Annotated in this window: 41 protein-coding genes; 12 read left to right on the plus strand and 29 right to left on the minus strand. The window is 70.5% G+C overall.

The features are described 5' to 3' along the window. A partial coding sequence (locus tag J1C73_RS05935; RefSeq protein WP_242643786.1) for an SMR family transporter occupies positions 1–83 on the minus strand: 83 nt, incomplete at its 3' end. Positions 84–293: 210 nt separating this feature from the next. On the opposite strand from J1C73_RS05935, the gene J1C73_RS05940 reads away from it, so the two are divergent. Further along, complete coding sequence (locus tag J1C73_RS05940) at positions 294–1,310, plus strand: DUF7847 domain-containing protein (protein ID WP_207315406.1); 1,017 nt, start codon at positions 294–296, stop codon at positions 1,308–1,310. A gap of 165 nt (positions 1,311–1,475) precedes the next feature. On the opposite strand, the gene J1C73_RS05945 is transcribed toward J1C73_RS05940, so the two are convergent. After that, positions 1,476–1,925 (minus strand): hypothetical protein, encoded by a 450-nt coding sequence (locus tag J1C73_RS05945; protein WP_207315407.1) that lies wholly within the window; start codon positions 1,923–1,925, stop codon positions 1,476–1,478. 1 nt (position 1,926) lies between these two features. Next, complete coding sequence (locus J1C73_RS05950) at positions 1,927–6,468, minus strand: DNRLRE domain-containing protein (RefSeq protein WP_242643783.1); 4,542 nt, start codon at positions 6,466–6,468, stop codon at positions 1,927–1,929. Positions 6,469–7,042: 574 nt separating this feature from the next. On the opposite strand from J1C73_RS05950, the gene J1C73_RS05955 reads away from it, so the two are divergent. After that, the gene (locus J1C73_RS05955; protein WP_207315408.1) at positions 7,043–8,185 is read left to right on the plus strand and encodes a hypothetical protein; all 1,143 of its coding nucleotides are present in this window, start codon (positions 7,043–7,045) and stop codon (positions 8,183–8,185) included. 143 nt (positions 8,186–8,328) lie between these two features. On the opposite strand, the gene J1C73_RS05960 is transcribed toward J1C73_RS05955, so the two are convergent. Beyond that, the gene (locus tag J1C73_RS05960; protein WP_207315409.1) at positions 8,329–8,910 is read right to left on the minus strand and encodes a TetR/AcrR family transcriptional regulator; all 582 of its coding nucleotides are present in this window, start codon (positions 8,908–8,910) and stop codon (positions 8,329–8,331) included. A gap of 121 nt (positions 8,911–9,031) precedes the next feature. On the opposite strand from J1C73_RS05960, the gene J1C73_RS05965 reads away from it, so the two are divergent. Then, complete coding sequence (locus J1C73_RS05965) at positions 9,032–9,820, plus strand: SDR family NAD(P)-dependent oxidoreductase (RefSeq protein WP_207315410.1); 789 nt, start codon at positions 9,032–9,034, stop codon at positions 9,818–9,820. A 153-nt stretch (positions 9,821–9,973) separates the two neighbouring features. On the opposite strand, the gene J1C73_RS05970 is transcribed toward J1C73_RS05965, so the two are convergent. Both J1C73_RS05970 and J1C73_RS05980 read right to left on the minus strand, forming a co-directional pair. Next, positions 9,974–10,603 carry an alpha-ketoglutarate-dependent dioxygenase AlkB gene (locus J1C73_RS05970; RefSeq protein WP_207315411.1) on the minus strand — a complete coding sequence of 210 codons (630 nt, stop codon included), beginning with the start codon at positions 10,601–10,603 and terminating at the stop codon, positions 9,974–9,976. A gap of 261 nt (positions 10,604–10,864) precedes the next feature. Next, positions 10,865–11,989, minus strand: coding sequence for an FAD-dependent oxidoreductase (locus tag J1C73_RS05980; RefSeq protein ID WP_207315412.1), 1,125 nt, complete (start codon positions 11,987–11,989; stop codon positions 10,865–10,867). A 51-nt stretch (positions 11,990–12,040) separates the two neighbouring features. Between J1C73_RS05980 and J1C73_RS05985 the strand changes: the two genes are divergently transcribed. Then, the gene (locus J1C73_RS05985) at positions 12,041–12,733 is read left to right on the plus strand and encodes a TetR/AcrR family transcriptional regulator (protein WP_207315413.1); all 693 of its coding nucleotides are present in this window, start codon (positions 12,041–12,043) and stop codon (positions 12,731–12,733) included. Between the two features lie 188 nt (positions 12,734–12,921). On the opposite strand, the gene J1C73_RS05990 is transcribed toward J1C73_RS05985, so the two are convergent. The 9 genes from J1C73_RS05990 to J1C73_RS06030 form a co-directional block, all read right to left on the minus strand. Then, positions 12,922–14,316 carry a DUF3616 domain-containing protein gene (locus J1C73_RS05990; RefSeq protein ID WP_207315414.1) on the minus strand — a complete coding sequence of 465 codons (1,395 nt, stop codon included), beginning with the start codon at positions 14,314–14,316 and terminating at the stop codon, positions 12,922–12,924. A 150-nt stretch (positions 14,317–14,466) separates the two neighbouring features. Further along, complete coding sequence (locus tag J1C73_RS05995) at positions 14,467–14,805, minus strand: metal-sulfur cluster assembly factor (protein ID WP_056783575.1); 339 nt, start codon at positions 14,803–14,805, stop codon at positions 14,467–14,469. After that, positions 14,802–15,257, minus strand: a complete 456-nt coding sequence (sufU, locus tag J1C73_RS06000) for a Fe-S cluster assembly sulfur transfer protein SufU (protein WP_164494306.1) — start codon at positions 15,255–15,257, stop codon at positions 14,802–14,804. The genes J1C73_RS05995 and sufU overlap by 4 nt, the downstream gene beginning before the upstream one ends. Before the next feature lie 20 nt (positions 15,258–15,277). Then, a complete protein-coding gene (locus J1C73_RS06005; RefSeq protein WP_073735372.1) occupies positions 15,278–16,546 on the minus strand; it encodes a cysteine desulfurase in 1,269 nt (422 codons plus the stop codon). Then, complete coding sequence (gene sufC / locus J1C73_RS06010; protein ID WP_123469245.1) at positions 16,543–17,307, minus strand: Fe-S cluster assembly ATPase SufC; 765 nt, start codon at positions 17,305–17,307, stop codon at positions 16,543–16,545. The genes J1C73_RS06005 and sufC overlap by 4 nt, the downstream gene beginning before the upstream one ends. Before the next feature lie 7 nt (positions 17,308–17,314). Continuing rightward, the gene (locus J1C73_RS06015; RefSeq protein ID WP_123469247.1) at positions 17,315–17,632 is read right to left on the minus strand and encodes a bifunctional 3-phenylpropionate/cinnamic acid dioxygenase ferredoxin subunit; all 318 of its coding nucleotides are present in this window, start codon (positions 17,630–17,632) and stop codon (positions 17,315–17,317) included. Then, the gene (sufD, locus tag J1C73_RS06020) at positions 17,632–18,813 is read right to left on the minus strand and encodes a Fe-S cluster assembly protein SufD (RefSeq protein ID WP_207315415.1); all 1,182 of its coding nucleotides are present in this window, start codon (positions 18,811–18,813) and stop codon (positions 17,632–17,634) included. The genes J1C73_RS06015 and sufD overlap by 1 nt, the downstream gene beginning before the upstream one ends. A 62-nt stretch (positions 18,814–18,875) precedes the next feature. Next, entirely contained in the window at positions 18,876–20,297 is a 1,422-nt protein-coding gene (gene sufB / locus J1C73_RS06025; RefSeq protein ID WP_123469251.1) for a Fe-S cluster assembly protein SufB, read from the minus strand. Continuing rightward, positions 20,294–21,034, minus strand: coding sequence for a helix-turn-helix transcriptional regulator (locus tag J1C73_RS06030; RefSeq protein WP_207315416.1), 741 nt, complete (start codon positions 21,032–21,034; stop codon positions 20,294–20,296). Before J1C73_RS06030 ends, sufB begins: the two co-directional genes overlap by 4 nt. Positions 21,035–21,297: 263 nt before the next feature. On the opposite strand from J1C73_RS06030, the gene J1C73_RS06035 reads away from it, so the two are divergent. The 3 genes from J1C73_RS06035 (at position 21,298) to J1C73_RS06045 (ending at position 24,109) form a co-directional block, all read left to right on the plus strand. Continuing rightward, positions 21,298–22,245, plus strand: a complete 948-nt coding sequence (locus J1C73_RS06035; protein WP_123469255.1) for an ABC transporter ATP-binding protein — start codon at positions 21,298–21,300, stop codon at positions 22,243–22,245. Then, positions 22,242–23,009, plus strand: coding sequence for an ABC transporter permease (locus J1C73_RS06040; protein WP_207315417.1), 768 nt, complete (start codon positions 22,242–22,244; stop codon positions 23,007–23,009). The genes J1C73_RS06035 and J1C73_RS06040 overlap by 4 nt, the downstream gene beginning before the upstream one ends. A gap of 89 nt (positions 23,010–23,098) precedes the next feature. After that, entirely contained in the window at positions 23,099–24,109 is a 1,011-nt protein-coding gene (locus J1C73_RS06045; RefSeq protein ID WP_207315418.1) for a COX15/CtaA family protein, read from the plus strand. Positions 24,110–24,677: 568 nt separating this feature from the next. On the opposite strand, the gene J1C73_RS06050 is transcribed toward J1C73_RS06045, so the two are convergent. Then, positions 24,678–25,034: a hypothetical protein gene (locus J1C73_RS06050; RefSeq protein ID WP_123469261.1), complete on the minus strand. Its 357-nt coding sequence runs from the start codon at positions 25,032–25,034 to the stop codon at positions 24,678–24,680. A 97-nt stretch (positions 25,035–25,131) separates the two neighbouring features. Beyond that, positions 25,132–26,085 (minus strand): heme o synthase, encoded by a 954-nt coding sequence (locus tag J1C73_RS06055; protein ID WP_207315419.1) that lies wholly within the window; start codon positions 26,083–26,085, stop codon positions 25,132–25,134. Between the two features lie 435 nt (positions 26,086–26,520). Here J1C73_RS06055 and tkt point away from each other — a divergent pair, with 435 nt between their 5' ends. From tkt to pgl, 5 genes are read left to right on the plus strand one after another with little or no spacing between them, the layout of a single operon-like run. Beyond that, positions 26,521–28,623 carry a transketolase gene (gene tkt, locus J1C73_RS06060; RefSeq protein ID WP_207315420.1) on the plus strand — a complete coding sequence of 701 codons (2,103 nt, stop codon included), beginning with the start codon at positions 26,521–26,523 and terminating at the stop codon, positions 28,621–28,623. Between the two features lie 34 nt (positions 28,624–28,657). Further along, complete coding sequence (gene tal / locus J1C73_RS06065) at positions 28,658–29,776, plus strand: transaldolase (RefSeq protein ID WP_123469267.1); 1,119 nt, start codon at positions 28,658–28,660, stop codon at positions 29,774–29,776. A gap of 5 nt (positions 29,777–29,781) precedes the next feature. Beyond that, positions 29,782–31,314 carry a glucose-6-phosphate dehydrogenase gene (gene zwf, locus J1C73_RS06070; RefSeq protein ID WP_123469269.1) on the plus strand — a complete coding sequence of 511 codons (1,533 nt, stop codon included), beginning with the start codon at positions 29,782–29,784 and terminating at the stop codon, positions 31,312–31,314. Then, a complete protein-coding gene (gene opcA, locus J1C73_RS06075; RefSeq protein ID WP_207315421.1) occupies positions 31,311–32,333 on the plus strand; it encodes a glucose-6-phosphate dehydrogenase assembly protein OpcA in 1,023 nt (340 codons plus the stop codon). Before zwf ends, opcA begins: the two co-directional genes overlap by 4 nt. After that, a complete protein-coding gene (pgl, locus tag J1C73_RS06080; protein ID WP_207315422.1) occupies positions 32,330–33,115 on the plus strand; it encodes a 6-phosphogluconolactonase in 786 nt (261 codons plus the stop codon). The genes opcA and pgl overlap by 4 nt, the downstream gene beginning before the upstream one ends. A gap of 173 nt (positions 33,116–33,288) precedes the next feature. On the opposite strand, the gene J1C73_RS06085 is transcribed toward pgl, so the two are convergent. From J1C73_RS06085 to J1C73_RS06140, 12 genes are all read right to left on the minus strand, one after another. Next, positions 33,289–34,857 (minus strand): PH domain-containing protein, encoded by a 1,569-nt coding sequence (locus J1C73_RS06085; RefSeq protein WP_207315423.1) that lies wholly within the window; start codon positions 34,855–34,857, stop codon positions 33,289–33,291. Next, positions 34,854–35,357 (minus strand): PH domain-containing protein, encoded by a 504-nt coding sequence (locus J1C73_RS06090; RefSeq protein WP_207315424.1) that lies wholly within the window; start codon positions 35,355–35,357, stop codon positions 34,854–34,856. The genes J1C73_RS06085 and J1C73_RS06090 overlap by 4 nt, the downstream gene beginning before the upstream one ends. 4 nt (positions 35,358–35,361) lie before the next feature. Further along, on the minus strand, positions 35,362–37,014 hold the full coding sequence (gene pgi / locus J1C73_RS06095; protein ID WP_207315428.1) for a glucose-6-phosphate isomerase: 1,653 nt from the start codon (positions 37,012–37,014) through the stop codon (positions 35,362–35,364). A 153-nt stretch (positions 37,015–37,167) separates the two neighbouring features. Further along, positions 37,168–37,503: an RNA polymerase-binding protein RbpA gene (locus tag J1C73_RS06100; RefSeq protein WP_078617917.1), complete on the minus strand. Its 336-nt coding sequence runs from the start codon at positions 37,501–37,503 to the stop codon at positions 37,168–37,170. 108 nt (positions 37,504–37,611) lie between these two features. Next, complete coding sequence (secG, locus tag J1C73_RS06105; RefSeq protein WP_072483071.1) at positions 37,612–37,848, minus strand: preprotein translocase subunit SecG; 237 nt, start codon at positions 37,846–37,848, stop codon at positions 37,612–37,614. 113 nt (positions 37,849–37,961) lie between these two features. Then, positions 37,962–38,738 carry a triose-phosphate isomerase gene (gene tpiA, locus J1C73_RS06110; RefSeq protein WP_123469279.1) on the minus strand — a complete coding sequence of 259 codons (777 nt, stop codon included), beginning with the start codon at positions 38,736–38,738 and terminating at the stop codon, positions 37,962–37,964. 6 nt (positions 38,739–38,744) lie between these two features. Then, a complete protein-coding gene (locus J1C73_RS06115) occupies positions 38,745–39,956 on the minus strand; it encodes a phosphoglycerate kinase (protein WP_123469281.1) in 1,212 nt (403 codons plus the stop codon). 108 nt (positions 39,957–40,064) lie between these two features. Then, positions 40,065–41,072, minus strand: a complete 1,008-nt coding sequence (gene gap, locus J1C73_RS06120; protein ID WP_123469283.1) for a type I glyceraldehyde-3-phosphate dehydrogenase — start codon at positions 41,070–41,072, stop codon at positions 40,065–40,067. A gap of 257 nt (positions 41,073–41,329) precedes the next feature. Then, a complete protein-coding gene (gene whiA / locus J1C73_RS06125) occupies positions 41,330–42,319 on the minus strand; it encodes a DNA-binding protein WhiA (protein WP_123469285.1) in 990 nt (329 codons plus the stop codon). After that, positions 42,310–43,344, minus strand: a complete 1,035-nt coding sequence (locus J1C73_RS06130; RefSeq protein ID WP_123469287.1) for a gluconeogenesis factor YvcK family protein — start codon at positions 43,342–43,344, stop codon at positions 42,310–42,312. The genes whiA and J1C73_RS06130 overlap by 10 nt, the downstream gene beginning before the upstream one ends. Next, complete coding sequence (gene rapZ, locus J1C73_RS06135; protein WP_207315425.1) at positions 43,341–44,306, minus strand: RNase adapter RapZ; 966 nt, start codon at positions 44,304–44,306, stop codon at positions 43,341–43,343. The genes J1C73_RS06130 and rapZ overlap by 4 nt, the downstream gene beginning before the upstream one ends. Then, positions 44,303–44,816 (minus strand): helix-hairpin-helix domain-containing protein (locus tag J1C73_RS06140; RefSeq protein ID WP_242643785.1); only part of this gene is annotated, 514 nt, incomplete at its 5' end. The genes J1C73_RS06140 and rapZ, both read right to left, overlap by 4 nt.

Here is a 44,816-nt window from a genome sequence, read left to right on the forward strand (position 1 = left end):
CGGGTGAACCCCTCGCTGTACTTCATGGCGGTCGTCCCGGCCACCTCCGCCGCGATGGCCGCGGCCAGCAGTCCATATCCCATGTGTACGAGTGTAAGCATCGATGGCGGCGAAGGACCGGGGTCACCCGGGCACCGGGGGCGCTACCGTGGTCCGTCCATGTACATGATCGGCTGACAGACGGAGCAGAAGGGGCGCAGGACGCAGGGGGGGGCGGCGGGCCGTACGGAGGCGCGCCGTACGGGGGGCCTCCCGGAGGGCCGCCCGGCTGGGGCGGCTGGGGCGGCGGCTGGATGCCGCCCAAGCCCGGGGTGATACCCCTGGGGCCGCTGAGGCTCGGGGACATATTCAACGGCGCGTTCTCCACCGTGGGCCGTCACGGCAAGCAGCTGTTCGGCATCGGCGCTGCCGTGTACGGCGGGGCGTTGGCCGTGGTCGTGGCGGCGGTCGCGATCGGCTACTCCGCGACCTCGGACCATCTGGACCGGATGTTCTCGCTCGGCTCCGACGAGGACCCCAGGACCGATGACTGGGTACCGGTGGTGATCGCCCTCTGCGCGATCGCGCTGGTGTGCCTGATCGCGGCCGTGCTCTCCACGGCCCTGATGTACGCGGCCGTACCCGCGGTCCTCCAGGAAGCGGTGCTGGGCCGGCCGACCACCTTCTCCGCGGTCTGGCGCCGGGCCTGGGCACGGGTGCCCGCCGTGATCGGAACGGTCTTCCTGAGCTGGGTGATCGCGATGATCCCGCTCCTGCTCGCCTGGGCCGGGATCATCGCCCTCATGATCGGCACGATCGCCATGGACGGCGGCGCCTCGATCGCGCTGGTCGTCATCGGCATCGTCGGCGCCATGGCGACGGCACCGCTGGCGGTCTGGCTCTGGGTGAAGTTCAGCCTGGCGCCCTCGGCCGTGGTCTTCGAGAACCAGGGCCCCATCGCGGCGATGCGCCGCTCGTCCGCGCTGGTGCGCGGCGACTGGTGGCGGATCTTCGGGATCAGCCTGCTGGCAGGCGCCATCGCGGGGGTCGCGAGCTATCTGATCCAGCTGCCGTTCTCGTTCATCGGCATGTTCTCGGGCATGCTCGGCTCGGCGAACCTGGGCGACGACCCGAACCCGGCCTCGATCATCGTCGCCATGAGCGGCTATCTGGTGGTCATGATGATCGGTCAGCTGGTCAGCCAGCTGATCGTGGCCACCTTCCCGCCGCTGGTGACCGGACTGCTGTACGTGGACCGCCGCATCCGCACCGAGAACCTGGGCCCGGTCCTCGCCGAGGCCGCCGCGGTACCGCCGCAGTACACGGGCTGAGGCCGTCTCCCAGCGGGCAAGCACCAGGGTTCAGGCTCCGCAGGGGCGTCCTCGCGTCCGCAGCCTCCGGCCGGCACGGCCCGAACCCGGAACACGTCCCGGGGCTCGACGCAGAGCGCCCGCCCCTTCCGGTCGTGCCGGGGGGCGGGCGCTTTGCGCGGGGGCTCAGCCCTGGAGCTTCATTCCCTTGGGGGAGCTGAGGCCCTTTTCGGGGTGGGCACGGAACGTCGCCGTCCATGCTGTGGGCGGGCAGGAGGTGCCATTGGGGTGCTGCTCCGTCAGCTTGGCCCGGGTGCTGTCCTCGACGACCGTGTCACCGCTCTTCGCGGAGGTTACGGTGAGCCGTACCGGCACGGTGGTCGCGCCGACGTCGTCGGGGAGCCGGACCCTCAGCGAGGTGAACGGGTCATCGGGGTTGCCCGATGCCTTCTCCTCGCAGCTGTCGTCCACGCACAGCCGGATCTTCACCTCATCCCGGCCGCCGAAGTCGGCGGGCCGCCACACAGCGGACACCTGCGAGTCCGCGTCGGCCTGCCGGCACGGTGTGTCCTGGCCGAAGACCGAGCATCCGGTCAGGGCGACCATCAGCAGCGGGGCGAGAAGGGCACGGCGCATATCAATACCTCGCTACTGTGCCGGGGAAGGCGCTGTTGGCCAGCCCGATATCGGTGAAGTACAGCCAGCACGGGTCGAAGAGACCGCCGCTGTTGTCGCCGCCGCCACCCCCGCCGCCGGAAATGATGCCCTTGGCGAAGGCGCGTCCGCTGCCATCGACGGTGTACACCGGGCCGCCTGAGTCACCGTTGATGGTGCAGGAGCCGGACGTCTTCTTGGCCACGACCATGTTCTTGGCCGTCGTACCCCCCGAGTAGTGGACGGTCACCTGCGTGTCGGTCACCTTCCAGCCGCACTTCTCGCCGGTCATCATGCCGCCCGTGCAGACCTTGTCACCGCTTTGCGCCCAGCGCCGCCAGTAGTCGTGGACGGGGCGCGACGAGCTGGACGTCTTGCCGCCCTTGTATATCCGGGCCGACGCGGAGCTGTCGCTGTTGACCCGGTACAGCGACAGGTCACCCGCGTAGTAGCTCTGGCCGGAGAGCTTCACCGAGCCGTACCCGTTCTTCCAGTTGTCCCGCACGACGGGACCGATGTAGTCGCTTTTGCTGGGGTTGAGGACGGCACCGTTGCCGGTGGTGCAGTGGCCTGCGGTCACCATGTACCAATTGCCGTTGTACTTCCAGGGGAAGCCCGCCGTGCACCACGACGCCGAGCTGACGGTCAGCTGCGAGTAGAAACGTGCCCCGCCGTAGTAGGGCGAGGTGTCGTTGTAACGGGTCGCCTGGGGCTCCAGTGCGTCGACGCCGGGGGCGACCTGCACGGCCACGGTGTCGGTACCGTACCGGTCGCCCAGGGCCGTGACCAGCGCCGGGGTGGCCGCCTCGGTCCTGACGACGACACGGTTGTTCGCAGCGTCCACGGACGCCACACGCAGCCCGCTCACGCCGGGCAGCTCCGCTTCCGGCAACTGCAGGACCTCGTCGCGCACGGACTCCAGCGCGGTGACACTGTGTTCCACCACCTCGGCGCGCGGGGCAACCTCCTCGGTGACGGTCGGCCCGGCGGGCGCGGGAGCCGTCTCCGTGGTGTCCTGCGGCATCTCGAACGACTCCTCGCCGGTGGACTCCTCGGCCCCGTCGGCGGGTGGCGCCGGGGTCTGCGTCTCGGTGGTCTCGGTGTCGGGCTTGGTGCCGTCCTCCGTGTCAGCGGCGGGCGTTCCGCTGCCCTCGTCGGCCGGGGCCTGCGTCACCTGGACCGGTGCGGACGCCTCGGCGGCCGAGGCCGCCTGCACCACCGGCGCGACCAGATCACCCGTGGCCGGGTCGAGGTAGGGCGGGGCAAAGGTGTCGGGGCTGTTCGCCGCGCGCGTCTTGGCCTGCTCCAGGGCGTAGGCCTTGGCCGGCTGCGACTCCTGCATGCCGTCGTCCGATCCGCCCTCGATGACCTCGACCCTGTCGACGATCACCGAGACCGGTTCGGCCTCCGGCGGGCCGTACGGTCCACCGAAGCGGGCGCCGATCTGCCGACCGCCGCTGCCGGACAGGAACGAGGTGTCCCACAGCAGCTTTGGCGCCGAGCCGCCGGCGAGTGGCACCGGCCAGGTCACGGCGGTGCCGTCGGCGCGAGTGACCTGGGAGGCCGGGATGACCTGCCACGGGTCGGCGGACGAGGACCGCTGCAGGAACGTGACCTCCGTCAGCGAGGCCGGCGCTCCGACCGCGAGGTCGGCCGAGCCGACGAGCACCTCGCCGTTGGCGGGTGCGGTGACGGCCGCCTGTCCCACATGGAAGGCGCGCTTGGCCGCGGCCGATACGTTGCCGGCCCGGTCGGTCGCGGTGACGACGAGCTGGTGGCTGCCCTCGGTGGCCGGGGTGACCGGCAGCGCCACCGGGCCGCCGCTGGTGGTGACGCTCTGCGCGGAGCCGCCGTCGATCCGGTACGTCAGGATGCGGGTGTCGGCGCCGTCCGGCGTCAGCGTGAACGCCCCGGTCACCTGTGCGCCGCCCGCCCAGGCGTCCGACGGGTAGGCCGTCGAGGCCACGGCAGGGGCGCCGGGCGCGGTGGTGTCGACGGTGAAGCGGTAGTGCGAGGTGGCCCCGGCCACGCCGTTGCCGTCGATGCCGCGCACATGCAGGTACCAGGTGCCCTCGGCACGGGTCGTCGTGTACGCGGTACCGGTCGTCTCCGACGTGCTGTCCGGCACGGTGTCGCTGGTGGCGTCGACGACGATGCTGTACCCGGCGGAGGCGCCGGAGGGCGCGGTCCAGGCCGCCTGGAAGGAGCCGCTCTTGTAAGCGCCCGTCTGGTCGGGATGCGTGGAGGAGCTGATCACCGGGCTCGGCGGCAGTGTCGTGTCGACCCGGAACGGCAGGTGCGCGGCGCTGGACGACCAGTTGCCCGCCTGGCCCTTGGCCCGCACGTGCACGTACCAGGTACCGTCCGCGTCGACGGTCGTGGTGAACTTCGTCGTCGTCTGCGCGGTGCCGCTGCCGGCCGGCAGGGTGTCCGCAACGCGGTCGACGCTGACGGCGTAACCGGCGACGCCGGACAGGTCGGTGGGCGCCGACCAGCCGAAGGACGCGGTGCGCCCGGCGTACGCGCTGGTCGTCACCGGGTGCGTGGAGGAGACCAGGCCGCCGGGCGCGCCCGGGGCGGTGGTGTCCACGTTGAAACCACGGTGCTGGGTCGTGGACCACAGCCCCGCCTTGTCCTTGGCGGCCGCGTGCACCCACCAGGTTCCGTCAGTGCGCCCGGACCAGCTCACGGCGGCAGCGGTCTGCGTCACGGTGAATCCGGCGGCCGTCGTCGGATTCTGGTCGAGCTTGACGGCGTATCCGCTCACGCCGGAGGCGTCGGTCGCGGCGAGCGCGCCCGAAAAGGTGGTGGCGCTGTACCAGGCCGACGCCGAGGGGTGGCTGGTAGAGGTGATGGCAGGGGCGGACGGGACGGTGGTGTCGACGGTGAACGTCTGCCACCCCGACCAGGCCCCGGCGTCAGTGCCGTCGGACGCCCGGGCCCGCCACTTGTAGCCGCCCGGCGCCAGGGTGCCGGCCGTGTGGGTCGCCACCGCTCCGGAGGCCACGGAGGCGGACGTGCCGGACTGCAGGGCCGCGGTGCCGTTCGCCGCCCAGACCTCGAAGGTCAGGGTGAGCTGCTGGGCGTCGGCGTCGGTGGCCTTCGCGGACAGCGTGGGCGTGGTGTCCGAGGTGTAGGTACCCGACAGCGGGGAGACGGCCGCCGCGGTTGCGGGCTTGGAGTTGTAGGTGACCGTCAGGGAGGGCTCGAAGGCGGCGTTGTGCGAGCCGTCCGTCTGATTCGCCGAATAGTAGCGGCGCCAGGTCAGGGGGTCCGTCTCATCGACGGCCGCGATCCGCACACCCTGGTTGGGCTGGCCGTCGGCCCAGGCCTGGACTATCCCGTCGATGTCCCAGGAGACGTGCCCCGCCGGACAGCCGGCGTTGTACCCCTTGGCCGCCACGGAGGTCACGGCGCCGGTCGTGGTCGTCGTGGGCTGCTCGGCCCAGGTGATGGCCGAGGGGTCCCAGGCCGAGGTGATACGGCGTACCTGGTTGCCTGCGTTGGTGGTGCTGCACGTGGACGAGTAGTACGAGTACAGGCGCAGGTCGGTGTCGAGGACGTGCTTGCCGGCGTACTTCGCCGCGTCGAACTTCAGGTACGAGCGGGCCTTCTCGGTGCCGTTGTAGGTACCGGCCTTCAGTTCGGTCGAGCCGCGCTGCGAGGTGAGGTAGTCGTCGTACTGGACCCAGGTGTCGGTCACCGGGCCGAGCAGGGAGTCGGTCGGGTCGATGGTGACCGGATACCGCAGATCAGGGTCGGCGAGGAACTTGGGGTCGGGTTCCAGAACCAAGACCTGGCCGCCGGTGTCCGCGTCCCGCTCGATCGTGACGTCGATGGCCGCGATGTCCTCGGGCTCACCGGAGGCGGGATCTTCGTCCGCGCCCCACATAACCGGCAGCGGCGCGGTGGCCACCGTACGGCCGCTGCTGTCGTTCCAGCGAAGGCGTTCGTCGGCGGTCTCATGCAGGGTGAGGCCGTCGGTCGAGACGGGCAGTCGGTAACTGACCGGGCCGTCGGGGCGCTCGTGCAGGACGACGGAGTGGGAGAAGCCCTCCTTGAGGGCGGTCACCACGAGGTCGCCGCCCTCGACAGCACCGGGGTAGACGGCGGATGAACCGTCCAGGCGGGGCTCGGGCAGCTTGCCTGGCCAGTCGAGCCCGAGGGTGTGGCCGCCGCGGGTGACCTCGGCCAGTGGTTCGCCCGTACCGCCGCCGGAGAAGGTGATATCGGCGGCAGCGGTCTTCGGCCTCACCACGCCGTCCTCCGCCACGAGGGTGGTGTCGACGGGCCGCCAGCTGCCGTTGGGCTGCTTGACCCGGATCGGGCCGGTGTAGGCCTCGACGGTGGTGGTGCCGTCGGCGTTGGCCCAGGTGGTGGTCGAATCGGTGCGCTCGGAGACTATCTCGCTCCGGACGCCGTTCGTCCGCTGCGCCGCCGGCGCTTCGGCCGTCGGATCGGCATCCTCGGCGAACGCGAGCTCGTTGAGCAGGGGCAGCGGGGCGCACACGAGAGCGGCCAACAAGCCTGCCGCCAGGGCTAGTCGCCTCAGCGGTCTTCGCCGGCCGGGGGCCGGGGTGAGCTGCGCGGATTGATGCACAGGGAATCCCTCCAGTTGATCGTGGTCGAAGGACGGCTGATCCTAGGTCTCCACATGTCATGCCCACAAAGGGAATAGGTCGCTCCGTTGCCGGCGAACCGCGTGTGCCGAATCTCGTGGCACCCCTGGTCCATCTCCCCTGCCCTGGGCGGCCCTTGGGACAATGGTCATGAGTCAACGATCTACATGTGACGCTCTTCGGGTGGGGCTCGCTGGGGTGAGGCCGCGAGGTGGCTGACGGACGACGTGTCGATCGGGCTGCCGGCGGCGGTGTTCCCGGCGCAGGCGGGGCAAGGCGCGGTGGACGAGGCCGGCGCGCGGGAGGAACGGGCGCGCTCGTTGCCGTCGAAACCTGATGACGTACCTCGCGAGGGCACAGCGGCTCGGGCCCCCGTCCGCTGACGTTGCCGTCGACTACTTCCGCCGCCCCACGTCGCAGTCCGGCCAGGGCGCTTGACGGGCTTTCAATGATTCTGGCCCGCCGTGCGAGGATCCCCCGGTGCCCGTACCTCTGGACGTCGCCCTTCCCGCATCCGCCGAGATCGAGGCACTGCTCACGGCCTCCGTCGGCACCCGGACCACCGTCGAGCGCATCGAGCCGCTGCACCACCCCTGGGTACTGCGCGCCCATCTGGCGGAGGCAGCCGGACTCCCCGGTACGGTCATCGTGAAATGCCTCCGCCCCGGGGGATACGGCCTCCGCTCCGCCGCGGAGCTGACGCGGTGCGAGCAGGCCGCGCTCACCTTCATCGCCGACGACCTCCGCCTCGACCTCGCACCGGGCCTGCACGCCGCCTCACCGGATTCCCGCCTGCTCGTGCTGGAGGACCTGTACCCCCGCACCGAACTGGCCGGACTGCTGCACCGCGACGGCCACACCCCGGCCCTGGACGCCGAACTGACCGCCTTCGCTTCCTCGATGGGCGAGCTGGCCGCCGCATCGGCCGGCCGCGCCGCGCTGTTCGACGCCCGCCGCACGGCACTGGGCACCGGCGCCTGCCGGCTGGGCGACTGGGAACACGCCTGCACCGGCCTCTGGCGGAACGGGCTCGCCCGGGCCGCCGCCTTCGGCGTCCCGCTGCCCGCCGCAGCGGAGCGCGATCTGGAAGCGGCCGTGGCCGAACTGGCGGATCCCGGCCCGTTCCTGGCCCTGACCAACGGCGACACCGAGTCACACAACTTCCTGACCGGACCGAGCGGCGGCGGCCGGCTGATCGACTTCGAGGGGGCGGGCTTCCGCCATGCCCTCACCGCCGCGACCAGCTTCGCGGTCCCCGGCCCGAACTGGTTGGCGGTATCGGGGCCGGGCCAGGTCGAGGCATTCCGCCGGGCCCTTGCCCGGACGGTCCCCGAGGCCGAGGACGACCAGCGGTTCGGCTTCGGCCTGGCCTCGGCTTCCATGGTCTGGGTGATGACGCGCACCGACCGTCTCACGTCACTGGACGCACGCGGCCCCGGCAACGACTCCCGCACCCAGATGGTGGCCCTGCTGGAATCCGGAGCCCGCACCGCCGAGGCGCACCGGGTACTCCCCCACCTGGCGGCCTGGTGCCGGTCCACGGCGGCCCTGCTGCGCCGCCGCTGGCCCGACACCGACATCGACACCGCCGCCATCGCCCCCTACACCTGGCGTGAACGGTAGGGCGGAGAGCCGGGCGGCCACGGATTCCTTCTCCACGCGCAACCCGTCAGCCGCGTCGTCCGCCTCACCATCGACGACGTCACCGACGACGAGACCACCGTCACCATCCGGCTGGGAGACCCGCCCCGCTGCCGGAGCAAGGTCTACCCCGGTGCCCCGACTCCGTGCAGCAGGGTGTCCACCACACGTGCGGCCAGCTGGTCGACGGCGCCGATATCGACGACGTCCCGCCCTTCCTCGGCCGCCTCGTGGATGAGGGCGTAGTAGACCCGGCGGGCCCAGTCCAGGTCGGTGTCCGCAGACAGCAGGCCGGCCTCCTGCGCGCGCCGGAAGAGCTGGTCGCACTGGGCCAGGACATCGGCTTGCACGCGTGCCGTCTCGGGGCCGGACGAAGCGGTCCGGCTCATCGCGAAGCTCCAGCCGATCTTCACCTGAAGGACGTTGGCGGTCACCTGGTGCAGGGCGACCAGCGGCGGGGAGGTGAGTGGGCGGGCGGCCTCCACGGCCTGGTGGAACCGCTCGGTCGCCCAGGCCGCCAGCGCCTCGACCAACGCCTCGCGGGTGGCGAAGCGCCGGTGCACGGTGGTGCGGGCCACCCCGGCCGCCGCTGCGATCTGTTCCATGGTCGCCGCCGGGTCGGCGGCCAGCACGCGTTCGGCCGCCTCCAGGATCGTCCGCACCGTCCGCTCCGCGTCGGCGCGCAACGCGCGCCCTCTCGTCTCCATGGATCAGACAGTACATCGGGGACACCGATCGCGGATTACTTGCATCACCGGTGTTGCATCTACTAGCTTTACGGCGTCACTGAAGTCGCTACTGATTGATTTCCACGACAGGAGTGCATCCATGGACCTGCAGCTCACGAACACCACCGCCGTGGTCACCGGCGCAAGCCGCGGCATCGGACTGGCCACCGTCCAAGCGCTCACCGCCGAAGGCGTTCGCGTGGTAGCCGCCTCCCGCACCATCACCCCGGAGCTGAAGGAGACCGGCGCTCTGGCCCTGCCGATGGACCTGCTGACCCCCGATGCCCCCGCCCAGCTGATCGACCGCGCCATCACCGAGTTCGGCGACCTCGACCTGCTCGTCAACAACGTCGGCGGCGGCGACAGCGGAGAGGGCCAAACCGGCGGCTTCCTCTCCTTCACCGACCAGCAGTGGCAGCAGTCCCTCGACCTGAACTTCCTGGCCGCCGTGCGGACCAGCCGGGCGGCGCTGCCCAGCCTGCTGCGCCGCCGCGGGGCGCTGGTCAACGTCTCCTCCAACAGCGCCCGGATGCCGCATGCCGGGCCCGTCCCGTACACCACCGCGAAGGCCGCGCTGACCGCCTTCGGCAAGGCGCTGGCGGAGGAGTTCGGACCGCAGGGCGTGCGCGTCAACACCATCTCGCCGGGCGCGGTGCGTACCGCGATGTGGGAGGGCCCGGACGGCTACGGCGCCGAGCTGGCCCGCTCCATGGGGGTCACCCAGGAGCAGCTGCTGGCCCAGCTCCCGGCCGCGACGGGGATGACCACCGGCCGCCTGCTGGAACCGTCCGAGGTCGCTGCGGCCATCGCCTACCTCGCCTCACCGCTGGCGGCCAGCGTGTCCGGCACAGACCTGCTGATTGACGGCGGATCCGTCAAGACCGTCTGACACACCGTCCAGGACGCGGCCCGGCCCGCGGCTTCCCAGCTCGAGCCGGCCGATCCAGGCGGGCTGTACCCCTTGAATCGGCCGGCCGGACCGGTGACACGACTCCTGCCGCCACCCCCGTCCGGCACGCCGCTTCAGGGGGCCCGGGACCGGTCACTGCACCCCGTGCGGCCGGAACTGGATGCTGATACGCCCTCCGGCCGACCGGGCCGACTTGGGGATGGCGTGCTCCCAGGTCCGCTGGCACGAGCCGCCCATCACGATCAGGTCGCCGTGTCCCAGTGGGCGGCGCACGGTCTCGCCGCCGCCCACCGGGCGCAGCAGCAGGTCACGCGGGGTGCCGACGGAGAGGATGGCGACCATCGTGTCCTCACGGGCACCCCGGCCGATACGGTCGCCGTGCCAGGCCACACTGTCGCGCCCGTCGCGGTAGTGGCACAGGCCGGCCGTCGTGAACTCCTCCCCGAGCTCGGCGGCGTAGTGCGCGCTCAGGGCCCGGCGCGCCTCGTCGAGAACGGGGTGCGGCAGCGGTTCGCCGGCCCGGTAGAAGGCGAGCAGCCGGGGCACGTCCACGACCCTCTCGTACATCTGCCGGCGTTCCGCCTTCCACGGGACGTCCGCGGCCAGCCGTTCGAACAGGACTCCGGCGCCGCTGAGCCAGCCCGGCAGCAGGTCGATCCAGGCCCCGTCGCCGAGGACCGTCCGGTGGATCCCGCCCAGCGGGCCCAGGCGCACGTCGTCGCCCTGGTCGAAGAGTGACCCCTGAAGCTGGTGCGTTGCCATGGGTCCAGCGTACGTGAATCGAACAAGTGCGCTAATAAGTGCACGGCCGGTCGGATAGTGAACCGCGAGATCCGCCTCGGTCCGTAAAGGCACCCCGGCAAGGGAGCGACCGGCAATCGGCCCCACCGAGCGGTCAGGCGGCGCCGCACGCTCCGGCCTTGGCTCCCGCCATGAGACAAGAGAACGAACCGGCGGGGAAGTTCGGCACCGGACCGGTCGGGTGCCTGGAGTCACGGACGGGGACCGTGCCGCGCGAGGCAGTCAGGACGGCTGGACTTCGTCGAAGAGAGCGAGGGCTGCGGCGGGGTCCGGGCTCACGAGGCGTTCCAGACCGGCCGCCGTGATCTTCGCCCACCTGCCGGCCCGTGCCCACATCCGCTCCTCGAAGGCGCGGACGGCCTCGTCCAGATCTCCGGGGCCGGAGGCGGCCGCGACGGACTCGGCGAGTTCGGCGCCTTCCAGCATCGCGAGATTCGCGCCCGCCCCCAGCGGGGGCATCAGGTGGGCGGCGTCGCCCAGCAGCGTCACCCCGGGGACGTGGGCCCAGGTGTGGGACACGGGCAGGACGTGGAGGGGGCGGTGGACGAAAGCGGTGCCGTGGCGCAGGAGGTCGAGGCAGGGGGCGGCCCAGCCGTCGAACAGGGCCAGCAGGCTTGACCGCACGGCCTCGACGTCGGCCAGGTCCAGGTTCGTGTGCCAGTCCAGCGGCGCGCGGAACTGGGCGTACACCTTGACGTGGCCGCCGCTGCCGCGCTGGGCGACGAGGGCGCGGTTCACGCCGTACACAGCCACGGAACCGTCGCCGATCAACCCGGCAAGGTCAGGGTGGCGGGCGTCGATGTCGTCGAGGGAGCTCTCGACGAAGGTGACGCCGGTGTAGTGCGGCGTCACGGACGAGACTGCCGGGCGGACCCGGGACCAGGCGCCGTCCGCGCCGATCACCAGGTCGAACGTCTCCTGTCGCCCGTCCGCGCATCGGACCAGCACGCCGCCCCGGGTCTCCGGCACCACCTCCGTCACGCCCCGCCCCCACTGCACGTTCAGGGGGCCGAGCAGCAGGTCACGGAGTTGCCCGCGGTCGATCTCGGGATTGGCCCGGTCACCCGGACGGGGCTGCCAGTCGCGCAGGACGGTCCCGTCCGCGTCCAGAATGCGCATGGCCTGCCCCTCGGGACGAGCCAGCGCCTGGAACTCCGCGAGCAGTCCCGCCTTCTCCAGCGCGCGCTGGCCCAGCCCTTCGTGCAGGTCCAGCGCGCCGCCCGGGGGCCGGGCGTCGGGGGCGGCATCGCGTTCGAGGACGGTGACGGAGTGATCATGGCGGTGCAGGACGCGGGCGAGGGTGAGGCCGGCGGGGCCGCCCCCAATCACGGCGATACGGTGTCTCATGTCGATACACTGTAGCGCCAGGACGAGGCATCGCGACAGTACGGTGTGACCATGACTGTGTGGGACCGGCCGGAGCCGCCGACTCGCCCCGTGCCGCTCGACCGGGAGCGGATCGTCGCGGCTGCCGTGGCGCTGGCCGACGAGGGCGGGCTGCAGGCGGTGTCGTTGCGCAAGGTCGCCGCCCGGCTGAACGCCGGGCCGATGCGGCTGTACGGATACATCTCCACCAAGGAGGAGCTGTTCGACCTCATGGTGGACGAGGTCAACGCCGAGATTCTCCCCGAGGAGCAGCCCGCTGACTGGCGCGAGGCGCTGCGCGTCCTCGCCCACCGCACCAGGCAGGCCGCTCTCCGTCACGAATGGCTGGCCGACCTGCTCGGCGGCCGCCCGGCCCTGGGCCCGAACGGCCTCGCCGTGGCCGAGACCACGCTGGCCGCCCTCGACGGGCTCGCCGACATCGACACCGTCATGCGCGCCGTGGAGACGGTCAGCGCCTACTTCACCGGCGCGATCAGGCGCGAGATCGCGAACCTGCGGGCCGAGCGCGCCACGGGCCTGTCGAAGCCCGACTGGCAGCGCGCCTCCGGCCCGCATGTAACGAGAGTGCTGGCCACGGGCCGCTTCCCGGCGCTGGCCAAGGCCGTGTACGACGGCACGGAGGTGGGCGCCGAGGCATCCTTCGCGACCGGCCTGGACTGGGTCCTCGACGCCGTGGCCGCCAAACTCGCCCGGCCGCCGGCGTGACGCCCAGGATCTCCAGGTGACATCCGTGACACCGCATGACGCCGCCGGACTGCGCAGCTGCCCGTTCGACTGGTTCAGCGGCAAGCTCTGACGCCGGACGGCCTGGGACAAGGAGACGACCGTGCCCGCCGGTCGGGCCGGCGGGCACGGTCGTTCGGGGCGGGAACCGCGGGGGTCGCCGCTACCGCTCAGCCGTTGACGGTGAACCAGGTGGCGCGGGACTTCTTCCACTCGTCGTGGTCGAGGTCCTTGGCCTCCGTGCCGTCCCCGTACAGATCGGCCGAGCCCGCGTCCGTGATCAGCTGGGCGCGTGCGCCGGGCGTGTTCAGGTCGGGGACGTCGACGACGGCCTCCCAGCCGCCCGGGTCGGTGGTCGGCAGGTCGAGCCGCTTCTGCGGCGCGTGTCCCGCGATACCGTCCCAGGAGTAGAGGGCGTACGGGTCGGAGTTGTCGTCCGCCGCCCAGGAACCGGCCACGATCAGGTACTGGTCGGCGGAGTTCTTGCGGATGTCGCGGATGCTGAGCCCGCCGAGGTCCAGCTCGACGGGGGTACCGATCGTCGCCTTCGCCCCGGAGCCGGCCACCTTGTCGAAGTTGGTGACGGGCACGAGCAGCGCCTTGCCGCCCCCCTTCGGCGGGACGAGCGGGGCGCGGAAGCCGAGGTAGGCGGTGGTCGTCGAGCCGGGTGCGAACTCCAGGCCCTCGATGTTGAACCCGTCGATCTGCTTGGGCGCTTCGCCGTCCGCCGTCCCCGCGGCGAAGCCGTAGCGGTTGCCGTTGGCCTTGTCCCAGGCGACGAGGTCGTCGCGGAGCTTCTTGTACTTCCCGCCGACGGTCAGCTGGGTGGCGGCGCCGGAGCCGCTCACCGTCGTGGTGAAGACGGTGTTGCGGTCGGACTTGTACGCGCCGTCCTTGTTGTTGCCCAGTGAACCGGTCCAGTAGATCGTGTTCCCGACCCGGGCCGCGCCCTCGATGTCGATCTCCTTGGACACCCCGAGCTTCGAGGAGACGTCCCAGGTCCGGACGGCTCCGCCGGAGGACGAACGGTCGTGGAGGCGCAGGGTGTTGGACTCGTCGTCGGCGACCACCACATAGCCGCCACCGACGTCGACGGCGGCCGAGATGTCCGAGGAGCCGGTGAGGTAGCGGGTGTCGGCGGCGTTCTGCACGGCGGCGGACGCCGCGTAGTGCAGCGACTTGGTGGCGGTCTTCCCGCCGAGGCCGGTGACCTTGATCGTGAGGTCGGTGTAGCCGCGGGCGTGGGCGGCGACCCGGAGCTGCCGGGTGGCGCCCGTGCCGGTCACCGTCACGTCGCCGGTCGCCGCGACGGATGACTCGGAGCTGGCGGACGCCGCCACGCCGAGCGCCGACGCATCGGCTCCGCTCTGCCCGACGGTGACCGTCACCACCGGGTCGGCGGTCGCGCCGACGGCGCCGGAGAGATAGCCGGCCGACAGCGTGATCGTCGGCGTTCCGTAGCTCGCGGCGTGCGCGGGTGCGCCCAGCCCCAGGGCGGCCAGCGCCAGTGCACCTCCCGCGGCGGCGACGGTCCGGCGGTGAGGGAGGACAAGCTGATGCAGCACGGTGTGCCTCTCGTCGGCGGGGTGTCGAGAAGTAGGTTCTGATTCTCGCGCCAACGGCGGGCGGACGCCGGGGATACGGCGGACGAACAACGCCGAACGGCCCCCGGCTCAATCAGGAGCCGGGGGCCGTTCATACGCACACGGTGTCGCTCAGACGTTGAAGCCCAGCGCGCGCAGCTGCTCGCGGCCGTCGTCCGTGATCTTGTCCGGGCCCCACGGCGGCATCCAGACCCAGTTGATCCGCAGCTCGTTGACGATGCCGTCGGTGGCGGACTTCGCCTGGTCCTCGATGACATCGGTCAGCGGGCAGGCCGCCGACGTCAGGGTCATGTCGAGGGTGGCGATGTTGGCGTCGTCCACATGGATGCCGTAGATCAGGCCCAGGTTGACGACGTCGATGCCCAGTTCGGGGTCGACGACGTCGTACAGCGCCTCGCGGACCTCCTCCTCGGAGGCCGGCTTGGTGGTGAGAGTCTCGTTGTCGCTCATGCCGTCTTCCCTTCGGACAGCGCCTTCGCCGTCGCGTCTTTCCACGCCATCCAGCTCAGCAGCGCGCATTTGACCCGGGCCGGGTACTTGGAGACACCGGCGAACGCGACCGCGTCCTCCAGCACCTCCTCCATCGCATCGTCCGGCTCCAGCTGCCCCTTGGACTGCATCAGCTCCAGGAACGCGGTCTGGATCTTCTGGGCCTCGCCCAGTTCCTTGCCGACCAGCAGTTCGTGCAGCACGGAGGCGCTGGCCTGGCTGATGGAGCAGCCCTGACCCTCGTAACTCACGTCGGCGATGGTCTCGCCGTCGTACCGCACGCGCAGCGTGATCTCGTCACCGCACGTCGGATTGACGTGATGCACCTCGGCGTCGCCGTCCCGCAGGCCGCGCCCTTGGGGGTGCTTGTAGTGGTCCAGGATCACTTCCTGGTACATGGAATCGAGCTTCACCAGTCAACCCTCGCCGCTGTCTAACCGAAAAAGTTCCGGACGTGTTCCAGACCGTCCACCAGGGCGTCGACCTCGGCGGGCGTGGAGTACAGATAGAACGACGCTCGCGTCGTCGCAGGAATTCCGTACCGCAGGCAGACCGGCCGTGCGCAGTGGTGTCCGACCCGGACGGCGATGCCCTGCTCGTCGAGTACCTGACCCACGTCGTGCGGGTGGATGTCGCCGAGCGTGAACGAGATCGTGGCCCCGCGGTCCTCGGCGGTGGCCGGACCGATGATCCTGAGGTCCGGGACCTCCAGGAGCCGCTTCACCGCGTACTCGGTGATCGCCTGCTCGTGGCGGTGGATGTTCTCCATGCCGATCGCCGAGAGGTAGTCCACGGCCGCGCCGAGGCCGACGGCCTGGGCGATCGGGGGCGTACCGGCCTCGAACTTGTGCGGCGCCGGGGCGTACGTCGACGAGTGCATCGACACGGTCTCGATCATCTCGCCGCCACCGAGGAACGGCGGCAGGTCCTCCAGGAGCTCCTGCCGTCCCCAGAGCACGCCGATGCCGGTCGGTCCGACCATCTTGTGGCCGGTGAAGGCCACGAAGTCGGCCTGCAGCGCCTGCACGTCGAGCACCATGTGCGGGGCCGCCTGCGAGGCGTCGATGCAGACCAGCGCGCCGACTTCCTGGGCGCGCCGGACGATCTGCTCGACCGGGTTGATCGTGCCCATGATGTTCGAGACCAGTGTGAAGGAGACGATCTTCGTCTTCTCGGTGATGATCTCGTTGATGTTGGACAGGTCGAGCCGGCCGTCGTCGGTGATGCCGAACCACTTCAGCTTCGCGCCCGTGCGCTGCGAGAGCAGCTGCCAGGGCACGATGTTGGAGTGGTGCTCCATCTCCGTGGTGACGATCTCGGTCTCGTGGTCGACCCGGTAGGGCTCGTCGGCCCAGCCGAGCATGTTGGCCACGAGGTTGAGCGACTCCGAGGCGTTCTTGGTGAAGATCACCTCGTTGCGGCTGGGCGCGTTGATGAACGCGGCGACCTTGTCACGGGCGCCCTCGTACAGCGCCGTGGCCTCTTCCGCGATCGTGTACACACCGCGGTGCACATTGGCGTTGTGCCGCTCGTAGTACTCGTTGAGGGCATCGAGCACCTGGCGCGGCTTCTGCGAGGTCGCAGCGCTGTCCAGGTACACGATCTTCTTGCCGTCGTGGACCGTGCGGTCCAGGATCGGGAAGTCCTTGCGGATCGCCTCGGTGTCGAGGAGGCCGGAGAGCCCCTGTCGGGCGTCAGTCACGCGGAAGCGCCACCCTTCGTGTAGGCCTCGTAGCCCTCGTTCTCCAGCGTGTCGGCGAGCTCGGCGCCACCGGACGCGGCGATGCGGCCGTTGGCGAAGACATGCACGAAGTCGGGCTTGATGTACTTGAGGATGCGCGTGTAGTGCGTGATCAGCAGGGTGCCGACCTCGCCGGACTCGCGGACCCGGTTGACGCCTTCGGAGACGGTCTTCAGCGCGTCGACGTCCAGACCGGAGTCGGTCTCGTCGAGGACCGCGATCTTCGGCTTGAGGAGCTCCAGCTGAAGGATCTCGTGGCGCTTCTTCTCACCGCCGGAGAAGCCCTCGTTGACGTTGCGCTCGGCGAAGGCGGGGTCCATCTGGAGTTCGGCCATCGCCTCCTTGACCTCCTTCACCCAGGTACGCAGCTTGGGCGCCTCGCCGCGGACGGCGGTGGCGGAGGTGCGCAGGAAGTTGGAGACCGAGACACCGGGGATCTCGACCGGGTACTGCATGGCGAGGAACAGACCGGCGCGGGCGCGCTCGTCGACGGTCATCTCCAGGACGTTCTCGCCGTCCAGGGTCACCGTGCCGCTGGTGATCGTGTACTTGGGGTGGCCTGCGAGGGAGTACGCGAGGGTGGACTTGCCGGACCCGTTGGGGCCCATGATGGCGTGGGTCTCGCCCTGCTTCACGGTCAGGTCGACGCCCTTGAGGATCTCCTTCGTGGCGTTGTCGGCCTCGACGGTGACGTGCAGGTCGTTGATTTCAAGCGTTGCCATGGGTGACTCAGGTCTCCTGGGTGACGGAGACGAGCACATCGTCCCCTTGGATCTTGACGGGGTATACGGGGACGGGGCGCGTCGCGGGAAGGCCGGACGGCTTGCCGGTGCGCAGGTCGAAGCTCGATCCGTGCAGCCAGCACTCGATCATGCAGTCCTCGACCTCGCCCTCGGACAGTGAGACGTTCGCGTGCGAGCAGATGTCGTTGATCGCGAACACCTCGCCCTCGGTGCGGACGACGGACACCGGCGTGCCGTCGAGCTCCACCCGCTTGGGGGTGTCGTCCTCCAGCTCGCTCAGCGCGCACACCTTGACGAAGGCCATCAGACCGACGCCTTCAGCTCGGTCTCGATCTTGTCGAGGAGACGGGCTTCGACGTCCGGCAGGCCGATCTGCTGCACCAGTTCGGCGAAGAAGCCGCGCACGACGAGGCGGCGGGCCTCCTCGGCGGGAATCCCGCGGGACTGGAGGTAGAACAGCTGCTCGTCGTCGAAGCGGCCGGTCGCGGAGGCGTGGCCGGCGCCGACGATCTCGCCGGTCTCGATCTCCAGGTTCGGCACCGAGTCGACCCGCGCACCGTCGGTGAGAACCAGGTTGCGGTTCATCTCGTAGGTGTCGGTGCCCTCGGCACTGGCCTGGATCAGGACGTCACCGATCCACACGGCGTGCGCGCCCTCGCCCTGCAGCGCGCCCTTGTAGGCCACGTTGGACTTGCAGTGCGGGGCGTTGTGGTCGACCAGGAGGCGGTGCTCCTGGTGCTGGCCCTTGTCGGTGAAGTACAGGCCGAAGAGCTCGGCCTCGCCGCCGGGGCCCGCGTAGGCGATCCGCGGGTGGATGCGGACGACGTCGCCGCCGAAGGTGACGACGATGGACTTGAAGGAGGCGTCCCGGCCGACCAGCGCGTTGTGCTGGCCGACGTGGACGGCCTTCTCGTCCCAGTCCTGGACGGAGACGACGGTCAGCTTCGCACCGTCGCCCAGGACGTAGTCGACGTTGGCGGCGAGCACCGCGTCACCGGTGTGGTCGATGACGACGACGGCCTCGGCGAAGGCGCCCAGGACGATGACCTGGTGGCCGTAGGCCACCCCGCCCTCGCCGTGGACCGCGATCCGGATCGGCTCGGTGAGCACGGCTTCCTTGTCGACCGTGACGACGGAGGCCTGCTCGAAGGACGAGTAGGCCTGCGCGGCCACCCGGTCCACCGGCGTACCGGCCTTGCCCAGCCGGGCGTCGTCGCGGCCGACGGTCTCGACCGTGACGCCCGAGGGGGCCTCGATCGCGACCTTCACGCCGCCGCCGTTGGCGACGGCCGTGCCGTCGTGCAGGCCGCGCAGCCGCTCCAGCGGCGTGAACCGCCACTCCTCCTCGCGGCCGTGCGGGACCGGGAAGTCCGCGACGTCGAAGGACGGGGGGGCGCTCATGCGCGTGGCGACGGTCGACTCGGCGGCCACCGCGATGGAGCCGGCGGTGGTGGAGCCCGCCGGAATGTTCTGAGCCTCAGCCATGGCTGTCGTAGTGCTCGCTTTCTCAGTCAGACAGATGTCGGGGGGATTCGGTCGTCGGTGTACTAGCCGACCGAACCCTCCATCTGCAGCTCGATCAGCCGGTTGAGCTCAAGGGCGTACTCCATCGGGAGCTCCTTCGCGATCGGCTCGACGAAACCGCGCACGATCATCGCCATCGCCTCGAACTCGGTCATGCCGCGGCTCATCAGGTAGAAGAGCTGGTCCTCGGAGACCTTGGAGACGGTCGCCTCGTGCCCCATCGACACATCGTCCTCGCGGACGTCGACGTAGGGGTAGGTGTCGGAGCGCGAGATCGTGTCGACCAGCAGCGCGTCGCACAGGACGTTGGACTTCGCGCCCGGCGCGCCCTCGCCGATCTCGATCAGACCGCGGTAGGAGGTGCGGCCGCCGCCTCGTGCCACCGACTTGGAGACGATGTTGGACGAGGTGTTCGGGGCCATGTGGACCATCTTGGCGCCGGCGTCCTGGTGCTGGCCCTCGCCCGCGAAGGCGATGGACAGAGTCTCGCCCTTGGCGTGCTCGCCCATCAGGTAGACGGCCGGGTACTTCATGGTGACCTTGGAGCCGATGTTGCCGTCGACCCACTCCATGGTGGCGCCCTCGTAGGCGACGGCGCGCTTGGTCACCAGGTTGTAGACGTTGTTCGACCAGTTCTGGATCGTCGTGTAGCGGCAGCGGCCGCCCTTCTTCACGATGATCTCGACGACCGCGGAGTGCAGCGAGTCCGAGGAGTAGATCGGCGCGGTGCAGCCCTCGACGTAGTGGACGTAGGCGTCCTCGTCGACGATGATCAGCGTCCGCTCGAACTGGCCCATGTTCTCCGTGTTGATACGGAAGTAGGCCTGGAGCGGGATCTCGACGTGCACGCCCTTCGGCACGTAGATGAACGAGCCACCGGACCACACGGCCGAGTTCAGCGAGGCGAACTTGTTGTCACCGACGGGGATGACGGTGCCGAAGTACTCCTTGAAGAGCTCCGGGTGCTCCTTCAGCGCGGTGTCGGTGTCCATGAAGATGACACCCTGCGCCTCCAGCTCCTCGTTGATCTGGTGGTAGACGACCTCGGACTCGTACTGCGCGGCGACACCGGCGACGAGGCGCTGCTTCTCCGCCTCCGGGATACCGAGCTTGTCGTACGTGTTCTTGATGTCCTCGGGCAGGTCCTCCCAGGACTCCGCCTGCTTCTCCGTCGAGCGCACGAAGTACTTGATGTTGTCGAAGTCGATGCCCGACAGGTCCGAGCCCCAGTTCGGCATGGGCTTCTTGCCGAAGAGCTTGAGGCCCTTGAGCCGCAGCTTCAGCATCCACTCGGGCTCGTTCTTCTTGTCCGAGATGTCGCGGACGACAGCCTCGGAGAGGCCGCGCTTGGCCGCCGCGCCTGCCGCGTCGGAGTCGGCCCAGCCGAATTCGTACGTGCCCAGGCCATCGAGCTCAGGATGGGCAGTCTCCGTAGGGAGCGTCATGCGGGGTTCCTCCCGGACTTGCTTGTGGATGCTGAATCAGTGGTCTGTGAGGTGGGGTGGCCGCTGCGCGGGATGTAGGTCGTGCACACCCCGTCGCCGTGGGCGATGGTGGCGAGACGCTGCACATGGGTCCCCAGGAGGCTGGAGAAGATCTCTGTCTCCGCCTCGCACAGCTGCGGGTACTGCTCGGCGACGTGTGCGACCGGGCAGTGGTGCTGGCACAGCTGCTCACCCTGCTGCGGGCCCGGCGCGCTACGCGCCGTAGCAGCGTACCCGTCGGCGGACAAGGCCTTGGCCAACGCCTCCGTACGGGTCTCGGGATCCGAGGCCTCGATCGCCGCGCGGTAGGCCGCCGACTGGTCGGCGACCCTGGCACGGGCGAACGCCATGACCGCTTCGTCGCCCGAGGTATCGGCGATCCAGCGCAGGGCGTCCGCGGCCAGCGCGTCGTAGGACTGGTCGAAGGCGTCCCGGCCGCAGTCGGTCAGGGCGAACACCTTGGCCGGACGGCCTCGGGTACGCGCCCCGTACACCCGCTGCTCGCGGGCCTCGACGACATCGTCTGAGACGAGGGCGTCGAGCTGGCGGCGGACGGCGGCCTGGGTGAGACCCAGGCGCTTCGCGAGATCGGCGGCGGTGGACGGGCCGTGGTCCAGGACGGAGCGCGCGATCCGGTTGCGCGTCGAACGCTCACCGGTCGCGAGTTCCTCCTGCGGAGCCTCGCCAACGTATTTCACAACGCCATTGTTGCGTAATTCATCCGGCCCTGACAACCACGGTCCGAAACGATCTACCGTGGAATCGATCACTTAGGGTTACCTAATCAAGACCGATCGGCCATGGGGGCGGGCGGAGGAGCGGGATTGGGTGCGTGCAGCCGCAGGGCGGAGGACTGAGCCGGACGGGGTCTCCCCCGCCCGATCGAAGCCGAGAGCCCGGGGGAGTGCCTGCCCAGCCCCGGGACGGGAACCCGGACGGCGGCTGCCTAGACTTACCGCCCATGAAGAGCGAGCCCGCCCCACCCCCGTCCGGCCCGGCTGTCCAGGTCCGTGGCCTGGTGAAGCGGTACGGCGACAGGACGGCGGTGGACGGCCTCGACCTGTGCATGGGCGCCGGCGCGGTCACCGCGGTCCTCGGCCCCAACGGCGCCGGGAAGACCACCACGATCGAGACCTGCGAGGGGTACCGCCGTCCGGATGAGGGGACGGTCCGGGTCCTCGGCCTCGACCCCGTCACCGACGCGGCGCGGCTGCGCCCCCGGATCGGCGTGATGCTCCAGTCCGGCGGCGTCTACTCCGGCGCACGCGCCGACGAGATGCTCCGCCACATGGCGAAACTCCACGCCCACCCACTGGACGTGGACGCCCTGATCGAGCGCCTGGGCCTGGGCGGCTGCGGCCGCACCACCTACCGGCGACTCTCCGGCGGCCAGCAGCAGCGGCTCGCCCTCGCGATGGCCGTCGTCGGCCGCCCCGAGCTGGTCTTCCTCGACGAGCCGACCGCGGGCCTGGACCCGCAGGCCCGCCGCTCCACCTGGGACCTCGTACGGGAACTGCGCACCGACGGCGTCTCCGTCGTGCTCACCACCCACTTCATGGACGAGGCCGAGGAGCTCGCCGACGACGTCGCGATCATCGACGCGGGCCGGCTCATCGCCCAGGGCAGCCCGGAGACGCTCTGCCGCGGCGGCGCCGAGAACACGCTGCGCTTCACCGGCCGCCCCGGTCTCGATCTCGGCTCCCTGCTGAAGGCGCTGCCCGACGGTTCGGAGGCGGTCGAGCTCAGCACGGGCGCGTACCGCATCAGCGGCCAGGTCGACCCGCAGCTGCTGGCCACCGTCACGTCCTGGTGCGCGCAGAACGGCGTGATGCCCTCCGGCATCTCCGTCGAGCGCCACACCCTGGAGGACGTCTTCCTGGAACTGACCGGCAAGGAGCTGCGCGCATGAGCGCCGGTACGTACACCCCCCGGCCGGGCGCCGCCCCGCTGCCCCGCATGATCGCCGCGCAGACCGCGCTGGAGACGCGGATGCTGCTGCGCAACGGCGAGCAGCTGCTGCTGACGGTGGTCATCCCGACACTGCTGCTGGTGCTGTTCAGCGCGGTCGACATCGTGGACACCGGCTCGGGCGAGTCGGTCGACTTCCTGACCCCCGGCGTCCTCGCGCTCGCCGTGATGTCCACGGCCTTCACCGGCCAGGCCATCGCCACCGGCTTCGAGCGGCGCTACGGGGTGCTCAAGCGGCTCGGCGCGTCCCCGCTGCCCCGCTGGGCACTGATGACCGCCAAGACCCTGGCCGTGCTGGTCACCGAGGTGCTCCAGGTGGTGCTGCTGACGGTGATCGCCTTCGCGCTGGGCTGGTCGCCGCACGGCAACCCGTTCGCCGTCCTGCTGCTGCTCGTCCTCGGCACCGCCGCGTTCTCCGGGCTCGGCCTGCTGATGGCCGGGACGCTGAAGGCGGAGGCGACCCTTGCCGCCGCCAACCTGGTCTTCCTGCTGCTGCTGGTCGGCGGCGGGGTCATCGTGCCGCTGGACAAGTTCCCGGACGCGGTCCAGTCCGTGCTGGGGCTGCTGCCGATCGCCGCCCTGTCCGACGGCCTGCGGGACGTGCTCCAGCACGGTGCGGCGATGCCGTGGGGCGACCTCGGCATCCTGGCCGTCTGGGCGGCGCTGGGCCTGGGCGCGGCGGCACGGTTCTTCCGCTGGGAGTGATACCGGGTCCGTGAGCCGCCGGATGCGCTCCGTAGACGTTTCGGGTAACTCGTCCCCCTCGTGAAAGCTTGCACAAGCGGCCGCCTACGATGGTGCGCGTGCCCAAGCTGACCCGAGCCGAAGTCGCTCAAGCCGTGCGAAACCCGCTCCAGTACATCGCCGAACGCTGGACGCCGTCCCCCCGGACGGTGCGCCGTGCGGCGATGTCGGCCGTCGTGATGGCCGTCGCCATCGTCGTCACCGGCGGTGCGGTGCGGCTGACCGGTTCCGGTCTCGGCTGCCCGACCTGGCCCAAGTGCACCGACGAGAGCCTGACGGCGACGAGCGCCATGGGCTTCCACGGCGTCATCGAGTTCGGCAACCGGATGCTGACGTACGTCCTGTGCGCGGCGGTCGGGTGGGCGATCATCGCCGCCCGGTCCGCGAAGCCGTGGCGGCGCAGCGTCACCCGGCTCGGCTGGGCGCAGTTCTGGGTGGTCATGGGCAACGCCGTCCTCGGCGGCATCGTCGTGCTGGTCGGCCTCAACCCGTACACCGTCGCCGCGCACTTCCTGCTCTCCACCGCGCTCCTCACCCTCGCCCTGCTGACCTGGCAGCGCGTCCGGGAGGGCGACACCCGGCCGCGCCCGCTGGTCGGCAAGGCGGTCTCGCAGCTGACCTGGCTGCTGGTGGTGGCGGCCGGGCTGCTGATCGCGGTCGGCACCGTGGTCACCGGGGCCGGCCGGCACGCCGGTGACTCCAGCGACGTCCACCGCATCCCGATCGACTGGAAGATGATCGCGCAGCTGCACGCCGATCTCGCCTGGGTCGTGGTGGCGCTGACCGTTGCGCTCTGGTTCGTCCTGAAGGCCGTCGACGCGCCCATCGGCCCGCTGCACCGCGCCCGGGACCTCTTCCTGATCCTGATGGCGCAGGGCGTGATCGGTTACGTCCAGTACTTCACGGACACGCCGGAGATCCTGGTCGGGCTGCACATGTTCGGCTCGTGCCTGGTGTGGATCGGTGTGGTGCGCGTCCTGCTGTCGCAGCGCGAGCGGCCGGTGGACGTCGCCCAGGTGTCCGGCCCGGCGGCCACGCAGCCGGAGCCCGCGACAGCCTGAGCCGCCGCCGGCACGCGAACGGCAGGCGGCGCCCGCTCACCGGTGTGCCGGTCGCGCGGCGAGAGGCGCACCACGGCGGCGACGGTGGTGGTGTCGTTGCGGAGAGCCGCCTTCAGCTTCCGCCGGGGCCGCGGCCGTGCCGGGGACGACCGGCACCGAGCACACCGGGACCCGGCTGCGGGCCGGCTTGTTCAGCGCGCCCGGGCCGGTGGCGGGGCGGTAGCGCCGGTAGGTGTTGCGCGATCAGGGGTGAGCAACGCTCCGGCCGCGGTGCGGTCCCCCTCGGAGCGGATGTCCCGGCCGGGCCGGAAGCCGGGGCAGTCGGCGGACTCGGTGCCGTCGGCCGCCCGTTGCCAGGGCCGGGGCCCAGGCGTCGCCGTGGTCGGAGGTGCCGCGTACCGTCGGCGCGCACTCCTGCGGACCGCCGGCGTCGGCGAGGGCGTCGCCGGGACGGACCGGGGGCGGCGCGGCTCCGGCCGGTGCCGGAGCCATGCGCGGCCGGCCGCCCGCAACGAGGTCCACCGGCCGCCGTGCGCCGGGTCGGCCGTTCTGTTCGGCCTGCTCGGCCCTAGGCCTTGTTGGCCGGGCCGCCGATCTGGATGCCGGCCATCCGCGTCCACTCGTACGGACCGGTGCGCACCTTGGCGGCGAACTCGCCGTCGAAGGACTCGTGCATCGTGATCCCGGACTTCCGCGCGGCGCTCTCGGCGACCGCGTACGACGGGGCGACCAGATCGCCCCAGCCGCCGTCCTCGCCGACCAGGACGATGCGGGTGCCCGTCTGTCCGATGTAGGCGAGCTGCCCCTCGGCGCCGCCGTGGGCCTTCGCGAAGGCGCCGATCTGCTTGGCGAGCCGCGCCGCCCTGCGCTCCGCGCGCGCCGCCTGCTTGCCGTCCACCTGCTGGGTCTCAGCCGTCTCTGCCATGGACAGGATGCTACCGACGGGTAGATCAACTGGCGACGGGCGGGGCACGTGGCGTGGGCCACGCACCCCGCCCGCCGGCGGAGGCCGAAGGAGCGGACTACCTCAGGAAGGGGTCCACGGCGACGGCGACGAACAGCAGCGACACATAGGTGATCGACCAGTGGAACAGCCGCATCTCCTTGAGCTTGGCCCCGGCCGCTCCGGCCTTGGCCCGGCTCTGCAGGCCGTGTGCCTCCCAGAGCCAGAAGCCACCGGTGAGCACGGCCACAACCGTGTAGAACCAGCCGGTGTAGCCCAGCGGGGTCAGCAGCAGCGAGACGATGACCATGACCCAGCTGTAGAGCACGATCTGGCGGGCAACCACCCGATTGGTGGCAACGACCGGAAGCATCGGGACGCCGACCCGGGCGTAGTCGTCCCTCACCTTCATGGAGAGCGGCCAGTAGTGCGGCGGCGTCCAGAAGAAGATGACGGCGAAGAGGATCACCGCGGCCCAGGACATCGAATTCGTCACGGCCGACCAGCCGATGAGGACCGGCATGCAGCCCGCGATACCGCCCCAGACGATGTTCTGCGAGGTGCGGCGCTTCAGCAGCATCGTGTACACGACGACGTAGAAGAGCAGGGCGCCGAGCGACAGCGCCGCCGACAGCCAGTTCACCAGCAGCCCGAACCAGACCGTCGAGATCACCGCGAGGGCGATACCGAAGGCCAGGCACTCGCGCGGGCTCACCATGCCGGTGACCAGCGGTCGCTGCGACGTACGGTCCATCAACGCGTCGATGTCGCGGTCGATGTACATGTTCAGTGCATTGGCACCGCCGGCGGACAGGTAGCCGCCGATGGTGGTAGTGAGCACGAGCCACAGGTCGGGTACACCCTGAGCGGCCAGGAACATCACCGGAACAGTGGTGATCAGCAACAGCTCGATGATCCGAGGCTTGGTCAGTGCCACGAATGCCTTGACACGGGCCCCGAATGGGCGATGGCCCCCTGGGCTCGGAGTCAAGGCGACCCCTGCGGGTCGGGACTCGACGGCCGTCACGCACACCCCTGACAGAGAAATCCCAGCAAGCTCCGGGCGTGAGGGCCCGGTAAAGACTTGCGCGAACCAGTCCACTGTAGACGTTGGGGACATGCCGCTCTTCGCGGGGGTGGCGTCGTGTTGATGTGGCGCGGAGGACCGTTGCGGCACCTGCGTGGAGGGCTTGGCTCATCCGGGTGACACAGCGGGAATCCCGGGCACCCGGAGGACGCGCGCAGGGGTGTTCCGGCACGCTCTTCGCAGTGCCTCAGGAGTGGGTCCCCGCGCTCATCGGAGTGGCACATCGGTGAGCCCGCGCGCTCATACGGGAGGCGAATCCGGTGGGTCGCCCGCACCCTGGGATTACCCGGAAATCGCGGGTTGCGACGGGGGTAGGCTCGACAACGCCCGGTGCGGTCACAGCCACCGGTTTACAACAGTGGAGAGGAGCCCTGACTCAGGGTGAGCACCAAGCCGACCACCACAGACCTCCAGTGGACCGAATTGGACCAGCGGGCCGTGGACACTGTCCGCGTTCTCGCCGCGGACGCCGTACAGAAGGTCGGAAACGGCCACCCGGGTACGGCCATGAGCCTGGCTCCCGCCGCGTACACCCTCTTCCAGAAGGTGATGCGGCACGACCCCGCCGACGCGGAGTGGACCGGTCGTGACCGGTTCGTGCTCTCGGTGGGCCACAGCAGCCTGACCCTGTACATCCAGCTCTACCTGGCCGGGTACGGCCTGGAGCTGGAGGACCTCGAAGCCTTCCGCACCTGGGGCTCGAAGACTCCGGGCCACCCGGAGTACGGCCACACCACGGGCGTGGAGACGACCACCGGCCCGCTGGGCCAGGGTGTCGCCAACGCCGTGGGCATGGCCATGGCCTCCCGCTACGAGCGCGGCCTGTTCGACCCCGAGGCGGCCCCCGGCACCTCGCCGTTCGACCACATGATCTGGGCCGTCGCCGGCGACGGCTGCCTCCAGGAGGGCATCTCCGCGGAGGCGTCCTCGCTGGCCGGGCACCAGAAGCTGGGCAACCTGGTCCTCCTGTGGGACGACAACCACATCTCCATCGAGGGCGACACGGAGACCGCGGTCTCCGAGGACACCCTGAAGCGCTACGAGGCCTACGGCTGGCACGTCCAGCGTGTCGCGCAGCTGCCCAGCGGTGACCTGGACCCGGCGGGTCTGTACGAGGCGCTCCAGGCCGCGAAGGCCGAGACCACCCGCCCGTCGTTCATCGCGGCCCGCTCGATCATCGCCTGGCCCGCTCCGAACGCCCAGAACACCGGGGCCGCGCACGGCTCGGCCCTCGGCGCCGACGAGGTCGCCGCGACCAAGAAGGTCCTCGGCTTCGACCCGGAGAAGTCCTTCCAGGTCGCCGACGAGGTCATCGCGCACACCCGTGAGGCGCTGGACCGCGGTCGTGAGACCAAGGCCGAGTGGGAGAAGGCCTTCGCCGCCTGGCGCACCGCGAACCCGGAGCGCGCCGCCGAGTTCGACCGCATCCGCGCGGGCGAGCTGCCCAAGGGCTGGGAGGACAAGCTCCCGGTCTTCGAGGCCGGCAAGGGTGTCGCCACCCGCGCCGCCTCCGGCAAGGTGCTCCAGGCACTGGGCGAGATCGTCCCCGAGCTGTGGGGCGGCTCGGCCGACCTCGCGGGCTCGAACAACACCACGATCGACAAGACGTCGTCGTTCCTGCCGGCGGGCAATCCGCTGCCGGGCGCGGACCCGTACGGGCGCACGATCCACTTCGGCATCCGCGAGCACGCGATGGCCGCCGCCATGAACGGCATCGCGCTGCACGGCAACACCCGCATCTACGGCGGCACCTTCCTGGTGTTCTCCGACTACATGCGCAACGCCGTGCGCCTGTCCGCGCTGATGCACGCGCCGGTGACCTACGTGTGGACGCACGACTCTGTCGGTCTCGGCGAGGACGGCCCGACCCACCAGCCGGTGGAGCACCTGGCCTCGCTGCGCGCCATCCCGGGCCTGAACGTCGTCCGCCCGGCCGACGCCAACGAGACCGCGATCGTCTGGCGCGAGATCCTGCGCCGCTACACCAAGGTGTTCGGCAAGGGCGCCCCGCACGGCCTGGCACTGACCCGTCAGGGCGTGCCGACGTACGAGGCGAACGAGAACGCGGCCAAGGGCGGCTACGTGATCTTCGACGCGGAGACGCCCGACGGGCAGAGCGCAGCGCCCCAGCTCCTCCTCATCGCTACCGGTTCCGAGGTACAGCTCGCCGTCGGGGCGCGCGAGGAGCTGCAGGCGGCCGGCATCCCGACCCGGGTGGTCTCGATGCCGTGTGTCGAGTGGTTCGAGGAGCAGGACCAGGCGTACAAGGACAGCGTCCTGCCGCCGTCCGTGAAGGCCCGTGTGGCCGTCGAGGCGGGCATCGCGCTGACCTGGTACCGGTACGTCGGGGACGCGGGCCGGATCGTCTCGCTGGAGCACTTCGGTGCCTCGGCCGACGCGAAGGTCCTCTTCCGCGAGTTCGGCTTCACCGCCGAGCACGTTGCCGCCGCCGCGCGGGAATCTCTCGCGGCCGCCGCGCGCTGACGCCGTTATACGACTAGTAGGAGATGCAATTCTCATGACAGACGCACTCAAGCGCCTCTCCGACGAGGGCGTGGCGATCTGGCTCGATGACCTGTCGCGCAAGCGGATCACCTCGGGCAACCTCGCCGAGCTGATCGACCAGCAGCACGTGGTGGGTGTCACCACCAACCCTTCGATCTTCCAGAAGGCGATTTCGCACGGCGACGGTTACGAGCAGCAGCTCACCGACCTCGCCACCCGCAAGGTCACGGTCGACGAGGCCATCCGCATGATCACGACGGCGGACGTCCGTGACGCCGCCGACATCCTGCGTCCGGTCTTCGACAGCACGGACGGCCAGGACGGCCGGGTCTCCATCGAGGTCGACCCGCGTCTGGCGCACCACACGGATGCCACCGTCGCCGAGGCCAAGCAGCTGGCCTGGCTGGTGGACCGGCCGAACACGCTCATCAAGATCCCGGCGACGAAGGCCGGCCTGCCGGCGATCACCGAGGTCATCGGCAAGGGCATCAGCGTCAATGTCACGCTGATCTTCTCGCTGGAGCGTTACCGCGAGGTCATGGACGCCTACCTGGCGGGCCTGGAGAAGGCGAAGGCCACGGGCCTGGACCTCTCCAAGATCTACTCGGTGGCCTCGTTCTTCGTCTCCCGTGTCGACTCCGAGATCGACAAGCGGCTCGACGCGCTCGGCACCGACGAGGCCAAGGCGCTGAAGGGCAAGGCCGCTCTCGCCAACGCCCGGCTCGCCTACCAGGCGTTCGAGGAGGTCTTCTCCTCGGACCGCTGGGCGGCGCTGGACAAGGCGCACGCCAACAAGCAGCGTCCGCTGTGGGCCTCCACCGGTGTGAAGGACCCCGCGTACAAGGACACCCTGTACGTGGACGACCTGGTGGCCCCCGGCACGGTGAACACCATGCCCGAGGCCACCCTGGACGCCACCGCGGACCACGGGCAGATCACCGGCAACACCATCGCCGGCACCTACGAGCAGGCCCGCGCCGAGCTCGATGCCGTCAACGGGCTCGGTGTCTCGTACGACGACGTCGTCCAGCTCCTTGAGGACGAGGGTGTCGAGAAGTTCGAGGCGTCCTGGATCGACCTGCTCAACTCGACAGAGGCGGAACTCAAGCGCCTCGCCCCTTCGGAGGGCTGACCACTTTGTCTGGTGTTCCCGGAGCCAACCCGCTCCGTGACGCCCAGGACCGACGGCTCCCGCGCATCGCGGGGCCGTCGGGCCTGGTCATCTTTGGCGTCACGGGCGATTTGTCCCGTAAAAAGCTGATGCCCGCCGTCTATGACCTGGCCAATCGCGGCCTGCTGCCGCCGGGCTTCTCGCTCATCGGCTTCGCGCGCCGCGAATGGCAGGACGAGGACTTCGCCCAGGAGGTCCACGACGCCGTCAAGCAGCACGCCCGTACCCCGTTCCGTGAAGAGGTCTGGCAGCAGCTCATCCAGGGGATGCGCTTCGTCCAGGGCAACTTCGACGACGACGACGCCTTCGAGACCCTGAAGGCGACCATCCAGGAACTCGACAAGGCACAGGGGACGGGCGGCAACTTCGCCTTCTACCTCTCCGTGCCGCCGAAGTTCTTCCCCAAGGTCGTCCAGCAGCTCAAGAAGCACGGCCTGGCCGACCAGAAGGAGGGCTCCTGGCGGCGTGCCGTCATCGAGAAGCCCTTCGGCCACGACCTGAAGAGCGCGCAGGAGCTCAACCATCTCGTGCACGACGTGTTCCCGCCCAACGAGGTCTTCCGGATCGACCACTACCTGGGCAAGGAGACGGTCCAGAACATCCTGGCGCTGCGGTTCGCCAACACGATGTTCGAGCCGATCTGGAACCGGAGCTACGTCGACCACGTCCAGATCACGATGGCCGAGGACATCGGCATCGGCGGCCGGGCCGGCTACTACGACGGCATCGGCGCCGCCCGGGACGTCATCCAGAACCACCTGCTCCAGCTGCTGGCGCTGACCGCGATGGAGGAGCCCGGCTCCTTCCACCCGAAGGCGCTGGTGGCCGAGAAGCTCAAGGTCCTCACGGCCGTCGAGCTGCCGGACGACCTCGGCAAGCACACCGTGCGCGGCCAGTACGCGCACGCGTGGCAGGGCGGCGAGGAAGTCCTCGGCTACCTGGAGGAGGACGGTATCGACCCCAAGTCGAAGACCGACACCTTCGCCGCGATCAAGCTGACGATCAACAACCGCCGCTGGGCGGGTGTGCCGTTCTACCTCCGTACCGGAAAGCGGCTCGGCCGCCGGGTCACCGAGATCGCGATCGTCTTCAAGCGCGCCCCGTACCTGCCCTTCGAGTCCGGGGCGACCGAGGAGCTGGGCAGCAACGCCCTGGTCATCCGGGTCCAGCCGGACGAGGGCGTGACCGTGCGGTTCGGCTCCAAGGTGCCCGGCACCTCGATGGAGGTCAGGGACGTCACGATGGACTTCGCCTACGGCGAGTCCTTCACCGAGTCCAGCCCGGAGGCGTACGAGCGGCTCATCCTCGATGTGCTGCTCGGCGACGCCAACCTCTTCCCCCGCCACCAGGAGGTCGAACTCTCCTGGGACATCCTCGACCCGATCGAGGAGTACTGGGACAAGCACGGCAAGCCCGCGCAGTACTCATCGGGCACCTGGGGCCCGGCCGAGGCCGACGAGATGCTCGCACGAGACGGACGGAGCTGGCGCCGGCCATGAAGATCGATCTCACGGAAACCACTTCCAGCAAGATCAACCAGGCGCTCGTGTCGGCCCGTCGTGCCATCGGCACCCCGGCGATCGGCATGGTCCTCACGCTGGTCATCGTCACCGACGAGGAAAACGCCTACGACGCCCTCAAGTCGGCGGGCGACGCCTCGCGCGAGCACCCCTCGCGGATCATCGCGGTGATCAAGCGGGTCAGCCGTTCGCCGCGCAGCCGGCGCGACGCGCGGCTGGACGCCGAGGTCCGGGTCGGCTCCGACGCGGGCACCGGCGAGACCGTGGTGCTGCGGCTCCACGGCGAACTGGCCAACCACGCGCAGTCGGTGGTCCTGCCGCTGCTGCTGCCGGACGCGCCGGTCGTGGTCTGGTGGCCGGAGGCGGCGCCCGCCGATCCGGCGAAGGACCCGCTGGGCGCGCTCGCCCAGCGCCGGATCACGGACGCGTACTCGGCGGAGCACCCGAGCGCCGAACTGGCGGTGCGCGCGAAGTCGTACACCCCCGGCGACACCGATCTGGCCTGGACCCGGATCACGCCGTGGCGCTCGATGCTGGCGGCCGCGCTGGACCAGCAGTCCGTGGACGTCGTCTCGGCATCGGTCGAGGGCGAGTCCGAGAACCCGAGCTGCGAGCTGCTGGCCATGTGGCTCGCGGACCGGCTCCTGGTGCCGGTGGAGCGCACCCTGTCGGGCGGCCCGGGTCTGACGGCCGTCCGGATGGAGACCAAGAACGGCACGATCGTGCTGGACCGGGCCGACGGTTCGCTGGCCACGCTCTCCATGGTGGGGCAGCCGGACCGCGCGGTGGCGCTCAAGCGCCGGGAGACCGCGGAGCTGCTGGCCGAGGAACTGCGCCGGCTCGACCCGGACAACACCTATGCGTCCTCGGTGAAGTTCGGCGTGCAACGGCTCGGGGAGGCAGCCGCGCCCAAGGCCGCCGCGGCCGAGAAGCCGGACGGCGCGTCCGCCGCTCCCGCCGCCAAGAAGACGGCGGCGAAGAAGGCGGCGTCGAAGTGAGCGTCGTCCCCCAGCTCGTCGTGCACCGCGACAAGGAGCTGATGGCGCAGGCCGCGGCGGCCCGGCTGATCACGAAGGTCGTGGACGCCCAGGCCTCACGCGGTCACGCCTCGGTCGTGCTCACCGGCGGGCGCAACGGCAACGGCCTGCTGGCCGCGCTCGCCGAGGCGCCCGCCCGGGACGCGGTCGACTGGTCGCGGCTCGACCTGTGGTGGGGCGACGAGCGGTTCCTGCCGGAGGGCGATCCGGAGCGCAATGTCACGCAGGCCCGCAAGTCCCTGCTGGACTCGGTGCCGCTGGACCCGTCCCGGGTGCACGCGATGCCCGCGTCGGACGGCCCGCACGGCCGGGACGTCGAGGCCGCCGCGGCCGCGTACGCCGCCGAGCTGGCCGCCGCGGCCGGTCCGGAGGACCACGGTCCGGTGCCGGTGTTCGACGTGCTGATGCTGGGCGTCGGCCCGGACACGCATGTCGCCTCGCTCTTCCCCGAGCTGCCCGCGGTACGGGAGACCGAGCGCACCGTCGTCGGTGTGCACGGGGCCCCCAAGCCGCCGCCCGTCCGGGTCACGCTCACGCTGCCCGCCATCCGGGCGGCCCGCGAGGTGTGGCTGCTCGCGGCGGGCGAGGACAAGGCGGAGGCCGCGGCCATCGCCCTGTCGGGTGCCGGGGAGATCCAGGCCCCGGCGGCGGGTGCGTACGGACGCAGCCGCACGCTGTGGCTGCTGGACGCGGCGGCGGCCTCGCAGCTGCCGCGCGCCCTCTATCCGCCGGCTTCCGCCTGATCGGCCGTCAGTGGCATGACCCGCAGGCCCGGTTCGCTCCTCGGAGCGGCCGGGCCTGCGGCGTGAACGGCTCGCCCCCGCGCACCGGGACCGTGGCGGCGGGCGCCTCGGACGTACGGCGCGCAGCGGCCTTCCGGAAGTCGGCGCCCGTCGGCACCGAGCCCGGCCGGGGCTCACTCCCCCGGCGGGACCCGCTCCAGAAAGGGCTCCAGCAGGCCCTGGACGGCCTCGGAGGCGAAGTCCAGCCCCTCGGCCGCGTCCGCGTCGTACACCGTGTAGGCGCTCGCTCCGGCGGCCGTCGTGGCGGTGATGTTCAGCAGCCCGGCCCGCCGCTGGAAGTACGACTGGCGCACCGTCCAGCCGATCACCCCGGCCCGTTCCAGCGCCGCGGTGGAGCGGCGCAGGGCGCCCGAGCGGGTCACCAGGTACGCGCCGCTGAGCGCGTGTCCGAGACCGCGGTAGGCGTCCCGGGCCAGCAGCACCCCGGCGGGCAGTCCCACGACCGCGCAGCCGAGCGCGATCCAGAGCAGAACGGGCGTCAGCAGGGCGCCGAGCAGCGCGAGGACGAGGACCGGGGCGAGGACCACCCAGAGCGCCCGGCGCAGCCGCCGGCCGCGGGCGGCGGCGGGGTGCGCGGTCAGCGGGGCGCCGGTCGGGGACGTGGTCTCGCGCAGCACGGCGGCGGCGACGGCACCGGCGACCGGCCGGGGCGCGGCGGGCAGCAGGGTGTTGTGGTCGTCGTGCTGCTCCTCGTCGTCCTTGGCCAGTCCGGTGGTGATGGCGTCGACCCGGGCGGCGCCCAGCAGCCGGACGCCGAGCGGCTCGACGAGGTCGACCCCGCGCAGCCTGCGCTCCTCGATGGAGACGGACCGGGAGGTGAGCAGGCCGCGCCGGATGCGCAGGGTGCCGCCGGGTTCGCGTTCGAGGCGGTAGTTCCACCACATCTCGACCCAGAGGCCCAGCGCGCCGACGACCCCGGCGAGCACCCCGGCGACGGCGAGGAGCGCGATCACCGAGAGCAGGGAGGTGTCCCGGTAGCGGTCGCCGACCCATTCGATCACCCGACCCTGCGCCCCGAACCAGTCGCTGACCTGCAGCACGGCCCCGGCCGCCGCGCCGCCGAGCGCGGGCGCGACGAACGAGACCGGCGCGTAGCGGATCCAGCGCGGGTCGAGGGAGACCAGCTCGCCCTCGCGGTGGCTGCCCGAGGTGGCGGCCAGGCCCCGCTCCAGGAGTGCGCGGCGCAGCCGTTCGCCCTCGGCCCGCAGGACCGGGTCGAGCTCCAGGGCGGATTCGCCGCCGGTGTGCTCACCGGTGCCGATCCGGACGGTGACGAGCCCGAGTACGCGCTGGAGCGGATGGGCGGTGAGGTCGACGCTCCGGATGCGTTCGCGGGCCAGCGAGCGCTTCTTGACCAGCAGCAGGCCGGTGTGGAGTTCGACCCGGTCGGCGCCGACGCGGTACCGGGTGCGGCGCCAGCGTACGTAGTCGCCGCCCGCGCCGGAGGCGATCAGCAGGACTGCGCCCGTCAGTACCCAGGCGACGGCGGGGCCGGACCCGAGGCGCCCGGAGAGCGCGAGCGTGGTCGGCACGGCGGCACCGGCCGCCACGCCCGCGGTGACGAGAGCGGCGAGCAGGACCGTGCGCCGGTCGAGCCGCCGCCAGTCGGCGGGAGTGGCAGGACCGCCAGCGCGCCTCTCGTCCAGCGAGGCTTCGTCCGGGGCGGTGTCCGCCGTGCTCATGTGGCGTCCCCGGGGGTGCCCTGGGTGATCCGGGTCAGCCGCTCGGCGAGCTCGGCCGCCAGCTCGTGGTCGAGGCCCTCGATCCGGACCGCGCCCTTGGCCGAGGCGGTGGTGACGGTGACCGTGGCGAGCCGGCAGAGCTGTTCGAGGGGGCCGCGCACGGTGTCCACGGTCTGGATCCGGGACATCGGCGCGATCCGCCACTCCTGCCACAGCACCCCCGTACGGACGTACACCGCCTCGTCGGTGACCTCCCAGCGATGGGTGCGGAACCACCACAGGGGGAGCAGGACGGCGCAGCCGGCGCCGACGGCCGCCAGGACCGCGGCACAGAGCAGCAGCCAGAACCGGGCCGACGTGAGGAACACGCCCAGCACGGCCAGGACCACCACCGGACCGGCGGTCAGCAGCAGCCACCGGGTCCGCCACCAGCCGACGACCCGGGGGTCCAGCGTGTTGACCGGTGGCCGCAGCCGGACTGCCCCCTCCCCCGTGGGCATGGGTTCAGCGCCCCCTGCGCTCGCGGTACGCGGCGACGAGCGCGGCGGTCGAGCTGTCCAGCTGCTCGGCGCCCTCGCCCTGGGTCAGCACCGGCTCGATCTTCTTGGCGAGGACCTTGCCGAGTTCGACACCCCACTGGTCGAAGGAGTCGATGTTCCAGATCGCGCCCTGGACGAAGACCTTGTGCTCGTACAGCGCGATCAGCTGGCCGAGCACCGAAGGCGTCAGCCGGTCGGCGAGGATCGTCGTCGTCGGGTGGTTACCACGGAACGTCTTGTGCGGCACCAGCTCCTCGGCGACGCCCTCGGCGCGCACCTCGTCCGGTGTCTTGCCGAAGGCCAGCGCCTGGGTCTGGGCGAAGAAGTTGGCCATCAGCAGATCGTGCTGGGCGACCAGGCCGGGCAGCAGACCCTCGACCGGCTCGGCGAAGCCGATGAAGTCGGCCGGGATGACCTTCGTGCTCTGGTGGATCAGCTGGTAGTAGGCGTGCTGCCCGTTGGTGCCGGGGGTGCCCCAGACGACCGGTCCGGTCTGCCAGTCCACCGGATTGCCGTCCCGGTCCACCGACTTGCCGTTGGACTCCATGTCCAGCTGCTGGAGGTACGCGGTGAACTTGGACAGGTAGTGGCTGTAGGGCAGCACGGCGTGCGACTGGGCGTCGAAGAACGCGCCGTACCAGACACCGAGCAGACCCAGCAGCAGCGGGGCGTTCTCCTCGGCCGGGGCGGTGCGGAAGTGCTCGTCGACGAGGTGGAAGCCGTCGAGCATCTCGCGGAACCGGTCCGGGCCGATGGCGATCATCAGCGAGAGGCCGATGGCGGAGTCGTACGAGTAGCGGCCGCCGACCCAGTCCCAGAACTCGAACATGTTCGCGGTGTCGATGCCGAAGTCCGCGACCTTCTCGCCGTTCGTCGACAGCGCCACGAAGTGCTTGGCAACCGCGTCCTGACCGGCCCCCAGCCCGGTCAGCAGCCAGTCGCGGGCAGAGGTGGCGTTGGTGATCGTCTCGATCGTGGTGAAGGTCTTCGACGCGATGACGAAGAGCGTCTCGGCCGGGTCGAGGTCGTGCACGGCCTCGTGGAGGTCGGCGCCGTCGACGTTGGAGACGAAGCGGACGGTGAGCGAGCGGTCCGTGAAGGAGCGCAGCGCCTCGTACGCCATCGCGGGGCCGAGGTCGGAGCCGCCGATGCCGATGTTGACGATGCATCTGATCGGCTTGCCGGTGTGCCCGGTCCACTCGCCCGACCTGACGCGCTCCGAGAAGGCGGCCATCTTGTCGAGCACCGCGTGCACCGCGGGCACCACGTTCTCGCCGTCGACCTCGATCACGGCGTCGCGCGGGGCGCGCAGCGCGGTGTGCAGGACGGCGCGGTCCTCGGTGGTGTTGATCTTTTCGCCGCGGAACATCGCGTCCCGCAGCCCGGCGACCCCGGTGGCCCCGGCGAGCTCGCGGAGCAGCCGGAGCGTCTCATCGGTGACCAGCTGCTTGGAGTAGTCGACGTACAGGTCGCCGACCCGCAGCGTGTATCCGGTGCCGCGCTCCGGATCGTCCGCGAACAGCTCGCGCAGATGGGTCGTCCCGAGCTGCTCACGGTGCTTTCCCAGCGCGGTCCATTCCGGCATCTGGTTGAGCCTGGTTCGACTTTGTGCGTTCATCCCGGACATCAGCCCACTTCTCCTCGTCACCGCAGTTCCCCGCTGCCCCTCCAACCTAATTGATCAGGTGGACGGACGGGACGGCGGCGGGCTGCGGCACGGCGGAAGCATTCCGGCCGGGCACCCTGGGGGTGTCCGGCCGGTGAACAACGTCTAGATCTCGCCGCGGAGTTTCGCGAGGGCCTCGGCGAGAATGGCCTCGCCGTCCTCGTCGCTGCGCCGCTCGCGGACGTACGCGAGGTGCGTCTTGTACGGCTCGGTGCGCGGGGGGTCCGGCGGGCTGTCACGGTCCTGGCCGGCCGGGAAACCGCAGCGCGGGCAGTCCCAGGTCTCCGGTACCTGCGCGTCATGGGCGAAGCTCGGCTGCGTCTCGTGCCCGTTCGAGCACCAGAAGGAGATGCGGGCGCGTGGCGCGGACTCGCCGCGCTCGGCCTCCCCCATCGGCCCCGCTCCGACCCGGCTTCCCCGGATCGCGTTGCCACTTGCCACGGTCGTAACTCCCTGCGTGATGGTGCTCGAAGATGCCCCAGTCTACGTAAGGCCCAACGCGCGTCCAGTGATTGGAGTTACACCCTCACAGGAATCGCTTACGACGGGTCAGTTGTCAAGCTTGATGAGCAGACCAAGCACCACAATGCATGCGAACCAGCCCAGACCGACCACGACGGTGATCCGGTCGAGGTTGCGCTCGGCGACCGAGGAGCCACCGACGGACGACTGCATGCCGCCACCGAACATGTCGGAGAGACCGCCGCCCTTTCCCTTGTGCATCAGCACCAGCAGCATCAGCAGCAGGCTGAAGACGATCAGGGCGATCTCGAACGCCAAAATCACGGCTGGTCCCTACTTTCCGGAATTCCTGGACTGCGTATGCGAACAACGGGGGCCGGGAGGCTGTGCCCTCCTCGGCCCCCGCAAGGGTACGACGGATCCGCGCTACCGCATACTCACTGGTCGCGGAAGCGGACGATCTTGACGAACTCGTCGGTGTCCAGGGCGGCGCCACCGATCAGCGCGCCGTCCACATCGGGCTGCGCCATGATCGCGGCGACGTTGCCGGACTTGACCGAGCCGCCGTACTGGATGCGGACCGCGTCGGCCAGCTCCTGCGAGTACAGCTCGGCGAGGCGGCCGCGGATCGCACCGCAGACCTCCTGCGCGTCGTCGGGGGTGGCGACCTCGCCGGTGCCGATGGCCCAGACCGGCTCGTAGGCGATCACGATGGACTCGGCCTGCTCGGCCGGGACGTCCTTCAGCGCGCCGTCCAGCTGGGCGAGCGTGTAGGCGACCTGCTCGCCGGCCTTGCGGATGTCCAGGCCCTCGCCGACGCAGAGGATCGGGGTCAGGCCGTGCTTGTACGCGGCCTTCACCTTGGCGTTGCAGACCTCGTCGGTCTCGGCGTGGTACTGGCGGCGCTCGCTGTGTCCGACGGCGACATAGGTGCACTTCAGCTTGGCGAGCATCGGGCCGGAGATCTCACCGGTGTACGCGCCGGAGTCGTGCGCCGAGATGTCCTGGGCGCCGTACTTGATCTTCAGCTTGTCGCCGTCGACCAGCGTCTGCACGGAGCGCAGGTCGGTGAAGGGCGGCAGGACGGCGACCTCGACGGCGTCGTAGTCCTTGTCGGCCAGGGCGAAGGAGAGCTTCTGGACGTGTGCGATGGCCTCGAGGTGGTTGAGGTTCATCTTCCAGTTGCCCGCCATCAGCGGGGTGCGGGTGGTCATGAAAGGTCAGTCCTCCAGTGCGGCAAGGCCGGGAAGCGTCTTGCCCTCGAGGTATTCGAGGCTGGCGCCGCCACCGGTCGAGATGTGTCCGAACGCGTTCTCGTCGAAGCCCAGGATGCGGACGGCCGCGGCGGAGTCGCCACCGCCGACCACGCTGAAGCCGGACGAGTCGACGAGGGCCTGGGCGACCGCCCTGGTTCCCTCGGCGAAATCGGGGTGCTCGAAGACTCCCATGGGGCCGTTCCAGAAGACGGTGGCCGCGTCGGCGAGCTTCGATGCGTAGAGCTTGTTGGTCTCCGGACCGTTGTCCAGCCCCATCTGGCCGGCCGGCATGGCGTCGGCGGCGACGGTGGCGGGGTGGGCCGGGGCCTTGGTCTTGAGGTCGGGGAACGCCGGGGCGACCACGACGTCGACGGGGAGCACGAACTCCACGCCCTTCTCCTCGGCGCGCCTGAGGTACTCCAGCACCACCGGGATCTGGTCCTCCTGGAGCAGCGAGCTGCCGACCTCGTGACCCTGGGCCTTGAGGAAGGTGTACGCCATGCCGCCGCCGATGAGGATGCGGTCGGCCCGCTCCAGGAGGTGGTCGATGACGCCGAGCTTGTCGGAGACCTTGGCGCCGCCGAGCACGACCGCGTAGGGCCGCTGCACGTCGTCGGTGAGCTTCTTCAGGACGCCGACCTCGGTGGCGATCAGGTCGCCCGCGGCGTGCGGCAGCCGGGCCGGGAGGTCGAAGACCGAGGCGTGCTTGCGGTGCACGGCGCCGAAGCCGTCGCCCACGTACACGTCGGCGAGCTCGGCCAGCTGGTCGGCGAACGCGCCGCGCTCGGCGTCGTCCTTCGACGTCTCGCCGGCGTTGAAGCGGAGGTTCTCGATGACGGCGACCTTGCCGTCGGTGAGGGCGGCGACCGTGGCGCGGGCGGACTCGCCGACCGTGTCGGTCGCGAAGGCCACGCCGGTCCCTAGCAGTTCACCGAGCCGGGCTGCCGCCGGGGCCAGCGAGAACGCCGGGTCCGGGGCACCCTTGGGGCGGCCCAGGTGCGAGGCGACGACGACCCGGGCACCGGCCGCGGCCAGCTTCTCCACGGTCGGCTGGACGGCGCGGATGCGGCCGTCGTCGGTGATGGTGGTGCCGCTGAGCGGCACGTTGAGGTCGGCGCGGACGAATACGCGCTTGCCGGTGACCCCTTCGGCGAGAAGTTCGTCGATGGTCTTCATCTTCTGGACTCCTTGGAAGGACGAGAGAGCATGCAACGGGGCTCGAACGGCGCTTCGTTGCGCTGTTCGAGCCCCGTGCTCACATCGAGGTGCCTGCCGATTCGAGGGTCAGAGCTGGCTGCCGACGAAGACGGTCAGGTCGACGAGGCGGTTGGAGTAGCCCCACTCGTTGTCGTACCAGCCGATGACCTTCACCTGGTTGCCCTCTGCCATGGTGAGCAGCGAGTCGAAGGTGCAGGAAGCCGGGTCCGAGACGATGTCCGAGGACACGATCGGGTCCTCGGTGTAGACGAGGCGGCCCTTGAGGGAGCCCTCTTCCGCAGCCTTCTGGAAGGCGGCGTTGACCTCGTCGCGGGTGACCTCGCGCTCCAGCGTGATGACCAGGTCGGTGACCGAGCCGGTCGGGACCGGGACGCGCATCGCGATGCCGTCGAGCTTGCCCTTGAGCTGCGGCAGGACCAGGGCGGTGGCCTTGGCGGCACCCGTCGTGGTCGGGATGATGTTCTCCGCGGCGGCGCGGGCGCGACGCAGGTCGGAGTGCGGGAAGTCCAGAATCCGCTGGTCGTTCGTGTACGCGTGGACCGTCGTCATGAGGCCCTTGACGATGCCGAAGTTCTCGTCGAGAACCTTGGCCATCGGCGCGACACAGTTGGTGGTGCAGGAGGCGTTGGAGATGACGTGGTGGTTGGCCGCGTCGTACTTCTCCTCGTTGACGCCCATCACGATCGTGATGTCCTCGTCCTTGGCCGGAGCCGAGATGAGGACCTTCTTGGCGCCGCCCGCGATGTGCTTGGCGGCGTCGGCCTTCTTGGTGAAGATGCCGGTCGACTCGATCACGATGTCGACGCCCAGCTCGCCCCACGGGATGTCCGCCGGGTTGCGCTCGGAGAGCACCTTGATGGTGTGGCCGTCGACGGTGATGCTGTCGGCGGTGTGGCTGACCTCGGCCTTGAGACGACCCAGAATGGTGTCGTACTTCAGCAGGTGAGCCGTGGTCGCAGTGTCACCCAGGTCGTTGACAGCCACGATCTCGATGTCCGCACCCTGCTCCAGCAGCGCGCGGAAGTAGTTACGACCGATGCGGCCAAAGCCGTTGATGCCTACGCGGATCGTCACGAACCGATCTCCTCGTTAGGTACGCCGGTTTTCGACGCCGGCGAGTTGTATGGGATGTCCCCGACCGCCTACGACACTACCCCTCCGAGGCCCTGGGAGTGACATCGAGCAGGGCGGGAAGAACGGCGCAGGCCCGTACTCCCCAGTAGGAGCACGGGCCTGCGGTTGCCCTCCCCCGCCCCCTGCGACGGTTACGCAGTGTCAACGCCCCCGGGAACGTGGCGCGTTCCTGCTCCGGCCCGCCGACGGGGCCGGGATCAGCCGACCAGGCCGTCGGCCAGCTCTTCGCTGAGGGTGGATTCCGTGCTCGGGATACCCAGGTCCTGGGCCCGCTTGTCGGCCATCGCCAGCAGCCGGCGGATACGGCCCGCGACGGCGTCCTTGGTCAGCGGCGGATCGGCGAGGGCGCCCAGTTCCTCCAGGGATGCCTGCTTGTGCTCCATGCGCAGCCGCCCGGCCGCCGCGAGGTGCTCGGGCACCTCCTCGCCCAGGATCTCCAGCGCGCGCCCCACACGGGCACCCGCGGCCACCGCGGCCCTGGCCGAACGGCGCAGGTTCGCGTCGTCGAAGTTGGCGAGGCGGTTGGCGGTGGCGCGGACCTCGCGCCGCATCCGCCGCTCCTCCCAGGCCAGCACCGACTCATGGGCGCCCAGCCGGGTGAGCAGGGCTCCGATCGCGTCGCCGTCGCGGACGACGACCCGGTCCACGCCGCGCACCTCGCGGGCCTTCGCCGAGATGGAGAGCCGGCGGGCGGCGCCGACCAGCGCGAGCGCCGCCTCCGGACCCGGGCAGGTCACCTCCAGTGAGGAGGAGCGCCCCGGCTCGGTGAGCGAGCCGTGGGCCAGGAAGGCCCCGCGCCAGGCGGCCTCGGCATCGCAGGTGGCCCCCGAGACCACCTGCGGGGGAAGTCCGCGGATGGGACGGCCGCGGCCGTCCACCAGACCCGTCTGCCGGGCCAGCTGGTCGCCGCCCGCCACCACCCGTACGACGTAGCGGGAGCCGCGCCGCAGCCCGCCGGGAGCCATCACGATCAGCTCCGAGCTGTGCCCGAAGATTTCGAGAATGTCCCGCTTCAGCCGGCGCGCCGCCATCGCGGTGTCCAGCTCCGCCTCGATCACAATCCGGCCGCTCACCAGGTGCAGCCCACCCGCGAACCGAAGAATCGCCGAGACTTCTGCCTTCCTGCAGCAGGTCCGGGTTACGGGAAGCCGAGAGATTTCGTCCTTCACCGCTGGCGTCATCGCCATGGGCCGATCCTTCCATGCATCCGAAAAATACGGTCGTACGCGGCGGCCAACAGCTCCGGATCATGAATCGGAACGCCGTCGGGTGAGGCCACCGGCGCCAGCTCGACCGCGGCACCGAGCCGTTTTGCGGCGTCGGCGAGGGACTCGCGGTCGGGCACGGCGGCCTCGTCGGCCAGCACCACGTCCAAGGCGAGTTTAGGGGCGTGTCGTCCCAAAACCTCCAAATGACGCTGCGGAGAGAAGCCATCTGTTTCACCGGGTTGCGGCGCGAGGTTCAGCGAGAGGACCTTTCGGGCCTTCGTCTCGATCAGCGCGTCCAGCAGATCGGGGACGAGCAGATGCGGAATGACCGAGGAGAACCAGGACCCCGGACCGAGTACCACCCAGTCCGCGTCCAGAACCGCGGCGACCGCCTCCGGGACGGCCGGCGGGTCGTGCGGGACGACGTGCACGGACTGGACCTCGCCCGGGGTGAGCGCCACGGTGGCCTGGCCGCGCACCGTGTCCACGTCGTCCGGGCGCTGCGGGTCGTGTCCCCGTACCAGCGCCTGGAGCTCCAGGGGCACGGCGGACATCGGGAGCACCCGGCCGTGCGCCCCGAGGAGCTTGCCGACCAGGTCGAGGGCCTGGACATGGTCGCCGAGCTGCTCCCACAGGGCGACGATCAGCAGATTGCCGACGGCGTGCTCGTGCAGATCGCCCTTGGACTGGAAGCGGTGCTGGATGACCTGGGCCCAGGTCTGGCCCCAGTCGTCGTCACCGCACAGGGCGGCCAGCGCCTTGCGCAGATCACCGGGCGGCAGGACGCCCAGCTCCTCGCGGAGCCGGCCGCTGGAGCCGCCGTCGTCGGCGACGGTGACCACGGCGGTCAGATCACCGGTGATCCGCCGCAGCGCGGCCAGCGAGGCGGACAGCCCCATGCCGCCGCCGAGCGCGACGACCTTGGGCTGTGCGCCGCGCTTGCGGCCGGACAGTGCAGAGGTGGCTCTGCGCAGCCGGCGCAGACGCAGGGTGCGACTGGTCACTCGCGCCCCATGTCCCTGTGTACGAGCACGGTCTCGATCCCTTCGCTGGCCAGCCGGGCCGAAAGCTTCTCCGACATGGCCACGGAGCGGTGTTTGCCGCCCGTGCAGCCCACGGCGATGGTCACGTAGCGCTTGCCCTCGCGGCGGTATCCCGCGGCGATGAGCTGGAGCAGCTCCGTGTACTGGTTGAGGAACTCCTTGGCGCCCGGCTGGTCGAAGACGTACGCGGAGACCTCCTCGTTGAGCCCGGTGAAGGGGCGCAGTTCGGGGACCCAGTGCGGGTTGGGCAGGAACCGGCAGTCCACCACCAGGTCGGCGTCGACCGGCAGTCCGTACTTGTAGCCGAAGGACATCACCGTGGCGCGGAGCTCAGGCTCCTCGTCGCCCGCGAACTGGGCGTCCATCTTGGCGCGCAGCTCGTGCACGTTCAGGCTGGAGGTGTCGATCACCAGGTCGGCGTCGCCGCGCAGCTCGCGCAGCAGATCGCGCTCGGCGGCGATGCCGTCGACGATGCGGCCGTCGCCCTGGAGGGGGTGCGGGCGCCGGACCGACTCGAAGCGGCGGACCAGCGCGTCGTCGGAGGACTCCAGGAAAACGATCCGCCTCGTGACGCCCTTGGCCTCCAGGTCCGCGAGGGACTCCCGCAGATTGTCGAAGAAGCGGCGGCCCCGTACGTCGACGACGACGGCGATCCGGGCCACATTGCCCTGGGACCTGGCGCCGAGCTCCACCATGGTGGGGATCAGCGCGGGCGGCAGGTTGTCCACGACGAACCAGCCCAGGTCCTCCAGACACTTGGCCGCGGTGCTGCGCCCGGCGCCCGACATACCGGAGATGATCACCAGCTCGGGAATGGCCGCCGTGCTGTCGCCCGTCTCGGCGGGGATGCCCGTACTCACGTGTCCTGCTCCGTCTGCTCGGTCTGTGCGGTCGTGCCCTTGTTCATGTTCGCGCTCAGTCATGTCGTACTGCCCCCGTCGTCCTCTTCAATGATCTCTCCTGTGGCCGTGTTCACGGCGGGCGCGGCCGGGGTGGTCGAGGCGAGCGCGACGGCCACTGATTCCGCCGTCGTGCGGCCTATCCCCGGAACCTCGCAGATCTCTTCGATTGTCGCCTGCCTCAGCTTCTTCACGGAGCCGAAATGCTTGATCAGGGCCTGCTTGCGGGTCTCGCCGAGACCGGCGACGGCGTCCAGGGGGCTGGAACGGATGCGCTTGGCCCGTTTGGCGCGCTGGTAGGTGATGGCGAAACGGTGTGCCTCGTCGCGGATGCGCTGCAGGAGGTAGAGGCCCTCGCTGGAACGGGGCAGGACCACCGGGTCGTCGTCATCGGGCAGCCAGACCTCTTCGAGGCGCTTGGCGAGGCCGCAGACGGCGATGTCGTCGATCCCCAGCTCGTCCAGCGCCCGCTTGGCCGCGGCGACCTGGGGCTGCCCGCCGTCGACCACGAGGAGCTGCGGCGGGTAGGCGAAC

Source organism: Streptomyces laculatispora (assembly GCF_017353455.1).
Lineage (GTDB): Bacteria > Actinomycetota > Actinomycetes > Streptomycetales > Streptomycetaceae > Streptomyces > Streptomyces laculatispora.

What these genes read in the sequence shown, in the direction of transcription:
- J1C73_RS05940 (WP_207315406.1), top strand. Translation starts at nt 294, where the DNA reads ATGCCGCCCAAGCCCGGGGTGATACCCCTGGGGCCGCTGAGGCTCGGG.
- J1C73_RS05945 (WP_207315407.1), bottom strand. Translation starts at nt 1,925, where the DNA reads ATGCGCCGTGCCCTTCTCGCCCCGCTGCTGATGGTCGCCCTGACCGGA.
- J1C73_RS05960 (WP_207315409.1), bottom strand. Translation starts at nt 8,910, where the DNA reads ATGGAGACGAGAGGGCGCGCGTTGCGCGCCGACGCGGAGCGGACGGTG.
- J1C73_RS05965 (WP_207315410.1), top strand. Translation starts at nt 9,032, where the DNA reads ATGGACCTGCAGCTCACGAACACCACCGCCGTGGTCACCGGCGCAAGC.
- J1C73_RS05970 (WP_207315411.1), bottom strand. Translation starts at nt 10,603, where the DNA reads ATGGCAACGCACCAGCTTCAGGGGTCACTCTTCGACCAGGGCGACGAC.
- J1C73_RS05980 (WP_207315412.1), bottom strand. Translation starts at nt 11,989, where the DNA reads ATGAGACACCGTATCGCCGTGATTGGGGGCGGCCCCGCCGGCCTCACC.
- J1C73_RS05985 (WP_207315413.1), top strand. Translation starts at nt 12,041, where the DNA reads ATGACTGTGTGGGACCGGCCGGAGCCGCCGACTCGCCCCGTGCCGCTC.
- J1C73_RS05995 (WP_056783575.1), bottom strand. Translation starts at nt 14,805, where the DNA reads ATGAGCGACAACGAGACTCTCACCACCAAGCCGGCCTCCGAGGAGGAG.
- sufC (WP_123469245.1), bottom strand. Translation starts at nt 17,307, where the DNA reads ATGGCAACGCTTGAAATCAACGACCTGCACGTCACCGTCGAGGCCGAC.
- J1C73_RS06015 (WP_123469247.1), bottom strand. Translation starts at nt 17,632, where the DNA reads ATGGCCTTCGTCAAGGTGTGCGCGCTGAGCGAGCTGGAGGACGACACC.
- sufD (WP_207315415.1), bottom strand. Translation starts at nt 18,813, where the DNA reads ATGGCTGAGGCTCAGAACATTCCGGCGGGCTCCACCACCGCCGGCTCC.
- sufB (WP_123469251.1), bottom strand. Translation starts at nt 20,297, where the DNA reads ATGACGCTCCCTACGGAGACTGCCCATCCTGAGCTCGATGGCCTGGGC.
- J1C73_RS06035 (WP_123469255.1), top strand. Translation starts at nt 21,298, where the DNA reads ATGAAGAGCGAGCCCGCCCCACCCCCGTCCGGCCCGGCTGTCCAGGTC.
- J1C73_RS06040 (WP_207315417.1), top strand. Translation starts at nt 22,242, where the DNA reads ATGAGCGCCGGTACGTACACCCCCCGGCCGGGCGCCGCCCCGCTGCCC.
- J1C73_RS06045 (WP_207315418.1), top strand. Translation starts at nt 23,099, where the DNA reads ATGGTGCGCGTGCCCAAGCTGACCCGAGCCGAAGTCGCTCAAGCCGTG.
- J1C73_RS06050 (WP_123469261.1), bottom strand. Translation starts at nt 25,034, where the DNA reads ATGGCAGAGACGGCTGAGACCCAGCAGGTGGACGGCAAGCAGGCGGCG.
- tal (WP_123469267.1), top strand. Translation starts at nt 28,658, where the DNA reads ATGACAGACGCACTCAAGCGCCTCTCCGACGAGGGCGTGGCGATCTGG.
- opcA (WP_207315421.1), top strand. Translation starts at nt 31,311, where the DNA reads ATGAAGATCGATCTCACGGAAACCACTTCCAGCAAGATCAACCAGGCG.
- J1C73_RS06085 (WP_207315423.1), bottom strand. Translation starts at nt 34,857, where the DNA reads ATGAGCACGGCGGACACCGCCCCGGACGAAGCCTCGCTGGACGAGAGG.
- J1C73_RS06090 (WP_207315424.1), bottom strand. Translation starts at nt 35,357, where the DNA reads ATGCCCACGGGGGAGGGGGCAGTCCGGCTGCGGCCACCGGTCAACACG.
- pgi (WP_207315428.1), bottom strand. Translation starts at nt 37,014, where the DNA reads ATGAACGCACAAAGTCGAACCAGGCTCAACCAGATGCCGGAATGGACC.
- tpiA (WP_123469279.1), bottom strand. Translation starts at nt 38,738, where the DNA reads ATGACCACCCGCACCCCGCTGATGGCGGGCAACTGGAAGATGAACCTC.
- J1C73_RS06115 (WP_123469281.1), bottom strand. Translation starts at nt 39,956, where the DNA reads ATGAAGACCATCGACGAACTTCTCGCCGAAGGGGTCACCGGCAAGCGC.
- whiA (WP_123469285.1), bottom strand. Translation starts at nt 42,319, where the DNA reads ATGGCGATGACGCCAGCGGTGAAGGACGAAATCTCTCGGCTTCCCGTA.
- rapZ (WP_207315425.1), bottom strand. Translation starts at nt 44,306, where the DNA reads ATGACTGAGCGCGAACATGAACAAGGGCACGACCGCACAGACCGAGCA.